We start from the raw sequence: 54,572 nt of genomic DNA, 5'->3' as shown, positions 1-54,572 counted from the left end.
GTCGTCAGTCGTCTCTTTCCAACCCACGTATGTGCAAGGGAGTTCCGTCATGTCTTCTTCCCGCGTCACCGTTCTCGGTCTCGGTCCCATGGGCCGGGCGCTCGCCGGTGCCTTCCTGGACGCCGGAGTCCGGACCACCGTGTGGAACCGCACCCCTGGCCGTGAGGGCGACCTCGCCGCGCGGGGCGCGGTCCTGGCGGCGAGCGCGGCGGAGGCGGTCGCCGCGAGCCCGCTCACGGTGATCTGCCTGGTCAACTACGACGCCACGGACGCCGTCCTCAGGGACCCGGCCGTCACGGACGGGCTCAAGGGGCGGACCGTGGTCAACCTGAGCGCCGACGTCCCGGAGCGCGCCCGCGACACCGGGCGTTGGGCGGCCGAGCACGGCATCGGCTACCTGGAAGGCGCGATCATGACCCCGACGCCGACGATCGGGACGCCCGCCGGGGTGTTCCTGCACAGCGGACCCGAGCCGCTGTACCGCGAGCACCGGGCGGTGCTCGACGCGCTGGGCGGCACCCACACGCACCTCGGCGAGGACATCGGCCGGGCCGCCGCGTACGACGTCGCGCTGCTCGACATCTTCTGGACGTCGATGACGGGGTACGTGCACGCGCTCGCGCTGGCCCGCGCGGAGGGGATCACGGCGCGGGAGCTGGCGCCGTTCGCCCAGGGCATCGGGGCGATCCTGCCGCCGCTGTTCCAGGAGTGGGCCGAGGACGTGGACGGCGGCTCGCACTCGGGCGAGGGCAACCCGCTGACCTCGGCCCTGTCGACGCTGACGCACGTCGTGCACGCCTCCGAGGCGCACGGCGTCGACGCGAGCGTCATGCGCGCGGCGGAGGCGCTGGCGCGCCGGGCGGTGGACCGGGGTCACGGGGCGGACGGCTTCACGCGGGTGACGCAGGTGATGGACCGCGGCTGACGGGCAGCGAAGCGGGGGCCGACACTGCCGGGTTCCGGCATGGCCGGACCCGATGGGGCGGGACGACGATGGCCCCACATTCGGGAGGTGGGGGCCGTCACGATGGCTCGGGCGGTGGGAGCGGGGCTGACCCTCGGCCCGGCCCCCGCACCCGAGGGCCTGGCCGGGCGACGACCCGTCGCCTAGCGCCGGTAGAAGATCCGGTCGCCGTACTCGTCCATCACGCGGCCGTTCCACTCGTGCCCGCCGTCGACGTTGCCGGAGCGCAGCAGCGGCGGCTCGATGCCGAGGCGTACGAGTTCCTCGGCGGCGGCGGCCATCGTGGCCTGCATGAGGGCGCTGGTGACGACGGTGGAGGCGGGCGCGAAGGGCGCCTCGATGCCCTCGTGGGTGAGCTCCGCGTCCCCGACGGCGATCCTGGAGTCGAGGACGATGTCGCAGTGGTCCTTGAGGTACGTCCCCGAGACGTGCCGCGACTTCGTCTCCGTGGCGTACGCGACCGAGGTGACGCCGATGACGGTGAGGCCGAGCGCGCGGGCGTTCATGGCCATCTCCACGGGCAGGGCGTTGCGCCCGGAGAGGGAGATGATGATCAGGACGTCGCCGGCCTTGGCCGGGGAGGAGTCGAGGACCGCCCCGGCGAGGCCGTCGACGCGCTCCAGGGCGGAGCCGAGGGTGGCCGGCATGACGTCGACGCCGACGACGCCGGGGACGGCGAGCAGGTTCATCAGGGCGAAGCCGCCGGCCCGGTAGACGACGTCCTGGGCGGCGAGTGAGGAGTGTCCGGCGCCGAAGGCGAAGAGCCGGTTGCCGTTCGCGACGGCGGTGGCGATCGCGGCTCCGGCGGCGGCGATCTCGGCGGAGTCCCCGTCGCGCACCTCCTTGAGCAGGCCGATCGCCGCGTCGAAGAACTGTCCGGCCAGCTTGCTCTCGCCCATCGCGGCGGCTCCTTCTCGTCGTGGCGCTCGTCGTGGCTCTCGTCGGCTCGCGTCCCGCGCACTCGCCGAGGTCGCCGATCACGGTGCGGTCTGGACCATTGCTCTGTCAATACCGCATCACCCCGTCTTGCCCCGTCTCACCCCGGCGCGGCCCGGTTGTCGGCCCGATGCGCAACAATTGCGGCAGGGCCAGCGCACGACTCATCGAGGGGCACGTATGTCCGGACTGATCGACACAACGGAGATGTACCTCCGCACCATCCTCGAGCTCGAGGAGGAGGGTGTGGTCCCCATGCGTGCCCGGATCGCCGAGCGGCTCGATCAGAGCGGCCCGACGGTGAGCCAGACGGTGGCCCGGATGGAGCGCGACGGGCTGGTGGCCGTGGCGAGTGACCGCCATCTGGAGCTCACGGACGAGGGGCGCCGTCTCGCCACCCGGGTGATGCGCAAGCACCGTCTGGCCGAGTGCCTGCTCGTCGACGTGATCGGCCTGGAGTGGGAGCAGGTCCACGCCGAGGCCTGCCGCTGGGAGCACGTGATGAGCGAGGCCGTGGAGCGGCGGGTCCTGGAGCTGCTGCGTCACCCGACGGAGTCGCCGTACGGGAACCCGATCCCGGGCCTGGACGAGCTGGGCGAGAAGGCGGAGGCCGAGGCCTTCCTCGACGACTCGATGGTGTCGCTCGCCGACCTGGACGCGAGCGAGGGCAAGACGGTGATCGTCCGCCGGATCGGCGAGCCGATCCAGACGGACGCCCAGCTGATGTACACGCTGCGGAGGGCGGGCGTGCAGCCCGGCTCGGTGGTGTCGGTGTCGGAGTCGCCGGGCGGTGTCCTGGTCGGCAGCAGCGGCGAGGCCGCGGAGCTGGGCGCGGACATCGCGGCGCACGTGTTCGTCGCGAAGCGCTGAGCCCGTTTCGTACGTGGCCGGGGGCGCCCCGCAGGTCTTCTCGGAGACCGGCGGGGCGCCCCCGTTCCGCATCCGGGCCAATGATCTGTCGTGCGCCCCGTTTTACGCCGGAATCGCCACGCCCGCGCCCTCGCCGTGCCACGCTGGTACGAGCGATACGTGGAGGAGTGCGGGGCTGCGCGGGTGCGGGGGTGGGGCATGAGGGCTACGGACGACAGAGGGCCCCGGCGCCTTCCGGCGCCGGGGCCTGTCCTCCCCTGTCCTGACCTGGAGCCCCGAGCTCTCAAGGTCAGTCCCCTCGGACCGTTTTTCCCCGAGCGGTCCGCCTCCCGCTCAAGATCTCCCCTCGGCAGCGCGCGTCAATCCTTGAGCCCTGTCACTCGAACGAGGGGTGTTGTGTGGCAGGAGCGCATTTTCGAATGCGAGTTCGATAGTCTGGCGAGGTTCGACGGAAAGAGGGGGTGCCGGATCCATGGCGCGACGACTCGACGTCACCGGGGCGGACGGCGTCCGGCTGGCGGCCTGGGAATACACGGCGGAGCCCGGCGGGCCCGGGACCGCCCCGCAGCCCGGCCAGGGCGGTGTCCCGCGCCCCGGCTCGGGCGGTGTCCCGCATCCCGGCCCTGACACCGCCACGCGCCTGGGCCTGGACGCCGTCCCACGCGTCGGTCCCGGCGCCGTTCCGCGTCCCGGCCCCGACGCCGTCCCGCGTCCCGGCGGGCGTCCCGTGCCCCGCCCCGCCCGAGCCCCGCAGGCCTCACCGGCCCACTCCGCACCAGGGCCGCGGGCCCCGCAAGCCGCACCAGGGCCTCAGGCCCCACACGCCCACGTCCCCGGCCACGCCCCCGCCTCCGCCCCCGGCGTGTTACTCCTCCACGGTCTGATGGGGCACGCGGGCCACTGGGCCCCCGCCGTCCGCCGGCTCACCGGAGGGCACCGGATCGTCGCCCTCGACCAGCGCGGTCACGGCGCGAGCGAGAAACCCACCGACGGGCCCTTCACGCGCGAGGCGTACGTGGCGGACGCCGCCGCCGTCGTCGAGCAGCTCGGCCTCGGCCCGGTCACCCTCGTCGGCCACTCCATGGGCGCCCTGACCGCCTGGCAGCTGGCCGCCGAGCGCCCCGACCTCGTCCGCGCGCTCGTCATCTGCGACATGCGCGCCTCGGCGCTCGGCGCGGCCTCGCAGCGGGCCTGGCAGGACTGGTTCCACGGCTGGCCGGCGCCCTTCGCGTCCCTGGAGGCCGTCCACCGCTGGTTCGGCGACGAGGACCCGTGGGTGGAGACCCCGAACCCGGCGCGGGGCGCGTTCTTCGCCGAGGTGATGGCCGAGCGCCCCGACGGCTGGCGTCCGGTCTTCGACCCGGAGCAGATGCTGACCTCCCGTGAGACCTGGGTCCACGACGCGCACTGGGACTCCCTCGCCCAGGTCCGCTGCCCCACCCTCGTCGTGCGCGGTCTGGACGGCGAGCTGGGCCGGGCGGAGGCCCAGGAGATGGTCCGGGTCCTGCCCCACGGGGCGTACGCGGAGATCCCCGACGCGGGCCACCTCCTCCACTACACCCACCCGGAGGCCTGGGGCGAGGCCGTGGAGCCCTTCCTGAACGGCGTCCTGACTCGGTGAGGCCCCCGCCGCTCCGTGAGGGCCCCGCCGTACGGGAAGCGAACATTCCGGAAACAGGCGGCCCCTCCGGTGACGTGCGAATCCGGGCAGGGTACGGTCCCCACACGGCGCGTCGAGCAGTGAGACTCCGCGCCGTTTGGAGGGAACTCGATGCGCATTTCCATGCTGCGGCGCGTGGCCACGGTGGCCACGACGCTGGGGCTCACCTCGCTCGGCCTCTTCGGCGCGGGCGTGGCGCCGGCGCAGGCCGCTGTGAGCGACTGCCCGTCCGGCTATTTCTGTGCCTGGAAGACCGACAACGGCACCGGCACGATGTACAAGACGAACGTGAACACGGCGACGCTCGGGACCTGGGACAACACGTTCCGCTCGGTCGTGAACCGTACGAACAAGTTCGTCTGCCTGCACGAGGACGCCAACTACGGCACCAACGGCGGCGTCTACTCCATGCCCGCGGACCCCGCGGGCACCGAGTGGGGCGGCCCCGGCACCAACTCGGTGAGCTCGCTGAAGTTCGTCCCCACCGAGCGCGAGTGCGTCCTGCCCGCCTACCCCGAGTGGAACGCCTACGCGGCTCCCAAGGCGGCGGGCTTCGGCGACCTGAACGCCGACAAGAAGTCGGACGTCGTCGTCCGCGACAAGGCCGGCCGCCTGTGGTTCCTGCCCGGCGACGGTACGGGCAAGCTCGTCGGCAGCGGCGGCTGGAACGCCATGAACGCCCTCACCCGGCACGGCGACTTCTCCGCCGACGGCCGCGAGGACGTCATCGCCCGCGAGTCCGCCACCGGCAAGCTGTGGCTCTACCCGGGCACGGGCACGGGCGCCGTCGGCACCCGCAAGCTCATCGGCTCGGGCGGCTGGAACGCCATGGACAAGCTCACCGCCTTCGGTGACCTGACCTCCGACGGCCGCTCGGACCTGCTCGCCGTCGAGAAGTCCACCGGCAAGCTGTGGCTGTACCCGAGCACCTCGACGGGCACCCTCGGCGCGCGCAAGCTGATCGGCTCGGGCGGCTGGAACGCCATGAACGCCCTCGTCGGCGCCGGTGACCTCAACGGCGACAACCGCGCCGACCTGGTCGCCCGCGAGGCCTCCACGGGCAAGCTCTGGTTCTACCCGGGCACCGCGGCCGGCGGCGTCGGCTCGCGCGTCCTGATCGGCAGCGGCGGCTGGAACGTCATGGCGACGTTCCTCTCGGTCGGCGACTACAACGCCGACGGCCGCAACGACCTCGCGACGATCACGAACTCCAACTACGTCTCCCCGGAGTGCCGTGGAGTGGGCTGCCTCCTGCTCTACACGGGCAAGGGCACGGGCGCGTACAACGCGGGCGTCCCGGAGGACGGCAACTGGTGGGGTCTGAACGGCGCGTTCTGATCCGTACCGGATGAGTGTGTGAGGGCCTCCACCCGACGGGGTGGAGGCCCTCACCGTTTAATTCGGTTGGCGGCCCCGAAGCCCCCTGATACCTTCGTGGAAGCCGTGCAGCAGACCGAGGAGGTGGTACCCGTGAACGTAACGACATGGGTGCTCCCCTCTGGGGTCACGGTCGGGCGATAGGTCGTCGTCTGGGAGCGCCGTTTTTCCCGCGCATTCCCGAAAGGCACGACCATGCGATTCACTTCCGAGCAGCGCTTCGACGACGGCGTCATCGAGCGCGAGTTCACCCTCAACGACATCCCGGGCGTCCTGTGGACGCCCGAGTCCGCGTCGGCACCTGTGCCGCTGATCCTGATCGGCCTCCCGCCGCTCGGACTGCAGAAGGTGTACGGGCGGGTGGCGGGCCGGGCCCGCTACTACGCGGCGCAGTACGGCTTCGCCTCGGCGACCATCGAGCTCCCCGGCTTCGGCGACCGTCCCCGCCTGCCCGAGGTCGACCAGGCCCGCGCCGACCTGCACCAGGCGATCGGGGCCGGCGAACCGGTCACCGACGACATCATCGACAGGCTCGTCCTCCCGCTCGCCGACCAGGCGGTCCCGGACTGGCAGGCCGCCATGGACGCGCTCCTGGAGCTGCCGGAGATCGACGGCCCGGTCGGCTACGAGGGCGGGGTCATCTCCATCGGCGTCCGCCTCGCGACGGTAGACCCGCGCGTCAAGGCCGCCGGCCTCTTCGCGGGCAGCTTCATCCCCGCCTCGATCTACGAGGACGCCCGCAAGGTCGGCATCCCACTGCAGGTCCTCCTGCAGTGGGACGACGAGGACAACGACCGCCAGGCGTCCCTGGACCTGTTCGACGCGTTCGGCTCGAAGGAGAAGACCCTGCACGCGAACATGGGCGGCCACAGGGGTGTCCCGCAGCATGAACTCGACGCGGGGGCACGGTTCTTCGCCCGTCACCTGAAGGGCTGAGTGAGTGAGGGCCTCCACCCGGACGGGGTGGAGGCCCTCGCCGTCTCACACCGCCGAGACGAAGGCGCCCCAGGCGGCGGGGGAGACCTCGAAGGAGGGGAGGGCGGTGTCCTTGGAGTCACGGACGTGGACGGTGTCGGGGCGGGTGGCGACCTCGACGCAGTCGCCGCCCTGTTCGCTGCTGTAGCTGCTCTTGAACCAGTCGAGGTCGGTACTCATAGCCTTCGTGCCACCTGTTCGATGAGTCGTGCGGAGTCCTCCGGCGTGAGGGCCTGCGCCCGCAGGGCGCTGTAGCGGGCGAAAACGATCCCCACGTCCGGTTGTTCGCTGAGAAAGTACCGCCCGACCTGGCCTTCGACGTAGACGAGTTGACTGCGGTGTTCTTCCGTCTCCAGGAGGGTGAAGGACCCGCTGAGCCCGGCATGCGACCACCGGTTGTCCGGCATCACCTGGATGGTGACGTTCCGCAGGTCGGCGCACTCGCGGACGTACTCCAGAGTCTTGCGGAGTACGTCAGGCCCCCCGAGCGGCTTGGTGAGTGCCGACTTCTCCAGTACGAAGGTGACCAGAGGCGCCGGCTTCCGGAAGTACAGCTCGTGCCTCTTGATCCGGGCGGCGACGCCAGCCTCGATCTCGTCGTCCTCCAGAGCGGGGACGGCGCTTTGGAAGACGGCTCGTGCGTACTCCGGGGTCTGGAGCAGTCCGGGGACGAGGTGCGTCTCGTACTTGTGGATGCCCGTCGCCTTCCTCTCCTCGTCCAGGTAGTCCTCGAACCAGGCGGCGATCCCGCTTGCCGACAGCTCCTCCGCGAGCTCCAGAAGTGCACCTTGTGCACGTAAAAACGGGTCCGCGATCACGACGAACCTCCCTCTCGGCCGCCGCTGGCCCCGCTCGATCATGGCCACCTGGGACTTGGAATACCCGGTCTCTTTGCCCAGGGCTTCCTGGGAGACGCCAGCCTGTTCCCGGTAGAAGCGCAGTAGTCGGCCGAACGCCTTGGCCACGCCCCGGTTCTCTTTGTTCACACCCGACCTCCCGAGTGCACAGTCCCGCACAACCGGACTGTGTCGCTGGTCACAGCAGACCACGCCCGCCAAGCTGGCCGCATGAATCTGCGCAAGTCGCTTGACAGCGTGCCCTCTTGGGTACCCGCGTCCGGTCACGCCCTCCGTCACGCCGGCATCCACTTCGACGCCGTACGGATCGGCGGCTTCCTCGGTGAGGACGTGGCGTACCGCCTCATGGCGTTCACGGACTTCCAGGCGGGGCCGATCGTCCGCGAGGCGACGGGGGAGCGGAACCACTACTTCCTGCTGCCGCCGCAGGCCGCCGCCACGCACGCGTGGCCCGCTCCGGCGCGGGCGCTGAGCAGGAACGGGCGGGGTGAGGCGTTCGTCGGGATTCCTGCGCTGCACGGACTGACGTGGCCGCTGGACTGGAGGTCGCGGCCGACAATCGAAGATCCGTTCGTGGAGCCGGAGTTGTTGCATCACACGGTGAAGTGTGCGCTACGGTGATCACATCATCACGCTCCGTAAAAACGGAGCGGTCCCCGGCTGGTGCGCCAACACCAGGGAGTCCGGGGACCTTCACCGCCAGTGGAATCTCGAGGTCCACCAGAAATGCTTCGGCATGTTACCGCTCCCGTTCGGTCGTACACCAAGGCTTCGAGCGGTGTCGTGCGCCATCCGCGTCTGAACAGTGACGCGAAGATCCTTCTGCTCTACGTCCAGGGCCTCCCCGGGAGCGAGGGCGACAAGCCGCTCGGAGAGCACGCCACCGACCTGGGCATGCGCCCCCGGGCGTACCACCGGGCGAAGGAGTGCCTGGTGGCGTGCGGGTTCCTGCACGAGTGGAAGTTCCAGATCCGGCGCGGGTACTGGGTCACCGAGCAGCTGCTCTCCAACGTCACCCTTACGCGCGACGAGGCGAACGCGGTCCGGGACGGGATTCCGGCCGAGTGTCCGGATGACGAGGAACCGACCACCCGAAATCGGGAACCCCGGCGGACCGCGACCCAACCACCGGTAGACGAAGACGGAGAGAAGAAGACCATTCCCCACCCACCCACCGAAGAGCCGGCGCCGAAACCGGAGCCGAAGCCGGAGCCGGATGGGGACATGACACCCGAAGCCGTCGAGGCCGAGCGCCTCTTGCTGTCACTCCGGCACCAGAACCGGGACCTGCTGCTCGGCGTCCGGGAGGCCCGTGGCCTGGCAGAGGCGGCGGCGGAGTGGCTCAGGCGCGGGGTGTCCGCCGCGGACCTCAGGCACGCCCTGACGGCCCATCTGCCGCGTACCGGCGTCCGTTCGGCGGTCGGGTTCCTGCGCCACCGCCTGACGGAGAAGCTCCCGGTCCCGCTGCTGTCTCCGCCGCCTCAGGAGCGCCCGTCCGAAGCCGCCCGGCCGGGCCTGGTCACCTGCGAGGGGTCCGGCGACGAGCACGTGTTCCGGCCGGTCGGCGACGAGACGCACTGCGGCGCCTGCCGCATGGAACTGGCCCGACAGGCCAACGGAATCCAGCTCCGTGAGCCCGCTGCGGGCCCCTCCTGGCGTACGAGGATCGACCAGGTGAGGGCAGAGGGCCTGATGGCTGCGCCTAGCGGCGGGGCTTGAGGTCCTTGCGGGCTTTGCGCGCGTCGCGCCGGAGGCCGTCCGCGGTGTCGGCCATGGAGAGGAGGTCGAGGGCGATTCCCGCACCGCGAGCGATCCACGTGACGGCCCTCACCAGAATCTCGTCCACGGCGGCTTTCCTCCCTCTCACGACAGATGTCTTCTTCTCAGACTCCGCCGCCGGCTGGAAGGTTGAGCCCCGTCTCCCCGTCAGATCCTGCCCGCGAGCACACGGGTGCGGTGACCGAGGAGCTCGGTCAGTTCGGCGATGAAGGCGGGGCGGAGCGATCGGCGATCGTCTGGAACGTGCTTCCCATGAGGGCCTCCGTCAGTCCTGTCCGTCGTCGAACGCGGCCGACGCCGTCAGCCCCTCGACGAACGTCCGGAAGTCCCCGGCCAGGGGCAGCTCCGCCCCGGCGTCGACGTCGAACCAGGTGACGGACGGCTCCCCGTCCGCGCCGCACGTCCGGTAGTCGAGCGCGATCCACGTATGACCGTCGCCGGAGAGCAGGACGAGGGGGGACGGCAGTCCCCATTCCTCGATCAGATAGGCCGAGTCGAGCACCGACAGCCGGTCGTCGTCCTCGCCGATGCCCATCAGGACGTCGAACGGGACGTGGTCGTCGCTCCACGAGGTCGGTACGTCCGTGGGATACGCGTCCCACGCGTCCGCCACGACACCGCCGTCCCGGACCCGCAGGAGTGCGAGGAGAGCCTCCGGCAGGCGCACGCCGAGCCGTTGCTCGGCATCCCGTACGGCGGCGTCGGTCAGCGTCCCGGCCGGGCCCTCGCTCCAGAACGTCGCCTTCACCTCGTCGAACCGAGCGTCGTTCACCGGGTCAGCCGCCAGACCTGGTCCTCGCCCGTCTCCGCCGGGGCCGTGGGCTCGTGGGGGCGGCGGAGGTGGGCGGTGAAGCCGAGGCGGGCGGGGACGGCGCCGCTGGCGTGGTTGGCGACGTCGTGGACGACCTCGACGGCGGTGACGCCCGGCAGGCGGAACGCCTCCTCGACGAGCGCGCGGGCGGCCCGCGTGGCGACGCCCCGGCCGGTCGTCGACGGGTGCAGCCAGTATCCGAGTTCGACGGTGCCGTCCGGGGTGTCCTCGTGCCGGTGAAGCCCGGTGCTGCCGACGATGGCCCCGTCGAGCACGATCGCGTAGCTGTACGCCTCGCCGCTCGCCCACTGCTCCGCCCGCCCGGACAGGAAGCGCTCGGCGCTTTCGCGGCTGTGCTCGGCGACCCACGGCATCCACGGGCGCAGGTGCTCCAGCGACTCCTCGATGACCTGGAAGAACTCCGGAAGGTCCGCCTCGGCCTCCCACGCGCGCAGTGTGAGCCCGCCGTCGAGTTCGATGCGGGTCCGGGGCGTGGGCTGTGAAAGGTCCATGCGGGGAGGATCGATCGTACGGGTCTTGCGGAGCAAGGGATTTCGGCGGGACGCCCGTGGATGATCGGGCCCATGGACATCGACGAGAGCCTCATCCGTGCCCTGCTCCAGGACCAGCATCCCGACCTCGCCGACCTGCCGGTCCAGCGGGTGCCGGGAGGCTGGGACAACCAGATGTGGCGGCTCGGCGACGAGTTGGCCGTACGGATGCCCCGGAGCGAACGGGCCCCGGAGCTGCTGCGCAAGGAGCACCGCTGGCTGCCGGCCCTCGCGCCGCTGCTCCCGCTGCCCGTGCCCGTCCCCGTACGCACCGGGGAGCCGTCCGCGCGCTTCCCCCGGACCTGGACGGTTGCCCGCTGGGTCCCGGGCGAGCCGAGCGACGCCACGCCCGTCACGCGCGGCGACCACGCGGCCGAGGCCCTGGCCGGCTTCCTGCGGGCCCTGCACCGCGAGGCGCCCGGGGACGCCCCCGCCAACCCGGACCGGGGCGTGCCCCTCGCGGACTTCGCGGCCGGGTTCGAGGAGGGGTTCCCGTTCCTCGCCGAGCACGCCGACCCCGGGGCCGTACGCCGGATGTGGGAGGACGCCCTCGCGGCTCCCGTCTGGCAGGGGCCTCCGGTGTGGCTGCACGGGGACCTGCACCCCGCGAACGTCGTCGTCGCGGACGGCACCCTCGCCGGAGTGGTGGACTTCGGCGAGGTCTGCGCGGGCGACCCGGCGACGGACCTCTCGGCGGCGTGGCTGCTGCTGCCGGAGGGTGGGGCCGAACGGTTCTTCCGTGTGTACGCGCGCGTGGACGACGCCACCGTCCGCCGCGCCCGGGGCTGGGCCCTGCTCCGCGCGGCCGGGCTCATCGCCATCGGCCGCGCGGGCGACCGGGGCCTCCCGGGCGGGAAGCCGACCTGGGGCCCGGCCGGCCGCGCGACCCTCGCGCGCGTACTGGCGTGAGCGAGGGCCGGCGCCCGGCCGGGCCCGCCGCCCTCGCGCGCGTCCCCGCGGGCGTCAGCCCTTGCTGACCGCCGCCAGGATCTCCGGCAGCCGCCTCGCCGTGCGCGGGGCCGCCAGTTTGAGGCCCGCCAGGACGAGCAGTGCGCCGTAGAGCGCGCCCGCCGGGAGGAGGAGCCACAGGAGGGACTGCTGGTCCGAGACGTGGAGGTAGACCGTCGCGGCGATGAGCGGGGAGCACAGCAGCCCGCCCAGGATCATGCCGGCCATGATCGACATCCAGGCCAGGCCGCCCTGCCCCGGCGCCACGTTCTTGTAGCCGCTGTCCTGGGGGATCGAGTACGGGAAGTTCGCCGAGGTCACCGCGCCCGTCGCCATCATCGCGCCGAGCAGGCCGATGGCGAGGCCGAACGCCTCGGGGAACGCCGACCAGTCGCCGAGGACACCGGCCGTCAGCGCGGTGACGACCGCCGTGTACGGCAGCGTGATCGACAGTATGGCCAGGGCCCGCGCCCGGAGTTCGGCGTACGCGTCGGCCGTCGTCGAGATGGTCTGCGCGACCATCCAGAACGCCGAGGTGTCCTGGCCGAACTGGTTGTACATCTGGATGCCGAGCATGCCGGAGGCGAAGCAGGCGAAGTAGATCGAGCCCGTGCCCTGGAAGGCGTTGAAGAGGGGGACGATCAGACCGATGGCGAGCGAGGTCACCCACGCCGCCTTCGTCTTCGGGTCGCGCCAGATGTACCGCAGGCTGCGTTCCATGACGGCGCCGGTGCGGCCGCCCGGCAGCATCCGGGCGAGCCGCCCCGTACCGCCCTTCTCGTCGGCTCCCACGTCGGCGGCCGCGCCGATGGTGGAGCCGTCCGGCTCGACCATCAGCCGCACCAGGCTCCGCTGCCACCAGTACAGGAGGCCCACGAGGGCCGCCGCCGTGAGCAGCAGCCGGGCCGCCGCCACCGCGTAGTCGCCGCGGCTCGCGGAGTCGACCGCGCCGATCGCGGCGGCCGGCGGCAGCCAGCCGACGACGGCGGACGCCGGTTCCAGCGCCTCCAGGCCGCCGGCGCGGCCGAGCCGCTGGGCGCCGAAGTTGACGAGCTGCATGCCGACGGCGATGACCAGACCGCTCAGCAGGGCCAGGTCCCGGCCCTTGCGGGAGGTGAGCAGCCGGACGTTCGCGGCGGCGACGGACCGGGACAGCGCCACGCACGTCACCGCCGCGAGCGGGACGGCGAGGACGGCGACGACGGTGCCGGCCGCGCCGTGCGCGACGGCTACGGAGGCGCCGAGGACGGCGACGGAGGTGAGGACGGGGCCGACGCCCACGAGGGAGGCGACGAGCAGCGCCCTGACCAGCGGCCGGGGCTGCAGGGGCAGCATCACGAGCCGCGAGGGGTCGAGGGTCTCGTCCCCGCTCGGGATGAACAGCGGCATCACCGTCCAGGACAGCGAGAGGACCCCGGTGAGGAGGACCGCGACGGTGACGGCGTCCGCGTGCCCCCGCAGGAGGACGAAGCCGAGGACGGCGACGACGGCGAGGAAGGTGCCGAAGACGATCGACGCGAGGTACGCGGCGGTCCGCCCGCCGGACTGCCGCAGCCCGTTCCGCAGCAGCGACAGCTTGAGCCGTACGAAGACGGACGTGAGGGACGGTACGCGGGCCGATACGGGTGCGGGGGAGGTGGCGGTCGTGGCGGTACTCATCGCTGAGCCCCGCCCGTACCCGAACCGCCCTTGCCCGAACCGCCCGTACCCGAACCGCCCAGCCAGTCCAGCGAGTCCCCGGCCGCCGCGCGGCCGTTCGCGCCGACGAGTTCCAGGAACGCCGCCTGGAGCGAGGGCGCGGAGCCCCGGACCTCGGCCAGCGGGCCCTGCGCGCGGATCTGGCCGGCGGCCATGACGGCGACCCAGTCGCAGAGCGACTCGACGAGCTCCATGACGTGGCTGGAGAAGACGACGGTCGCACCGGAGGAGGTGTACCGCTCCAGGACGCCGCGGATGGTCTGCGCGGAGACCGGGTCGACGCCCTCGAAGGGCTCGTCGAGGAACAGGACCTCGGGGTTGTGGAGGAGCGCGGCGGCGAGGCCGATCTTCTTCCGCATGCCGGTCGAGTAGTCGACGACCAGCTTGTTCTGCGAGCCCGCGAGGTCGAGGACGTCGAGGAGCTGCGCCGCCCGCTTGTCGACCTCGGCGCCGGGCAGGCCGCGCAGCCGGCCGCTGTAGGCGAGGAGCTCGCGGCCGGAGAGGCGCTCGAAGAGCCGCAGGCCCTCCGGCAGGATGCCGATGCGGGCCTTGACCTGGGCGACCGACTCCGGGTCGGCCCACACGTCGTGCCCGGCGACGAGGATCCGCCCCTGGTCGGGGCGGAGCAGGCCGGTGATCATGGAGAGTGTGGTGGTCTTGCCCGCGCCGTTGGGCCCCACGAGCCCGATGAACTTCCCCGCGGGGAGGACGAGGTCGACCCCGTTCACCGCGATCTGCTGGCCGAAACGCTTCCACAGCCCCTCGACGCGTACGGCGGGCACCGCACCTTCCCCCGGTGCGCTGCCCGCCGTGTCGGACGCTCCGTCGAACGCCCCGTCAAATGCCTGGTCAGGCATGGTCCGTCAACCCTTCGATGGTCCCCGTAATCCTTACGGGGTCACCCTACGGGCGCGACCGACCGGGCCTCCAGGTCATGGCGTACGGCTCCTGGCCTCCGCCGCTTCCCGGCCACACGCGTACGCGAGGGCGCTGATCAGCTCCTCCGCGTCCGGCAGCCAGCGGTTCGCCGGGGTGGGGCGCCGCGCCCACTGCACCGCGCCGCAGCCGCCGATCCGGGTGGGCGGGGCCGCCACGTAGTGGCCCTCGCCGCGCGTGGTGAGGTCGATGGAGGCCGGCGCCCAGCCGAGCTTGCGGACCAGGTCGGGGACCTTGTTCGCGGCGCCGGGGAGCACGAAGAAGTACATGCGGCGGTCCGGGGTGCAGGTCACGGGGCCGAGCGTCAGCTCCATGCGCTCCATGCGGGCGAGCGCCAGGAAGCCGGCCGACTCGGACACCTCGATCGCGTCGAAGGTGCGGCCGGTCGGCAGCAGGATCGACGCCTTCGGCGTCTTCGACCACATCCGCCGCGCCCCGACCGCGCTCCCGGTCGCCTGGGTCGACCAGTCGGGCCTGACGGCGTGGCCGCCGGGCGCGGCGCACTCGTCCGCGCCGCAGGAGCAGCGCTCCCTGCCTTCGACGGCTTCCAGCCAGGTCCCGGGAAACACGTCCCAGTGCCGCTCTTCCGCGTACCGCACGGCGCTGTCCAGCAGCTGCTCGCCCCGCTGCTTGGGGATCTGTGCGGCTTCCGTGACTCCCATGGTCTCTTCCACGGAGAGCTCAACTGCGCCCGTCACCTGGGGTTACGGGCGCGACGGCGAGCGTGTTGACGCATCGATCCTGCACGCGGGGCGCATGGGTGCACTGGCGGGGGCGCGCGGAGGGCCGGGGAGCGGGGGTGGGTACGCAGAGGTGGGGGCGACGGCGGCGGGGGCTTCCTTTCGCGCTGCCGACGTGTCCGGTTTCGCGTGTTCACATCGGCATTGACCGGATATCAACCGGGCAGTGATCCCTTCTCCGGTGATCACCGCACGGCCTCAGGGGGTACTCATGGCAGCCAGGCCACTCGTTCCGCGTCAGCTCAACGAACGGCTCCAGGCGCTCATCCAGGAGGCGGGCTGCTCCAACGCCGGCCTCGCCCGCAGGGTCAACATGGTCGGGGCTGAGCGCGGCCTCGACCTGCGCTACGACAAGACGTCGGTGGCGCGCTGGCTGCGCGGGCAGCAGCCGCGCGGCCGGGCGCCGGGGATCATCGCGGAGGCGCTGGGCCGCAAGCTGGGCCGCACGGTCACGATCGACGAGGTCGGCATGGCCAACGGCCGGAACCTCGCCGCCGGGGTGGGGCTCCAGTTCGCGCCGACCGTGCCCGGGGCGATCGAGCAGGTCTGCGAGCTGTGGCGCAGCGACGTGGGCCGCCGGGACTTCCTGAACGGTTCGACGGTCGCGGCCTCCGCGCTCGTCGAACCCAGCAGGGACTGGCTGATCACGGGGCCCGACGCGCACGTGGCCCGGATGGCGGGGGCCCGGGTCGGGGTCGCGGACGTGGCGGCGGTACGGGAGATGACGGCCGCGCTCGTCGACCTCGACCGGCGCTTCGGCAGCGGCCATGTGCGGCCGGTGGTCGTGCACTACCTCAACAGCGTGGTGTCGGGGATGCTGTCGGGCTCGTACCGGGAGGCGATCGGCCGGCAGCTGTTCGCGGCGGTCGCCCGACTCACCGAGCTCGCCGGGTACATGGCGGTGGACACCGGCGAACCGGGGCTCGCGCAGCGGTACTACATCCAGGCGCTGCGGCTCGCCCAGGCCGCGGGCGACCGGGGGTACGGCGGCTATGTGCTCGCCGCCTCGATGAGCCACCTCGCCGCGCAGCTCGGCAACCCCCGGGAGATCGCCCAGCTGGCGCGGGCGGCGCAGGAGGGCGCGCGGGGGAAGGTGCCGCCGCGCGCGGAGGCGATGTTCCTGGCGGCGGAGGCCCGCGGGCACGCGCTGATGGGCGACGTGCGCGCCTTCGAGACGGCCGCGGGCCGTGCCGTGCGGGCGCTCGGCCAGGCCGATCCGGAGGCGGGCGACGACCCGGCGTGGATCGCCCACTTCGACGCGGCCTACCTCGCGGACGAACTGGCGCACTGCTACCGGGACCTGGGGCAGGCGGAGGCGGCGGCGCGGGCGGCGCAGGAGTCGATCGCCGGGCATCCGGAGACGCGGGCGCGGCGGCGCGCGATCGGCCTGGCGCTGCTCGCCTCCGCGCAGGTGCAGCAGCGGGAGGTGGAGCAGGCCTGCCGCACGGGCACGCAGGCGCTCGAACTCCTCGGCACGCTGCGGTCGTCCCGGGGCGCGGAGTACCTGGACGACCTGCGGGAGCGTCTGGAGCCGTACGCGGGGGAGGCGGTGGTGCGGGAGTTCGGCGCGCGGATGGAGCTGTACGCCGCCTGACTGTGTCAACCGTGTAATGGGTCTCACACGTGTGTGCGGAGCGCTGTCGGCACCCGGTAGCGTGAGCCGACGATTCCGTAGGTTGGTCCATCAGTGGGAGTCCCGGTGACGCAGAACGGACAGGGTCCGGAGCATGGCGGCGGTCAGCCGTGGGGCGGCGCCTGGGGTCCCGCCGGTGCACAGCCGGGCGGGCAGCCGCTGCCGCCGGAGGTTCCGGCCGGTGGTGACATGCAGTCCACCCAGTACCTGCCGCCGATACCCCCGCAGCAGGCCGCGCCGCAGCCCGGCTACGGCTACCCGGGCCCGGGTACCCCGGCGGCCGCCGACATGCAGGCGACCCAGCACATCCCGCCGGTCCCGGGCGGGATGCCCCCGATCCAGGGCGGGATGCCGCCGGCCCACGGTGGGATGCCCATGGCCCAGGGCGGCATGCCCCCGGTCCAGCAGGCTCCGCAGCCCGGGTACGGCTACCCCGGTCCCGGTGCGCCCGCCGCGCCGCAGCCCGGGTACGGCTACCCGCCGCCGGCCGGTGCCTCGGACGCGACCCAGTTCATCGCCCCGGTGCCGCCGCAGCAGGGCGGAGGCTCCGAGACCCGGTTCCTCGGCACGGGCCCGCTCGCGCACCAGGGCCCCGGGCAGCCGGCCGGCGCCTCGGAGGCGACCCAGTACATCGCCCCCGTACCGGGGCAGATGCCCGGTGAGCGGCAGCCGCCCGCCGACTTCGACAACCTCTTCCGTCCCGAGACGCCGCCGGCGCCCCAGGGCTACCAGCAGCCGGGCCCGGCCGCGTACCAGCAGCAGCCCCAGCACCAGCCGCCGCCCCCGCAGCAGGGGTACGGCTATGGCGACGCGTACTACGACGACGAGCCCGAGCCGCGCCGCAAGTCGCCGCTCGCGCTGATCGCCGCCGTCGTCGTCGGCTGCGCGGTCGTCGGCCTCGGCGCCGGCGCGTTGCTCAGCGGCGGGGGCGAGGAGAAGGACCCCAAGACGCCCGGACAGAACGTGGCGGCGAGTTCCGCCGCGCCGTCAGCCGGGGCGTCCGAGCCCGCCGAGAAGCCGGCCGATCCGGCGGAGCCGCAGGCGAAGGAGCTCAGCGCGCTCCTCGCGACCAGCAGCAGCAGCCGTCAGACGGTGATCGACTCGGTGGCGGCCATCGATCAGTGCAAGAACCTCGACCAGGCGGCGAACGACCTGCGCGGCGCCGCCGAGCAGCGCCGGGGGCTGATCACCAAGCTCCAGTCGCTGTCGGTGGACAAGATCCCGGACAACGCGGCGCTGACGGCGGCGCTCACCAGGGCCTGGCAGGCCTCGGCCTCCGCCGATGACCACTACGCGGCCTGGGCCGACCAGATGAAGGGCAAGAAGGCCTGCAAGGGCGGCCACGCCCGCTCGACCGACCAGAAGGCCGCGGCGAACAAGAAGAGCGGCGAGGCCACCACCGCCAAGCGCGAGGCGGCCGGGCTGTGGAACCCGACCGCCGCGAAGTACGGACTGCCGAAGCGGACCTACACCCAGCTCTGAGCGGGGTCACGGGGCGCTGAGCACGGTCTCGCCGACGTCGACGAAGCCGGGCTTCTGCGCCACGAGCCGCCCCTGGCGGACCACCTGGAACGTCACCTCGTGGTTGACGATCCGGGTGAAGCCGGGGGCGCCGAGCAGGTCCTCGTACTTCCAGCGCAGGCTGGGGGTGAGGCCGCCGGTGTCGATCCGCTCGCCGCGGTCGAGGGCGTGGCTGATCTCCGAGGCCGTGATCTCGTCCTGGTGGAGGTTCTCGACGACCTCCTTGAGGACCGTGTAGGCGATCCAGGTGGTCTGGACGCCGGCGTCGGCCGGGTCGACCCGGTTGTCGGCGAAGGCGAACTCCTGGATGACCTTGCGCATCGGCGCCCAGCTCTTGTCGCCCGCCTCCGGGTACCAGCCGGTGACGTACGCGCCCTCGAAGGGGCTGTGGGGGCCGCCGGTGCGGTCGATGACGGGCTGGTCGACGCTGCCGAGGACCGAGGAGATGCGGACGGTGTCCCGCTGCTTCCTCTCCTCCTGGGGGAGGCGGCGGAAGGAGTCGAAGAAGGTCTGGGTGCGCTCGCCGAGGACGGCGGTCACGCAGCCCTTCTCGTCGCCGGCGCGGGTGCGGGCCCGGTCCGCCTGCTCGGTGTACTCGGCGGCGTCCTCCAGGGCCGGGATGTCGACGGCGCCCCGGTGGCTGGCCTTGTGCAGGCCGGAGTCGAGGAGCTCGGGGAGCTTGTCCCCGGCGGTGGTGTCGGGGCGGACGAGGGAGACCTTGTCGCAGGAGCCGGCGAGCTGCATGCCGTGCCCGGCGACGAGGGAGGCCACTCCGCCGTTGACGGGGTAGGAGAGCGGGCTGGTGAACTCGTCCTCCGCGATGCCGTAGCCGCCGATGTACGGGATGCCCGCGGCCTCCAGCGGGGCCATGAAGGCGCGGCCGTTCTGGCTGTACGAGCCGACGACCGCGACCGCGCCCTCGCGCACGGCCCGGCGGGCGCAGGCGGCGGCGCCGGCGGTGGTGTTCTGCTCGTTGCAGGTGAGGACGCGCAGTTCGTGCCCGTCGATGCCGCCCTGGGAGTTGACCCAGCGGGCGTAGGTCTGCGCCATGGCGGGCATGCCGGGCATGTTGGTCGCCCGGGTCTGGTCAGGAGCCCAGGTCATCACCGTGACGGGCTCCCTGGAGCCCCCCGTGGCCCCAGGGAGCACGCCACAGCCGGTGAGCAGCGACGCTCCGGTCGCCGCGGTCGTGACGTACGCGAGGAGTGAGGAAATCCGCCTACCGGTCATGGGCATGCACATTTCCGCCTCATGGGTAACGCGGGAGTGAGCGCGGTTCAACGATGGGTGACGTGAAGGTGAATTACGGGGGTGGGTGACCGGGGAGAGGAGGGGGTGAGTCCGCTTACCGGACAAGGGAACGTACGATCGAACGATGTCCAGTGCAGTCCCCGGTTCGGTCTCCGGTTCGGTTAACTCTTCCCGTCGCGGCCGTCGCTCCTCCACCATGGGCGGCATGCCGCTCAACGACATGCCGTGGTGGCGCTGGCGCGTGAACGTGCGCTCGGCGCTGCACATGCTCTCCGACCCCGGATTCCACGAGACGACCTGGCTGACCGGCCAGGAGGGGTACGGCGACGTCACCGACGCCGTCTACCGCCTCGTCGAGGACACCTGGCTCGACAACTGGTCCGCCGAGAAGTACGTCGGCTCGATCTTCCGCGACTCCGGCGAGGCCGCCCTCGTCGACCTCGCCGTCCTCCGGGTGCTGCGCATCATGCACCAGGTCGGACCCGACGCCCCCGTCTCCGCGTACGTGGCCCACCCCGGCTGGCCGGAGGCCGTCCGCGCCGCCCGCGAGGCACACGTACGGATGGCGCGGGCCGACGGCGAGGACCCCGACACGCCCCCGTGCTCCCTCGACGTGCTCCGTATCGTGACCCGGTCCTGAGATGTTCCGCCTGACGGACGGTCGCCGTCCGGCGGGGCGGGGTGTGGCAGGCTGACGGGATGACCGACCAGTACGTCCTCACCCTCTCGTGCCCCGACAAGCAGGGCATCGTGCACGCCGTGTCGAGCTACCTGTTCATCACCGGGTGCAACATCGAGGACAGTCAGCAGTTCGGAGACCGCGACACGGGTCTCTTCTTCATGCGGGTCCACTTCTCGGCCGAGACCCCGGTGACGGTCGACAAGCTCCGGGCCAGCTTCGCCGCCGTCGGCGACGCCTTCTCCATGGACTGGCAGATCAACCGTGCCGACCAGCCCATGCGGGTCGTGCTCATGGTCTCCAAGTTCGGCCACTGCCTCAACGACCTGCTCTTCCGGTCGCGGATCGGGGCGCTGCCGGTGGAGATCGTCGCGGTCGTCTCCAACCACACGGAGTTCGAGGAGCTGGTCGGCTCGTACGGGGTCCCGTTCCGGCACATCCCGGTCACGAAGGAGAACAAGCCCGAGGCGGAGGCGGAGCTCCTGGAGCTCGTCCGCTCGGAGAACGTCGAGCTGGTGGTCCTGGCCCGCTACATGCAGGTCCTGTCCGACGACCTCTGCAAGCAGCTCTCCGGCCGGATCATCAACATCCACCACTCCTTCCTCCCCAGCTTCAAGGGCGCCAAGCCCTACCACCAGGCGCACGCCCGAGGCGTCAAGCTCATCGGCGCGACCGCGCACTACGTGACGGCCGACCTCGACGAGGGCCCGATCATCGAGCAGGAGGTCGAGCGCGTCGGTCACGAGGTGACCCCGGACCAGCTGGTGGCGGTCGGCCGGGACGTCGAATGCCAGGCACTCGCCCGAGCCGTCAAGTGGCACGCGGAACGCCGCATCCTCCTGAACGGCCGCCGCACGGTGGTCTTCGCGTAGGGCCTGTCCGGCGGATCAGGGTCGGACAGGTCCTAGCCGTCGGCGCCCCGCCCGCCGGATCAGGGTCGGACAGGTCCTAGCCGTCGGCGCCCCGCCCGCCGGATCAGGGCCGGACAGGCCCTAGCCGTCGGCGCCCCGCCCGTCGGGGCCCGGCTACAGCCGGCTCAGCGACGCCGTCGCCGCGAGGACGTCGCGGATCGCCTCGCGGTCGCCGTCCTGGCCCGCCGCCGCCTCCTCCGGCGTGATGTGACCCGCCACCAGCTGGCAGAACTCGACGCCGTCGAGGGCCACCTGGGCCACCGCGCGCTCCGGGGAGCCGAGGGCCGCCGGGGAGTCCAGGGGGATGTACCAGTGGCCGCCGCCCGCGCCCTCGACCTCCAGGTGGAGCGAGCGGCCCGCCGCGCCCGCCGCGACCAGTTCCTTCGCCGGGCCGGCGAGGCCCGCGCGGCGGCGGTTCGCGAGGGCCGCCGGGAGCTGCCGGGCCGCGAGGTCGATCATGTCGTGGAGGTGCGGCGCGCTGGGCGGCGCGTACGGGTAGGCCACCGCCGTCGCGATGTCGTCCGCGTGCAGCCAGCACTCGAAGGCCCGCTCCAGGAGGGAGTCCCGGAGGGGCAGGGCGAAGTCCTTGTAGCTCACCGTCAGGTCCGCCACGCCCCGGCCCGCGAACGCGACCGTGCGGATCAGGGTGTGCGACTGGTCGCGCCACGGGTCGCGCAGGGAGCGGTTCGGCGGCCGGTCGAGCGCCGCCCAGAACGCTTCCGTCCGCTCCGTCGGCGACAGCTCCGGCACGCCCGCGCCCAGCGGGTCGTCCAGGCCGAGCGCCGTGGACACCAGGCCGTCCACCGCGAGCAGGTGGCCGATGACCGCCGCGACCGTGGCCTTGCGGCGCACCAGGCGGTCCTCCTCGTACCACTTGAGCCGTACCGGCGCGTGCCACTCGGACTCGCCGATGTCCCTCAGGAGCGCATCGAGCCGCGCGGTTTCCGCGTCGTACGGCGTGACCCAGTCGGGGACGGGGATACGGGCGGGACGGCGGCCCAGGCAGTTCTCCAGGACCCGGGAGCGGAGCAGCGGGTCGAGGTCCAGGTCGCGGTCCTCGTGGAGGAGCGTGACGGCGTCGCGGAGCCGGAGGGCCTCGTCGGCGCAGGGCGCGCAGCCGGTGAGGTGGATCTCGACGGCCCTGGTCTCGCCGGCGGAGCACGCCGAGAGCGCCCAGGCCCCGAGGAGGGACTTGAGCACGGTGTGGGTGAGGTCCGGTACCTGTACCTCCGGCTCCTCCATGTCCGGTTCGTCCACCTCCCCGTCCCGTACGTCCGACACCTCCGGCAGCGGCGCCGTCAGATCGGCGTGGTCGTCCGCCGACCGGCGCGGTCCCGGTATCCACGGGGCGCGTGCGACGTCGTCCGCGTCGCCGTTCGCCCCGGTCACCGCGGCCGTCCGTAGCCGGGCGGCGAGGACCCTTCGAGCGGCCGGGTGTTCGCGGAGGAGAGCAGCTGGAGTCCGAGCCGCAGGCGCCGGCGGGCCTCGTCCTCGGTGACGCCGAGGTCGGCGGCGGTCTGGCGGTAGTCGCGGCGCTGGAAGTACGCCAGTTCGAGCGCCTTGCGGAGCGGCGCCGGCATGGACGTCACGATGTAGTCGGCGCGGGCGGCGACCGTGGCCCGGTGGACCTTCTGCTCCAGCTCCTCGGCGGAGCCGACCCCCGTCTCCGCGTACGCCAGGGCCTCCGTCTGCCGCAGCCGGTGCACGGCCTGCCGCTGGGTCAGCTTGGCGACCCACGAGCGCATGTTGCCCTGCTTCGGGTCGTACGAGTCGGGGTTCTCCCAGATGTAGCCGAAGACCTCGCGGGTCACCTGGTCGGCGGCCGCGTCGTCGTCGAGGACCCGGTGGGCGAGGGAGTGCACCAGGGCCGCGAACCGGTCGTAGAACTCGCCGAGGGCAGCGGCCTCCCCGCGCGCCAGCCGCTGCTGCATCCTGCGGTCCCAGCGCGGTGGTGTGTCCATCGCCATGCGGCCTCCGCCCCTTCAGGTTCCTGTCCAAGGTAGTGCGCCGCTCCGACAACGCACGACTGTTTGCCGCAAGTGCGCCCTTGACGCGGACGGCGATGGTAAGGAAAGCGTCATCCCTGGAACCGGGGGTTTCGGAGCTCGCCGGTGGGGCAGGCGGCGACCGTGACGACGATCGAGGTCGACGAGGACGAGTACGGCTCTTGGACGGTTCTCCGCGTCCGGGGGGAACTGGACCTGGTCACCTCCCCCCGGATACGCCGCCGCGTCCACGACGCCGTCGCGGGCGGCCGCCACGACCTGGTGATCGACCTGTCCGCCGTGCGCTTCTGCGACTCCAGCGGCGTCGGCGTGCTGATCGCCTCCCGCCGCCTGCTGCGCTCCTGCGGCGGCCGCCTCCGCCTGATCCTTCCCGACGAGGACAGGGACGGTCACGTCGGACGGGTGCTCTCCGCCCTCGGCGTCCGCCGCCTCTTCGACGTGTACGAGGACGTGCCGGGCGCGGTCGCCGAGGTCGCCGGGGTGCCGGGAGCCGCGGGGGTGCCGGGAGCCGCGGGGCTGCCGGGTGTCGGCGGCGTGCCCGGAGTCACCGGGGTGCCGCGCCGAATCGCTCCCTGAGCTTGTACTTCAGCACCTTCCGCAGCGTCTCGTTGCGGGGGAGCGCGTCCACCACCTCCAGCTGCTCCGGCAACTTGTGGACGGAGAGCCCGGCCTCCCGCAGGAAGGCCGTGACCTGCGGAAGGCCGAGCGGGGCGGCGCCCGGGGGCTGTTCGACGACGGCGCAGACGCGTTCGCCGCGCTCGGCGTCCGGGAGGCCGATGACGGCGGCGTCGCCCACGTCGGGGTGCCGGTGGAGGAGGTCCTCGATCTCCTTGGCCGAGATGTTCTCTCCCTTCCGGATGATGATGTCCTTGATGCGGCCCGTGAGGACGAGGTGCCCGCTCGGCGTGAGGTGCCCGACGTCGCCGGTGATGAGGAAGCCGTCCTCGTCGAAGGCGGCGGCCGTCTGCGCCGGGTCGAGATAGCCCCGGCAGACGGCCTCGCCGCGGAGCCGGACCTCGCCGTCGCCGGTGATCCGTATCTCCATGCCGGCGGGCGGACGGCCCTCGGTCGTGGCGAGGTTCTCCTCGGTGTCGTCGGGGGCGCCCATCGTGATCATGGGGACCTCGGTCATGCCGTACCCGTGGGTGAGCCGGCAGCCCAGCTCCTTCCGTACCGCGTGATAGACCTCCGGCGGCTTCGGCGCCCCGCCGCCGGCGAGCAGGCGGAGGGTGGGGATGACGGGCTTCCCGGGCTGTTTGCGCTGCTCCGCGAGGAACATCGAGTAGAAGGCGGTGGAGCCGCCGGCGACGGTCACGCCGTGCCGGTTGTACGCGTCGAGGGCCTCCGGCAGCGCGAACTGCTCGAACATCACGGCCGGGAACCCGTACAGCAGGAGCATCACCGTGTAGTCGGGCCCGGCGATGTGCGCGTACGGGAAGGCCATCGAGCCGACGTCCTCGGCCGTCAGGTGCAGGGCGTGGGCGAGGCAGGCGCCGCCGGCGAGGAGCGAGCGGTCGGTGTGCAGGACGCCCTTGGGGTCGGAGGTGGTGCCCGAGGTCCAGTAGATCCAGCGGACGTCGGTGCCGGAGGCGGGCGGCGGGGGCAGGACGGCCGGGTCGCCGTCCGGAAGGTCCTCGTACGCCTCGAAGATCCCGCGCGCGCCGAGCCTCCTCGCCATCTCCGCATGGTCGAATCCACGCCAGATTCCGGGGACCGCGAAGAACTCGGCCTTCGACTCGCGCAGCGCGAAGCCGACTTCCCTATCGCGGTAGAAGGGGATCACCGGGGACTGCACGGCGCCGATGCGGGCGAGCGCGAAGGAGAGCACGGCGGTCTCGATACGGGTGGGCAGCTGCCACGCGACGACGGTGCCGGGCCGCACGCCCATCCCGTACAGACCGGCGGCGCAGCGCTCGGCGCGCTCGCGCAGGGCGCCGAAGGTGAGGACGCGGTCGTCCTGGAGGAGGACGGGCCGGTCGGGGGTGAGGTCGGCGCGGCGCTCGACGAGCTCCCAGAGCGTGCGGGACTCACCGAGAGTGTGTGCGGTCTCATTCATCCCGTACTCCTCATCCCGTACTCCCCTTGGCTGACGTCCCGTCAGATGTTGCGGTGAGCGTAGAGGTCCGGCGCTTGTCGGTCCAGGGGTGCGCGGCTAGCCTGATGGCGTCAGATCTGACGGGTCATCAGAAACGGGCCGGAAGCGGTCCGCCGAATCCGGGAGAGGCTCCATGACGGAACTGCCCCGCATCATCAGCGTCGACGACCACGTGATCGAGCCCGCCCACCTCTTCGAGACCTGGCTCCCGAAGAAGCACCGCGACCGCGGGCCCCGCCCCCTCACGGCCGGCATCGGCGAGCTCGCCTATGTCGGCGGCAAGTACCAGATCACGATGGACCCCGACGGCCCGCCCACCGACTGGTGGATCTACGAGGACCTCAAGTTCCCGTACAAGCGCAACATCGCCGCCGTCGGCTTCGACCGCGACGACATGACCCTGGAGGGGATCACCCGGGAGGAGATGCGGCGCGGCTGCTGGGATCCCGTCGCCCGGCTCAAGGACATGGACCTCAACCACGTCGAGGCCTCCCTCTGCTTCCCCACCTTCCCCCGCTTCTGCGGGCAGACCTTCGCCGAGGCCCACGACAAGGAGGTCGCCCTCGCCTGCGTCCGCGCCTACAACGACTGGATGGTCGAGGAGTGGTGCGGGGACAGCGGGGGGCGGCTGATCCCACTGTGCATCATCCCGCTGTGGGACATCGACCTCGCCGTCGCCGAGATCCGGCGCAACGCGGCCCGGGGCGTCAAGGCCGTCACCTTCTCGGAGATCCCCACCCACCTCGGCCTTCCCTCGATCCACTCCGGTCACTGGGACCCGTTCTTCGCCGTCTGCCAGGAGACCGGGACGGTGGTGAACATGCACATCGGCTCCAGCAGCCAGATGCCGGCCGCCTCCCCCGACGCCCCGCCCGCCGTCCAGGCCTCGCTGAGCTTCAACAACGCGATGGCCTCGATGATGGACTTCCTCTTCTCCGGGGTCCTCGTGAAGTTCCCCCGGCTGAAGCTGGCGTACAGCGAGGGGCAGATGGGCTGGATCCCGTACGCCCTCGAACGCGCCGACGACGTCTGGGAGGAGCACCGGGCGTGGGGCGGGGTGCGCGACCTGATCCCCGAACCCCCGTCCACGTACTACTACCGGCAGATCTTCTGCTGCTTCTTCCGCGACAAGCACGGCATCGCGTCCCTGGACGTCGTCGGGCGCGACAACGCCACCTTCGAGACCGACTACCCGCACGTCGACTCGACCTTCCCGCACACCAAGGAGGTCGCCCTCGACCACGTCCGGGGCCTCGACGACGAGACGGTCTACAAGCTGATGCGGGGCAACGCCATCCGGATGCTGGACCTCGACTTCGACCGGGGCATCGTCTGATGGACCTCTCCTGCACCGAGGAGGAAGAGGCCTACCGCGACCGCCTGCGGGAATGGCTCGCCGCCACCCTGCCGGGCCTTCCCGAGCGGCCCGACCCGCTCGACTGGCCGGCGCGCCGCGCCTACGACTGCGGCTGGCAGCGCCGCCTCTACGACGCCGGATACGCCGACACCCACTGGGACGCCTCCCCGACCCAGCGCCTCATCTTCCTGGAGGAGACCGAACGCGCCGGAGCGCCCTACGTCGGCGCCAACTTCGTCGGCCTCCTCCACGCCGGGCCCACCATCGCCGCCGAGGGCACCGACGCCCAGCGCGCACGCTGGCTGCCGCCGGTCCTGCGCGGCGACGAGGTCTGGTGCCAGGGCTTCAGCGAACCCGACGCCGGGTCGGACCTCGCCTCACTCCGTACGCGTGCGGTACGGGACGGGGACGCGTACGTCGTCACCGGGCAGAAGATCTGGACCTCGCACGCCGAGGTCGCCGACTGGTGTGAGCTGTTGGTGCGGACGGACCCGGACGCCCCCAAGCACCAGGGCATCACCTGGCTCGCCATGCCCATGGACGCCCCCGGCATCACCGTGCGGCCGCTGCGCACCCTCGCCGGGTCCACCGAGTTCGCCGAGGTCTTCCTCGACGAGGTGCGGGTGCCCGTGTCCCACCGGGTGGGAGAGGAGAACGACGGCTGGCGGGTCACCATGGTCACGCTCTCCTTCGAACGCGGCACCGCCTTCGTCGGCGAGGTCGTCGCCTGCCGCCGCCTCCTCGGCGAACTCGCCCGCACGGCCCGGAAGAACGGCACCTGGGACGACCCCGTGCTCCGTCGACGCCTCGGCAGGCTCTCCGCCGAGTTCCAGGCGCTGTGGCGTCTCACCCAGGCCAACGTCAGCGAGGCCCAGGCGACGGGGGGAGTGCCGGGGGCGGGCGGCTCCGTCTTCAAGCTGCACTACTCGCACGCCCGCCAGGAGCTGTACGACGCGGCCGCCGCCGTCCTGGGGCCCGACGCGCTCGACCTCGGCCGCGAGTGGAACCTCGACCGGCTGTCCTCGCTCTCGTACACGATCGCGGCCGGCACGTCCCAGATCCAGCGCAACATCGTCGCCGAGCGCATCCTCGGCCTGCCGAAGGGGCGGTGAGCTTCTTTCATGGACTTCCGGCTTACGGAGGATCAGCGGGCGCTGCGGCGGGGGGTACGGGAGCTGCTCGCGGGGCGCTTCGACCGGGGCGCGCTGCGGGCGGCGGTCTCCGCGGGGCGGCTCGACCGGGAGCTCTGGCGGGAGCTCGGCGACGCCGGGTTCTTCTCGCTCCGGCTGCCCGAGGCGGACGGGGGAGTGGGTCTGGGGCTCCCGGAGGCGGTGCTGCTCTTCGAGGAGGCGGGGAGGGTGCTGCTGCCGGGGCCGTTGGTCGCGACGCACCTGGCTGCGGGTTCCGTGCCGGGGGCGGCGGAGGGGGCCGTCGTGGTGACCTCCGTGGACGAGGGGCTCGTCCCTTGGCTGGACGAGGCCGACGTGGTGCTGGGTGAAGTCGCGGGTGCCGTGCCGGTGCGGTCCGTCGACCCGCTGACGCCCTTGCATCGCGTGCCCGGCACGCCCGTGACGGGGGCGGCGGAAGCCGCTCTCCTCACCGCCGCCGAGCAAGTGGGCAGCGCGCAGGCCCTCATCGACATGGCCGTCTCCTACGCTCGCGCGCGGACGCAGTTCGGGCAGGTCATCGGGGGGTTTCAGGCCGTCAAGCATCTCTGTGCCGGGATGCTCGTGCGGACCGAGCTCGCTCGGGCTGCCGTGTGGGCCGCTTCCGTCACCGGGGATGCCGTCGAGATCGCCGGGGCCAAGCTGCTCGCCGACGACGCCGCCGTACGGAACGCGCGGGACTGTCTTCAGGTGCACGGCGGGATGGGCTTCACCTGGGAGGCGGACGTGCACCTGCATCTGAAGCGGGCCTGGGTGCGGGCCGAGCTGCGGATGCCCGCCGCGCGGGCGGAGGAGGCGGTGGCGGCGGGGCTGTAGCGCTGGGCGTCCGCCGCGTCACGGAATGTCGATATCGGGTTGTGTCCTTCGGCGCGGCCGTCACGGCCCGGAGTCGGCCTCCGGCTCCGGTACGCTCCGTGGGATGCGAGTGCACGTTGGCCCGGATCGTCCCGGTGTCGCCCCTGCGGCGGCTCCGCGGCCGGGAATGCCCGCCGCTCGCGCCCGGCGTTCGACTACCCGCAGCGTGCGTCGCACAGTATGGACCACGCGTACTCCTTCGCGCTGGAATATGCCCGAAGCGCTTGTTGCGGTGACTGTACGTCAACCATGCTGTCCCACAAGGGAATCACGTTCCGTGAAGGTGTGTTGTCTGCCGGTTCGGATGGTGTGAGCGGTGCAGGTGCTTCAGGTTCAGTTGGTGGTGGGGCCGGACCCGGCCGAGGTGGGACGAGCCCGGAGGTGGGCACGGTCGCGGATCGCCGGGTCGGGCATAGGGGATGACGAGCCGCTCGCCGAGACGCTGGTGCTGCTCATCTCCGAGCTCGTGACCAACGCCGTGGTGCACACGGGCTGCCCGGCCGTCCTGCGGATGCTGTTCGCCGCGGAGGGCGGGGTGCGGGTCGAGGTGGCCGATACGAGCGACCGCCCGCCGAAGCCCCGGCACGCGCAGGGCGACGACACCAACGGGCGGGGCCTGGAGCTGGTGGACGGGCTCGCGGACCGGTGGGGCTGGCAGCCGGAGGGCGCCGGCAAGAGCATCTGGTGCGAGGTGGACCGGGTGTCGTCCGTGGCGGCGGCCGGGGCGTCCCTGTCGCCCGGACGGGTGCGCTGTTGACGATTCGTTCCGTTTTGCCCACCCTGGGGTGAGCGATTCGTGGCGAGCGAGGGGAGCCGAGGGCCGTGTGTCCTCGGCGTGTGCGGGTCGTGGTCGGGCGGCGGCGGGCCCGCGCCGTGCTCGGGGCGCGTGCGAGCGCGCCGCCGCCCGCAGGGGTGCCGGGGTGTCAGAGGATGGCCACCGGGGCCACCGGTGTGCCCGTGCCGCCGACGAAGGGTTCCGGCATCGCGGAGAGCAGGAAGGCGTAGCGCCCTTCCTCCGCACAGGCTGTGGACAGCGCCTCCAGATTCCAGTTCTGCCCCTGGAGCATGCCCATCTCGACCAGGTCGAGGGCGTGTACGGGCAGCCAGAGGTCCTCGATCTCGGGCGGGAAGATCTCGAAGGTGAGCGTGTCGTTGGCGACGGCCGCGACATCGCGCGCGTGGAACCACTCCGGCGTACGGACCGAGAGGCCCGGTGACGGGAAGGCGTACCCGTGCCTGTCCCCGGCCAGGTACAGCCGGATCTGCCCCGTCCGTACGAGGACCACGTCCCCGCCGCGTACCGTCACCCCGCCGAACTCGGCCGCCTCGTCCAGGTCTTCGGGGGTCACGGCGTGGTCGCCCGGCAGCCGGTCCACCCCCTTCGCGGCGGCGACGTCCAGGAGGACCCCGCGGGAGACGAGGTGGCGGGCCGTGTGGATGCCGCTGAACTCGGAGCGGCCGTGCGGGGTGATCGAGGCGGCGGGGCGGCCGTTGTAGATGCGGCCCGAGTGGGAGACGTGTGTCAGGGCGTCCCAGTGGGTGCCGGCCTGGAGGCCGAGGGTCACGGCGTCGTCGCTGGTGGCGACCGTGCCGGGGCCGAAGAGCTCCTGGTTGATCTGGACCATGACGTGGAGCGGGTTCACCCGGCCCGGGATCATGCCGGTCTGCACGCCGTCCTGCTTGAGGTCGACGGCGAGCGGGACGCGGCGGCCGGTGCGGACGGTGGCGACGGCCTCCCGTACGACCTCGTCGGTGACGAGGTTGAGCGTGCCGATCTCGTCGTCCTGGCCCCAGCGGCCCCAGTTGTTGACGCGCTTGGCGATCTCGTGGAAGGCGGCGGGGAGAGACATCGGGGCCTCCGGGGTCTTGTTTTCCGGTATCTGACGGACCGTAGAATCCTGACGACGAACGAATCTAACGGACCGTCAGAAAGTGCGGGAAGGGGCCGGGCATGGGGAACTTCTTGGCTGGCAAGGTCGTCGCCGTGACGGGAGCGGGGCGCGGCATCGGCCGCGCCGTCGCCCTCGCCTGCGCGGCGGAGGGCGCGAAGGTCGTCGTCAACGACTACGGGGTGTCGATCGAGGGCGGCGAGCCGACCTCCGAGGTCGCGGCCTCGGTCGTGAAGGAGATCGAGGCGGCGGGCGGCACCGCGGTCGCCGTCGCGGACGACATCTCCACCATGGCGGGCGGGGCGAGGGTCGTCGAGACCGCCCTCAGCGCGTACGGACGCATCGACGGGGTCGTGTGCGTCGCCGGCATCCTGCGCGAGCGGATGCTCTTCAACATGTCCGAGGAGGAGTGGGACCCGGTCGTCGCCACGCACCTCAAGGGCACCTTCACCGTCTTCCGGGCGGCCTCGGCGGTCATGCGCAAGCAGGGGTCCGGCAGCCTCATCGGCTTCACCAGCGGCAACCACCAGGGGTCCGTGGCCCAGGCCAACTACTCCGCGGCGAAGGGCGGGATCATCTCGCTCGTCCGCAGCGCCGCCCTCGGCCTCCACAAGTACGGGGTCACCGCGAACGCGGTCGCGCCCGTGGCCCGCACCCGCATGTCCGCGAACGTGCCCATGGAGCTCAAGGAGATCGGCGAACCGGAGGACGTGGCCGCGCTCGTCGTCTACCTGCTCTCCGACCGCGCCGAGGCGGAACGGATCACCGGCCAGGTGTACACCATCGCGGGACCCAAGATCGCGGTCTGGGCCCAGCCCCGGGAACTGCGCGCGGGCTACGCGGAGGGCGGCGCCTGGACCCCCGAACGGATCGCGGACTTCCTGCCGGGGACGGTGGGGACCGATCCGATGCCGATGCTTCAGCAGCTGGAGGAGATGGCCCGGGCGGCGGCCGCCGGCGCCCGCCCCAACTCCCGTGAGGAGAACGGATCATGAGAGGCGTCGTCTTCGACGGGAAGCAGGTCCAGGTCGTCGACGACCTGGAGGTGCGGGACCCCGGCCCCGGCGAGGTGCTCGTCGCGATCGCCGCCGCAGGGCTCTGCCACAGCGATCTGTCCGTCATCGACGGGACCATCCCGTTCCCGTCGCCCGTCGTCCTCGGACACGAGGGCGCCGGTGTCGTCGAGGCCGTCGGCCCCGGCGTCGTCCACGTCGCCCCCGGCGACCACGTCGCCCTGTCCACCCTCGCGAACTGCGGGGCCTGCGCCGACTGCGACCGGGGCCGGCCGACGATGTGCCGGAAGGCGATCGGGATGCCGGGGAAGCCGTTCTCGCGGGCGTCGACCGGGCAACCGCTCTTCCAGTTCGCGTCGAACTCGTCCTTCGCGGAGCGGACCGTCGTCAAGGCCGTCCAGGCCGTGAAGATCCCGCGGGACATCCCGCTGACCTCCGCCGCCCTCATGGGCTGCGGCGTCCTCACCGGCGTCGGAGCCGTACTGAACCGGGCGAAGGTCGACCGCGGCGACACCGTCGTCGTCATCGGCACCGGCGGCATCGGCCTCAACGTCCTCCAGGGCGCCCGGATCGCGGGCGCCCTGACGATCGTCGCCGTCGACACGAACCCGGAGAAGGAGGCGGTGGCCCGGCGGTTCGGGGCGACGCACTTCCTCGCCTCCACGGACGGCGTACGGGACGTCCTGCCCACCGGCGCCGACCACGTCTTCGAATGCGTCGGCCACACCGGGCTCGTACGCACCGCGATCGACCTCCTCGACCGGCACGGGCAGGCGGTCCTGCTCGGCATGACCGCACCGAAGGCGGAGGCGAGCTTCCTGCCGGCCGCGATGTTCCTGGACAAGTCGATCCTGGGCTGCCGGTACGGCTCCTCACGCCCCCAGAAGGACATCGCCCTGTACGCGGAGCTGTACCGCTCGGGAGCCCTGCTCCTCGACGAACTGGTGACGCGGACCTACCCCGTGGAGGCCTTCGCCCGGGCCGCCGAGGACGCGGAAGGGGGGAAGGTGGCGCGGGGGGTGCTCACGTTCTGACCGGCACCTTCCGACCGCCCGAGTGGGGTGCGGCGGCTGACGCGGACGTTCAGGCCGAGCTCGCCGCCCCCGTCCGGAACGTCCGCCGGTAGGACGTGGGGGTCACCCCGATCGCCGTCATCAGGTGCACCCGCAGCGACTGGGCCGTGCCGAAGCCGGCATCCTGGGCGACGCGGTCGACGGGCAGGCCCGTGGACTCCAGGAGGTACCGGGCGCGTTCGACGCGCTGCTGGGTGAGCCACTGGCCGGGGCTGATGCCGACCTCGTCGCGGAAGCGGCGGGTGAACGTCCGGACGCTCATCGCCTCCTTCTCCGCCAGGTCCCGCAGCTGGATCGGCTCGTGGAGGTGGGCCAGCGCCCAGGCCCGCGCGGTGGTCGTGGTGTGGGTGCCGGTCTCCGGCAGGGGCCGCTCGATGTACTGGGCCTGGCCGCCGTCCCGGTGCGGCGGTACGACGGTCCTGCGGGCGACGTCGTTGGCGACGGCCGTGCCGTGGTCGCGGCGCACGATGTGCAGGCACAGGTCGATCCCGGCGGCGACACCGGCGGAGGTGAGGACGTCGCCGTCGTCGATGAAGAGGACGTCCGCGTCGACCCGCACGCTCGGGAAGAGGCGCTGGAAGTGCTCGGCGGACGCCCAGTGGGTGGTGGCCGGGCGCCCGTCGAGGAAGCCGGCGGCGGCGAGCACGTACCCGCCGGTGCAGATGGAGACGAGGCGCGTGCCGGGACGGATGTGCGCGAGCGCGGCGGCCAGCTCCTCGGGGAGCCTGCCCTCGTCGTGGACCGGCCCGAGCTCGTACGAGGCGGGCACGACGACCGTGTCGGCGGTCGCGAGGGCCTCCGGGCCGTGCTCGACGTGGATCGAGAAGTCGGCGTCCGTCGGCACGGGCCCGGCCACGGGGGCGCAGGTCACGATCTCGTACAGCGCCCGGCCCGTGGCGTCCTTCGCGCGGCCGAAGATGCGGTGCGGGATGCCCAGCTCGAAGGGGAGGAGCCCGGGCAGGGCGAGGACGGCGACGCGGTGCGGCGACGGCACGGGCAGCGCCCCCTTCATAAATCAGTGGTGGTCCAGACCACCCGCTGGTAGGTCTACGTGTCCGTGACGGACAACACGTACAAGTCTGAGGCCACGGAGCGGATTCCCGTCCCGGTCACCCCTCCTCCACTGTGGAACCGTAACTTCCGGCTCTTCTTCGTCGCCCGGGGCGTCGCCGTCTTCGGCGAGGGCATGGTCCCGATCGCCTTCGCCGCCGGACTCCTCGGCGCCGGCCACCCCGGCTCCACCGTCGGCTACGCGCTGGGCGGCTGGACGGCCTCCTTCGCGCTCTTCGTGCTCTTCGGCGGCGTCCTCGCCGATCGCTTCACCGCCCGCCGCATGATGATCCTCGCCGACCTCCTGCGCCTGCCGGGCGCGGCCGTCCTCGCCGTCGCCTTCGCCCTCGGCGGCCCGCCGCTCTGGGCGGTCTACGCCCTCTCCGCGCTCAGCGGCGTCGGCGCCGCCCTCTTCCAGCCGGGCGTCGCCTCCACGATCCCCCGCATCGCCCCCGACGTGCAGCGCGCCAACGCCGTCCTGCGGGTCGTCGAGGCCCTCATGACCATGGCGGGACCGGCGGCGGCGGGCCTGCTCGTCGCCGTCTGGAACGCGGGCGCGGCCTTCGCCGTCAACGCCGTCACGTTCGCGGTGAGCGCCCTCTGCTTCCTCTTGATGCGCCTCGCCCCGATCCCCTCCGACACGGCGAGGCGCGCCTCGCTGGGCGCCGAACTGGCGGTCGGCTGGCGGGAGTTCCGTGCACGGAGCTGGCTGTGGGGCGTCATCTCGATCTGGACGGTGTACGGGCTGACCGTCGCCGGACCGATGGTCCCGCTCACGGCGAGCCTCGTCACCGAGGAGCACGGCTCGGCCGCGTACGGCGTGCTGATGGCCGTCAACGGCTCCGGCAGCGCGGTCGGCGGCCTCCTCGCGATCCGGCTGCGCCCGGCGCGCCCGCTGGCGGCGGGCGCGGTGGCGCTCCTCGGCTTCCCGGTGAACCTGACCCTGCTCGGCACGGGCGCGCCGGTCGGGGTCCTCGCCGCCGGGCAGTTCGTCCAGGGGGTGGCGTTCGCCTTCTGGCTGGTCATGTGGTCCACCTCGGTCCAGACGCACGTGCCGCAGGAGGCCCTGAACCGGATGCACGCGTACGACGTGGCCGGCTCGCTCCTGATGATGGGCGTCGGCCGCACCCTGTCGGGCCCGGTGGCGGCGGCGGTCGGCACGGAGGAGGTGCTGCTCACGGGGGCGGGGATCGCGGTGCTGGTGGTGACGGCGCTGCTCGTGGTGCGCCCGATCAGAACGCTGCCTCGTTTGTAGGAGTACGTGGCCCGATCCGTTGGAAACCTGTCGTTCGGGCCAATGGTGGGGGAGGGGCCGTCCCCGGAATGCTCACTGGCATGCCCCAGACAACCGAGCCCCAGGCAACCGAGACTCACGTCCGCACGCCCGAGAAGTCACCCCGCCCCCGCCGCATCCACCGCGCCTGGTTCGTCGCGGCGGTCACCTTCGTCACGATCATCGGCGCCGCGGCCTTCGCCTCCCTGCCGGGCCTGCTGATCGAGCCGCTGCACGAGGAGTTCCACTGGTCGCGGGGGACGATCGGCTTCGCCGTCTCGGTGAACCTCGCGCTGTACGGCCTGACGGCGCCGTTCGCGGCGGCCCTGATGGACCGCTTCGGCATCCGCAAGGTGGTGGCGGTGGCGCTGAGCGTGATCGCGCTGGGCTCCCTCCTCACCGTCTGGATGACGGCGGCCTGGCAGCTGATCCTCTACTGGGGCCTCCTGGTCGGCCTGGGCAGCGGCTCCATGGCCCTCGCCTTCGCGGCGACGGTCACGAACCGCTGGTTCGTGGCGCGGCGGGGCCTGGTGACGGGCATCCTCACGGCGGCGGGCGCCTCGGGCCAGCTGATCTTCCTGCCGTTGCTGAGCTGGCTGGTGGAGCGGCACGGCTGGCGCCCGGCGGCGGTGACGGTGTCCCTGGCGGCCCTGGCCGTCGTCCCCTTCGTGTGGCTGCTGCTGCGCGACCACCCGGCGGACGTCCGGCTGGCCCCGTACGGCGGGGAGTACGCCGAGAAGCCCGCCCCCGTGACGGGCGCGGCCCGCCGTGCCGTCACCGTCCTCGTCCGGGCTGCCCGCACGGGCCCGTTCTGGCTGCTCGCCGGCTCGTTCGCGATCTGCGGGGCGTCGACGAACGGCCTGGTCAAGACGCACTTCGTACCGGCGGCCCACGACCACGGCATGCCGGTCACGGCGGCGGCCGGTCTCCTGGCGGTGGTCGGCGTCTTCGACGTCGTGGGCACGATCGCGTCGGGCTGGTTCACGGACCGCTTCGAGGCGCGGCGCCTCCTGGCGGTCTACTACGCCCTGAGGGGCGTCTCGCTGCTCTTCCTCCCGATGCTCCTGGCCCCGTCCGTGCACCCCCCGATGCTGTTCTTCATCGTCTTCTACGGTCTGGACTGGGTGGCGACGGTCCCGCCGACGATCGCCCTCTGCCGGGAGCACTACGGCGAGGACTCGGCGATCGTCTTCGGCTGGGTCCTCGCCTCCCACCAGGTCGGCGCGGCGGTCATCGCCTTCGCGGGCGGCGTGGCCCGCGACGTCTTCGGCACGTACGACGTCGTCTGGTACGCCTCGGGCGCACTGTGCGCGGCGGCGGCGCTGATGGCCCTGGTGATCAGCCGCCCCCGGCGGGAGGCGGTGTCGCCGGCGGGAGCATGATGACCCCCGGGGGGTGATCGCCGGTGAGCGGTCCTGACAGGGGGCGTACGACCGCCCGGATGCTGAGGGTCTCGACGCTGGCACTGTGCCTGGAGTCCGGGGTGGCGCTGGCGGCGGTGATGACGGTCGGCCTGAGCATGCCTCCGGAGCCCGGGGAGGACACCGGCGGCGGAGGGTTGTTCCTGGTTCTCTGGCCGTTCCTGGCGGTGGCCTCGGTGCTCGTCGCGTTCGCGGTCTCCGCGGTGCTCGTGCTGCCCGTGGTCCTGCTCGGCGAGGACCTGGGGCGCAGGCTCGGCGGCCGCCCCGTCTGGTGGCAGCTGTCCCTGGCGGCCCTCGCCGGGGCCCTCCTCGCGCCGGTCGCCGGCGCCTGGGGGTGGCTCGTGGGCGGCGCCGTACTGGCGGTGGCGGCGCTCCTCACCCGCCCGGCGAGGCGGGGCTACTTCGTCGGGCTGCTCCTGTGGGGCACGGTCGCCGTGGTGACCGCCTTCCTGGCGGGCGGGGTGATCCTGCACCTGGGGCTCATCTAGCTGATCCTGTACCCGGGCCTCATCGAAACGTAGCGGGCTATGTGCTGAAGCGGCCGAAGCGGCCCCGGTGGAACAGCAGCGGTTCGCCCCCGTCCTCCGCGCCCAGGGCCTCCACCCTCCCCACCACGATCAGGTGGTCGCCCCCCGTGTGGACCGTCGTGATCGTGCAGTCGATCCAGGCGGGCGCACCGGCGAGGCGCGGGGAGCCGGTGGCCGGGGCCGCCTCCCACTCCACCCCCGCGAACTTGTCGGCTCCGCTCACCGCGAACGACCTGCACAGCTCGCCCTGCCCCGCGCCGAGGACGTTCACGCAGAAGGTCCCGGCCGCCGCGATCCGGGGCCAGGTGGTCGACGTCCGGGCGACCATGAAGGCCACGAGGGGCGGGTCGAGGGAGAGCGAGGCGAAGGACTGGCAGGCGAAGCCGGCCGGTCCGTCCGCGTCGAGGGCCGTCACGATGGTGACGCCGCTCGCGAAGTGGCCGAGGACCCGGCGGAACTCGGCCGGGTCGACGGGCGGGCGCTCGTCCTCCCGTACCGCGCGCAGGTCGGGCCGGGGCAGTGGTTCGACGGCCGTCGGCGAACCGGCCGCTCTCAGGTGTCGGACGACGGTGGCCGCCATCCCCGCGTGTCCCATCACACCGTCCATTGAAACTGACGATGCGTCAGATGGGAAGACTTCGGGCACGGCGGCCACCGATACGACAGCCCCCGCTATCGCCCCTCGTACCGCGCCTCCCTCCGCTCCACGAAGCTCGCCACGCCCTCCTGCGCGTCCCGCGTCGTCATGTTGATCTCCTGCGCCGTCGCCTCCGCCGCGAAGGCCACCGTGCGGTCCACATCCAGGGACGCGTTGACCAGCTGTTTCGTCAGGGTGAGGGCGCGGGTGGGGCCCTGGGCGAGGCGTTCGGCCCAGTCGCGGGCCGTCTTCTCCAGCGACTCGGACGGCACCACCCGGTTCACCAGGCCCATGCCCAGCGCCTCCACCGCCGGCACCGCGTCGCCGAAGAACATCAACTCCTTCGCCCGCTGCGGCCCGACCAGCCGCGGCAGCAGGTACGCACCGCCCCCGTCCGGCACCAGTCCCCGCCGGACGAACACCTCGACGAAGCGCGCCGAGTCCGCCGCCAGCACCAGGTCGCAGGCGAACGCGAGGTGCGCCCCGATCCCCGCCGCCGTGCCGTTCACCGCCGCGATCACCGGCTTCTCGCAGTCCATGACCGCGGCGATGAACCGCTGGGCGCCCTGCCGGATCATCCGCGCCACGTCCCCCGCGACACGATCGGCGGACGACGGCGCGCCCCGCAGGTCCGCGCCCGCGCAGAAGCCGCGCCCGGTGGCCGTCACGACCACGCAGCGGACCTCCGGGTCGGCGGAGGCCTCGGCGAGGAGGGCGATGATCCGCTCCCGCTGGTCCCAGGTGACCGCGTTCATCGCCTCGGGGCGGTTGAGGGTGATCCAGGAGACGCCGTTCTCGACCGTGTGGAGGACGGTGTGCAGCAGATCCGACACAGGGGCTCCTATCGGCAGACCGCCAGCGCGTCCAGGGCCACCGCCCCCTGCCCGCGCGGCAGCACCATCAGCGGGTTGATGTCCAGTTCGGCGAGGTCGCCGTCGAGTTCGAGGGCCATCCGCTGGACGCGGAGCACGACCTCGACGAGCGCGTCGATGTCGGCCGGCGGGGCTCCCCGTACACCGTCGAGCAGGGCCCGGCCCCGCAGTTCGTCGAGCATCGACCGGGCCTCGCCCTCCCCGAACGGCGGGACGCGTACGGCCGTGTCGTTCAGGACCTCCACCAGGACCCCGCCGAGCCCCACCGTGACCGTCGGGCCGAAGAGCTCGTCGCGGGTCACGCCCACCACCATCTCGACGCCGCGCCCGACCATCTGGCAGACGAGGATGCCGTCGAGGTCCACCGACTCGTACCGCGCGATGTCCGTCAGCTCGCGGTACGCGTCCCGCACCTGGCTCGCCGAGGTCAGCCCGACCTTCACCAGGCCCAGTTCCGTCTTGTGGGCGAGCTGCGCGCCCGAGGCCTTCATCACGACCGGGTAGCCGACGAGCCCGGCGGCCCGGACGGCGGCCGCCGCGCTCGTGACGAGCTGCTCGCGCGGCACCCGTATCCCGTACGCCCGCAGCAGCTGCTTCGCCGCGTGCTCGCTGAGCCGCCGGCCGGGCCGCATGAGGGCCTGGGCCTTGCGGAGGGACGGGGAGGGGGTGCGGGGGGCCTCGTCGAAGGGGGAGCGGTAGGCGGCGGTGAAGCGGTGGTGGTCGAGGTAGGCCTTCACGGCCCCGATGCAGTTGGAGAACGTACGGAACGTGGCGACGCGCGAGGAGCCGAGGAGGGTCTCGCGGTAGGCCGCCTCCGTGCCGACGGGAGAGCCCCAGACCACGCACACCAGCTTGTCGGTGGCCTCGGCGGCGTCGACGAGGTCCTGGGCGAGCTTGTCGCTCATCGGCGGGAAGGGGCCGGTGATGGGGCAGATGAGGACGCCGACGGACGGGTCGGCGAGGATCGCGTCGATGATCTTCCGGCCGCGCCAGTCGCCGACCGGGTGGCCGCCGTTGTCGACGGGGTTGGCGACGTTCAGGTACTCCGGGATCCACTGGTGCAATTCGTCCTGCTTGGCCTGCTGGAGCGTGGGGAGTCCGAGCCCCGCCGCCGTCGCCAGGTCGGCGAAGTGGGCGCCCGTACCGCCGGAGATCGAGTAGACGACGACCCCGTCCGCGAGCGGCCGGCGCGCGCGGGCGAGGAGGGCGGAGGTGTCCTGGAGCTGGTCGAGCCCGTCGACCCGGATCACCCCGTACTGCCGCATCGCCGCGTCGACGACCCGGTCGGCGCCGGTCAGCTTCCCGGTGTGGGAGGCGGCGGTACGGGCCCCGGTCTCGGTCCGCCCCACCTTCACGGCGACCACGGGCACGCCCTGGCGCGCGGCCCGGTCGGCGGCGAGGAGGAAGGAACGGCCGTCCTTCAGCCCCTCCACGTAGCAGGCGATGGCCCCGACCTCGGGGCGTCCGGCGAAGTACGAGAGGAAGTCGGCGGTCTCCAGGTCGGCCTCGTTGCCGGTGGGCGCCCAGTGGGAGAGGCGGACGCCGAGCTCCTGGAGGGTGAAGACGGGCCGCCCCTGGTGCCCGGACTGGGTGATGAGGGCGACGGCGGGGCCTTCGAGGTCGTCGCGGAAGCGCTCGAAGGCGTTGAGGTTGGTGTTGGGGCCGAGGAGACGGAGCCCGGAGCGGCGTACGGCGGCGGCGAGGCGTTCCTGCGCGGCGGCGCCGGCCTCGCCGGTCTCGGCGAAGCCGGAGGCGAAGGCGACCGCGAACCTCGCCTTCGTCTCGGCGAGCTCCTCGATCACGGGCAGCGGGTCGGCGACGAGGAGGACGGCGAGGTCGACGGGTTCGGCGAGCGCGGAGACGGACGGCACGCAGTCGATCCCGAACACGCTCGTACGGGTCGGGTGCACGGGCACGAGCCGGGCGCCGACCCGCTCGGTCCAGGCGAGCAGCTGCCGGGTGATGCCGGTGTTGGGCCGGCCCTCGGCGTCGGAGGCGCCGATCACGGCGACGGACTCGGGCCGGAAGAACCGGTCGAGGTCGGGCACGGGCGCGTGCAGCGGCCGCCCGCTGACGTCCACGTCGCCGGGGGCGACGGTGACGCCGTGCACGACGACCGGCGGCGCCTCGCCGCAGGCGACCACGCGGGCGCGGAGATCGGTGGTGAAGGTGCCGTGTGTCGATCCAAGCATGTGTGTGTCGCCCGCCCTTCACCCATCCGTATACACCTGACGCTTAGTCAGATTACAGAACTGACGGGCTGTCAGGAATGGGTGTGCGGAGGTCCGTGGCAGAAGGGGTTCCGAGGCGGTCGGCGGTTCGCGACGGAAGGGGTCCTCCGGCGGCCGGCGATGTGCTGCAGAACGGATTCTTCGACGACGTACAACCCTTCCCGGGGGGCGGGTGTCCCACATCCCGGAAGACACGACTGAAACATCCGACGACAACCGCACGGGGGACCACGTGATCCGCCCCACCCGCACCCGCGGCCGCCGCCGCGCCCTCGGCGCAGCCCTGGCCGTCCTCGCCTCCTCCGCCGCGCTCACCGCGGCCACGGCGGCGCCCGCCCAGGCCGCCGAGAGCACGCCCAAGCCGCGGGTGGTCTTCACCGAGTACAAGGACGTCGACGGCGTCCGCCAGAGCAGCATCGTCACCGTCAACACCGACGGCAGCGACCGCCGCGTCCTGACGCCCACCGGCCTGCGCCTTCCCCAGGCGGAGATCACCGGCGTCACGTACTCGCCCGACGGTCTGCGCATGGCCTTCATCAGCAACGACGGCTACGCCGACATCTGGGTCGCGGACGCCGACGGCACGAACGCCCGCCCTGTCCGCATGGACGTCAACGAGGCCGACGGCTGGCTCGACAGCCTCGACTGGACGCCCGACGGCAAGCAGCTCTACCTGAGCTTCCGCGCCAAGCCGGGCCACGACCGCCTGCGCATCATGCGGATCGACCTCGACGGCACCGACCTCGGCTACGTCTTCCCCACCCCCGAGCAGACCTGGGACACCCAGGTCGACGTGGCCTGGGACGGACGCATCACCTTCCTGCGCGGCAGCACGGTCTACACGTGGGACCCGCGCACGGGCGACGCCCCGAAGCCCGCCACCCAGGGACTGCACCCGACGTTCTCGCCGGACGGCTCGCGGATCGCCTTCGCGGCCTTCGTCGACGGCTCGTACGACGTGCGCGCCCGCGTCCTCGACGGCGGGTCCGAGTACTCCCTCACCCGGGGCCAGGGCGTCCTGTTCCCCGAGTGGTCCCCCGACGGCTCCCAGGTCGCGTACCTCTCCGGCGGTACGCATCAGGCGGCCACCGTCAGCGGCGCCACCGCGCCCGGCACCACTCCCAGGGTGCTCTCGGCCCCCGACACCACCGCCTCTGAGGTCTCCTGGGTCCCGCCGCGCGGCTGGAGCCCCCACGGCACCTTCCGCCACGACTACACCGGCGACGGCCGCTCCGACGTCTTCGCCCTGGACGGCAAGGGCGACCTCTGGATCTACCGGGGCACCGGAATGGGCGTCCTCGAACCCCGCGCCAGGACCGGCTGGGGCTGGAAGGGCTACCGCATGACCGCCGTCGGCGACCTCGACGCCGACGGCCAGCCCGACGCGGTCGGCCAGGACGCCGACGGCGGCCTCTGGCTGCTCAGAGGGACCGGGTACGGCGACGTCTCGAACAAGGTGCGGATCGGCACCGGCTGGAAGGACCTCAGGCTCGCCGGCGTCGGCGACCTGACCGACGACGGCTTCCCGGACGTCCTCGCCATCGACCCCTCCGGCAACCTCTGGCGGTACGAGGGCGACGGCCGCGGCGGCCTCCGGGCCCGGCAGAAGGCCGGGTACGGCTACGGGAGCTACCGCCTCACGGGCGTCGGCCCGCTCACGGCCAGCGGCTACCAGAACTACCTCGGCCAGGCCTCGAACGGCGACCTCTACCGCTACGAGCGCGGCGGCCGCTACAAGATCGGCTACGGCTGGAAGAACCTGACCCTTACCGGCGTGGGCGACCTGGGCAGCGACGGGATCCCCGACGTCCTCGCCCGCGACACCGCCGGAGTCCTGTGGCGCTACGACGGCGACGGCAAGGGCGGCCTCAAGAGCCGGGTCAAGATCGGCTGGAGCTGGAACGGCCTCAACGCCTTCTGACCCGCCCCACGATCTGATCCCGTTCCCGTCGGGATCAGCCGGTGCCCCGTCCCCTCCCCGTGGGGCCGGGGCACCGTCATGTCGGTTTCCGGACGTCAGCTCCCGACCGCCGCGCCGCGTTTCCGCGCGATCCGGCGGGCGATCCGTTCGGCGTCCATCGCGAGCTCGCGGAACATCCCGCTGATCGGGTTCGTGAACCCCGTGAAGTACAGCCCGGGCGCCTCGCGCGGGCTCCGCGCCCCGTGCGTCACCGGCAGCCCGCGCCCGTCGAGTACGTCCAGGTGCCCGACGAGCGGTTCCAGGGCGCGCCGGTAGCCGGTCGCCGCGATCACCGCGTCCGGGGCGATCCGGCTGCCGTCCGCGAGGACCACCTCGCCGTCCTCGAAGGCCTCCACGGCGGCGACGACCTCGACCTTCCCGGCGCGTACGGCGTCGACGAGGCCGACGTCCTGCACCGGGATCGCGCCCTCCCGCTGCCGGGTGGCGAGGCCCTTGTCCGGCCGGGGCAGTCCGTGCGCCGAGAGGTCCGGCGCGGCGAACCGGGCGAGCAGGCCGCTCATCCCGTCGACCAGGGCCACCGGCAGCCGCCGCACCAGGATGCCGGAGCGCTGGGCGGGCCAGCCGAGGGTCGTACGGCGCACGATGTGCGGGACGGTCCGCACCGCGAGCCGCACCCGGGCGGCGCCGCCCTCGGCGAGGTCGGCGGCTATCTCGGCGCCGGTGTTGCCGACGCCGACGACGAGGACGTCCTTCCCGGCGTACGGCCCGGGGTTGCGGTACGCGCACGCGTGGACCAGCCGTTCGCCGTACTCGTGCAGGCCGGGCCACTCGGGCAGGTGCGGGGTGTGGTTGTAGCCGGTGGCCATCACGACCGCGCGCCCGGTGAGCAGGCGCCCGCCGGTGGCGTGCAGGACCCAGTCCGCGCCGGAGCGCTCGATCCGGTGGACCTCGACCCCGGTGACGACCTCCAGCTCGTGCTTCTCGGCGTACGTCTCCAGGTAGCGGACGACGTCGGCGCGGGCGACCCAGCGGCCGAAGGAGCGGGGCATCTTCAGGCCGGGGAGCGCGGAGAGCCGCCGGGTGGTGTGCAGCCGCAGCCGGTCGTAGTGCGTGCGCCAGGAGGCGCCGACGGCGTCGGACTTCTCCAGGACGACGGCCCGGACGCCCCGCGCGCGCAGGGCGGCGGCGACGGCGAGCCCGCCGGGGCCGCCGCCGATGACGTACACGGGGTGGAGAGGAGGTGCAGGGGGGGTGGTGACCATGAAAACCGAGCGTAATGACGTGTACACGCAGTGGGTCTCGGTCAAGAGGGATTTCGGTTGCGAAACGGTCACGTGCGCCGGGGCCTTGCGGCGGGGCCCCGGTCTGCGCTGAACTGACGTACCGTCAGATCCCTTCGTCGAGAGGACGCGCATGCAGACCCTGCGGACCGTCTGGCTCACCGGCGCCGAATGGCTCGCCGTCCTCCGCATGGGCCTCGGCCTGTGGTGGCTGGAGAGCTGGCGCCACAAGGACAAGAAGGGCTGGTTCGAGCGCGGCACCGGCATCGCCTGGGCGGCGGACGTGGCCGGCAAGCACAGGTGGGCGGCCGTGAAGAGCGGCTTCGACACCGTCGTCGCCCCGCGCCCCAAGCTCATGGCGTACGTCGTCGTCTACGCCGAACTCGCCCTCGGCCTCGGCCTGATCACCGGCTTCCTCACCCCGGTCGCCCTGGTCGGCGGCCTCCTCCTCAACCTCCTCTACCTCGTCCTGATGATCCACGACTGGGCCGAGCAGGGGCAGAACGCGATGATGGCGCTCGTCTCGCTCGTCGCGCTCTTCGCCGTCTCCTGGCAGACCTGGTCCCTCGACCATGCGATCGGACTCTTCTGATGACCGCGACGCCCTCGGCCGACCGCCCGGACATCGACGCCTTCACCCGCCCCTACTGGGACGCCGCCGCCGAAGGGCACCTGCTCCTCCGCCACTGCGCCGCCTGCGACCGTGCCCACCACTACCCGCGCGAGTTCTGCCCGTACTGCTGGAGCGAGGACGTCCGCTGGGAGCGGGCGAGCGGCCGCGCGACCCTCTACACCTGGTCGGTCGTCCACCGGAACGACCTCCCGCCCTTCGGTGACCGCGTCCCGTACGTCGCCGCCGTCGTCGACCTCGCCGAGGGCCCGCGCATGATGACGGAGATCGTGGGCGTGGCCGAGGAGGACCTCAGGATCGGGATGGACGTACGGGTCGGGTTCCGGAGGGACGGGGACGTGACCGTCCCCGTCTTCGGGCCCTAGGAGACGGGCGAGACGTTTCGCCAGAGCTGGTTGGAGCTGCCCGCGTTGCAGTCCTGCGTCATGATGAACGGCGGTCCTGCGACCATGCACTGGCCGGTGTTCATGTTCTTGAAGGTGGAGCCGGAGGACGTCTTGGATCCGATCTTCCACGATTGGACACTGGATCCATTGCACGTGGCCGCCGTGTAGCCCACGGTCCCGCCCGGCTGGAGGCAGTGGCCGGTCTTCTTGTTGACCAGCCGGAAGGTGCCGTTGGCGCCGGGCTTGTACGTCCAGGCGTACGAGATCGTTCCGCCGCTGCCGGGCGCGGAGCCGCAGTCGGCGGTGTTCGCGAAGACCCCGTACCCCGGGTTGGATTCGGCCAGGCACTGACCGTTCGAGACGCTCTCGATGGAGTACGTCCCCGACGGCGAGGAACTGCCGGAGGTCGGCCGGGGCGCGGGCTGGGTGGTGGCGGGCGGGGGCTGTGGTGCGGGCTGCTGGGTCGCCGAACCGCCGGAGGACGAGGAGGTGCTCGACCCGGATCCCGACCCGGATCCCGAGCCGCCGGAGGACGTGGTGGTGCTCGACCCGCCCCCCGTCACGGACCCGCCGCCGCTGGAGCCACCGACGGCAGCCCCGTCGCCGGAACCGCCCCCACCGCCGGACGTGGAAGCGGGCGGCGGGGCCGCCGACCCGGCCGGCGCCTTGCCGGAGGGCTTCCCCGACGGCTTGGCGGACGGCTTGGCGGAAGGATTCCCCGTCCCGTTCGACGGCGGTACGGAAGCGGGCTGCGAGGCCACCGAGGACGGCGACGCCTCCGGAGCCGCGCCCAGCTTGCCGATCTCGTACGGGCCGAGGGCGACGGTCAGCGTGGTGCCGGTCGCGACGACGACGGGCACGGCGAACATGACGAACCGGTTCCGCCGCCACCGAGGCGTGTCGGAGGCGGCCTTGCCGGTGACGGCCAGGGGATCGGGCGAGGCGGTCGCGGGCTCCGGCCGGGCCTGCGGGGTCAGCGAGGCCGTGGCCACGTCCTGCGTCGGATCGGTCCGCTCCAGCTCCGCGAGCTGCTCGGCGGTCGGAGCACCGGCGGCGAAGGCCGCCCGCTCGGCGATCCGCTCGGCGACGGCCGCCGGCCAGACGGCGCCCGCCGCGCCCTCCTCGGCGAGGGCGACCAGCTCTTCGGCGGTGGGCCGGTCCGCCGGATCCTTCGCGAGACACTTCCGTACGAGCTCCGCGAGGGCGGGGTCGTCCTCCGTGAGCCGCCCGAAGTCGGGCTCGCCGTGGACGACGCGGTAGAGGAGGTCGGGCCCGGAACCGTCGCCGAACGGGGGCCGCCCGTTCGCGGCGTACAGCAGAAGGCTGCCGAGCGCGAACACATCGGCGGCACCGGTCAGCTGCCGGTCGGCGACGGCCTGCTCGGGAGCCATGTAGGCGGGGGTGCCGATGACCATGCCGGTCTTGGTCAGCCGGCTCTGGTCGGCCGCACGGGCCACGCCGAAGTCGATGAGCGAGAGGCCGCCGCCGGTCAGCATCACGTTGGACGGCTTGAGGTCGCGGTGCACCATGTCCGCGCCGTGCACCACGCGCAGCCCGGCCGCCGCCTCCCGCAGGAGCCGCCACAGGGCGCCGCCGGACAGCGGGCCGCCGTTGAGCCGGATGGCCTCGTTGAGGGTGATGCCGGGGATGAACTCGGTCGCGAACCACGGCGGCTTCGCCGTGCGGTCGCTCGCGAGGAGCTTGGTGTTGGCCCCGCCGGGAAGCCGGGCCAGGTTGTCGAGCTCGTGGCCGAAGTGGCTGAGGAAGTCGACGTCCTCGGCGAGCACGGGCAGGACCCGCTTCACCGCCGCGAACTTCCCGGGCACGGCGCCGAGATAGACCCGGCCCATCCCGCCGGACCCGAGCACGCCGAGCAGCCTGAACGCCCCGATCTGCCGTGGGTCGCCCGTTTCGAGCGGCATCGCCCCACTGCCGCGCAAACTGTCCTGGCCGGACTGGTCTTCCGATTCCCCCTGCATGGGCCACACAGTAGCCGAGGGGGTTTGCAACCTGAATGGAGCTCAAGTTCTTGTTGTGTAACTGTGGTTGGGGGAGTCGGGGTGGCTACTGATCCCGCTTCATCGGGAGGGCGACCGCCTTCTTCCACGCGGTCAGCTGGGCGTCGTCGACGGGCTTCATCTAGCCCTGGAACATCAGCACATGGCCGTCCTTCACTGACCCGGAGCCCCCTCCGGCCTGGATCGCGAAGACGTAGGTCTCGCGCTCGGGGTCATCCGGCTTCGTGGGCTTCTGGTGTGGCCGCCCTCTTTCCGAGTGTGGCGTCCTCCACCGCCGCGTCAAGGGCGCCTGCGGCGTCGCTGCGCGATGGGCTGCGCCCACCCTTGACCCGGCGGCGGAGGCCGCCTTTTCACACTCGGAGGGCGGCCGGGGGGACGGGTCCACGCGGGGCGCCGAGACCTCTTCCCGCCGTAGGCGGGTGGCAGCCCGGCGGGTGGGGCGAGGCCGGGCATCGGCTGGGCGGGTGCCGGCTGCGCGGCAGGGTGGGTGGGGGCTCGGTTTGTGGTGACGGGTGGGTGGGGCCAGTCCGGTCTCGTCGGGGTGCGCGGCAGTTGAATGGGGCAGCTGGGCGGCGCTTGGCGGGTGTCGGTCGTCTTCCGGCTGGGATTCAGGCCCCGCTGGTCGCTCCCGGTGGTGGGTTTCCCGCAGTAACTCGAAGTGGATGGGTGATGTGCCCCTTTTGGGGCCTCGGTTGGGGGCTGTTACCGGGAGTAGCGCGCAGTTATTCGCACCCCGCCACCCACCGGCAGTGACCAGCGGGGCATGAAGCCCCACCAACGGACCACGGACAGCCGCTAAGCCCTGCCGGGCCGCCCCATTCAACGACAGCGCACCCCGATGAGACCGGACTGGTCCCACCCACATTCACTACGAACCCAGCCCCCACCCACCCAGCCGCGCAGCCGATACCCGGCCCGCCGATGCCCGGCCTCGCCCCCACCCTCCGGGGGTGCTCCCCGCCTACGGCGGGAAGCACCCCCGGACTGGCGGCGTGGACCCCCACCCCCGGACCGCCCTCCGAGAGGTCTTTCGCTCCTGGAGGTGGTGGGTCAAGGGTGGAGCGCAGCGGAATCGGCGAAGCCGACGCCGGAGGCGCCCTTGACGCGCCGCCGGAAGGAGCGACTCTCGGAAAGAGGGCGGTCCCACCAGAAGCCCACCAACCGCGCCCGCCCCGAGAGCCAAAGCGACGGCTCCCCTCACAGGGTCCAGGGCGCGGACAGCAGGTCCGCGATGCTTCGACGCTCCCGGCCCTCCGGCGGGGCCCCGGCCGCCTTCCCCAGCGCGATCATCGACACGAGGGACCAACCCGGGTTCGGGTCCAGTTCCTTCGTCAGGCCCTCCATGTCGAAGGCCCGGAACTGGTGCGACGCCAGCCCCATCGCCTCCGCCTGCACCGTCATGTGGGCTATCGCCTGGCCGAGGTCGTAGTCCGCGAACTCCGAGTACTGCAGCTCCGTGTCCTCCACGTACCGCCGCGTCAGCGTCACGACCAGCAGCCCCGCGTCCGCCGCCCACCGCGCCGAGCTCGGCGCGAGGTGCCGTAGGAGCCGCTCATGGTCCGGCTCGCCCGGCCGGCTCGCGAAGAACCCCCACGGCTGGGAGTTCCCGGCGGACGGCGCCCACCGCGCGGCCTCCAGGAGCAGCCCAAGCGACCGGTCGTCGACGACGGCCGAGGGGTCGAACCGGTACGGGCTGAAACGTCCCGCCAGCAGAGGATGGATACCGCCGGACGGTTCCTGATCACGTCGCATGTCCGCCCCAACCGGCCACCGCGCAGGCCTATTCCAGTACAACCCTTCGGACCCGTCGAAGGTCAAGGGCATGAACAGCAGAAGCAGACCCAAAGAATTCCTGGGGGGATTCGTGGCACGTATGCGTGTGGCCCTGACGATCGCGACGGCTCTGGCCGTCGCCGTAGCACCTGCGGCACTGGGAGGGACGGCGGTTGCCGCGTCGACCCCGGTCGCAGGGGCGACGGCCTCGACCGCCTCGACCGCCTCGACCGCCTCGACGGGCACGGTCTTCCAGGAGGGCGGCCCGTTGGTGGTGCCTTCGGGCGAGGAGGGGCCGGTGACCACGCGGGTCACGGTCCGGCTCTCGCACTACACGGGCGGCAGGATGAAGGCGCGGCTGCTCCTGCCGACGCGACCGTACGAGCCCGGCAACGAAAACCCTTCGTACTTCGCCGTCACCTCCACCTGCGCCGTCAACGGCAGCGCCTTCCAGCCCTGCTCCTGGGACAGCCCCCACAACGTGGCCGTGCTCCCGGACGTCGACACCCGGGCCGGGTACGACACGGTCCTGACGTACGACATCCGCGTCGACGCCCACAGCCTTGCCGAGTACCTCGGGAAGGTCACGGCCACCCTCGAAGTGACCGACGAGGCCGGGGCCGTCACCGACCGCGGCCCCGTCGCCTTCCAGTTCGTCGCGGGCACCCCTGAGGCGAACCTGCGGACGACGGTCCTCGCCCGCGACAAGTCCGGCGTGCTCTGGCAGTACGAGTCCTCAGGGCACTTCGACAAGCCCCTCAAGGCCCGCACGCGCATCGGCGGCGGCTGGAACGCCTACACCGCGATCGTGCCCGTCACCTTCCGTACGGCGGCGGGTCAGGGCGACCTCATGGCCCGGGACAAGGACGGCGTCCTCTGGTACTACGAGGGCTCGGGCAACACGGCCGCCCCGTTCAAGCCGCGCGCGCGGGTGGGCGGCGGCTGGAACCAGTACACCGCGTTCACCGGCTACGGCACCGGCCTGCTGGCGCGGGACAAGGCCGGCAAGCTCTGGCGCTACTCGTTCACCGGCGCCGACGACCCGAGGTACGTCCTCGAAGGCCGCACGGACATGGGCGGCGGCTGGAACATCTACACCGCCATAGCGGGGCAGGCGCAGGGCTACAACCCGGTGGCCCGCGACAAGGACGGCGTCCTCTGGGCGTACGACACGCGCTTCCCGGGCTTCTACCCGCGCGTCCGCGTGGGCGGCGGCTGGAACGCCTACAACTCCCTCGCATGGACCGGAAGACTGACCAGCTCGGGCGGCAACTTCATCGCCCGTGACACGTCCGGCAAGCTCTGGGCGTACGACAGCGTCTACCGCGACTCCAACCTCATCCCCGGCTCGACCCGCAAGCAGATCGGCTACGGCTGGGACATCTACGACACGATCCTCTGACCTAGCCCAGCGCCGCCACGATGTGCGGCGCCGCCTCCGCGAGGGTCGGGAAGTGGCGGTGGGCGTCCGGGTGCGGCGCCGGGGTGTTGACGGTCCAGACCGTCATCCCGGCGTCGAGCCCCGACCGGACCCCCGACGGCGCGTCCTCGATCACCAGGCACTCCGCCGGGTCCGCGCCCAGCTTCCCGGCGGCCGTGAGGTACGGGACGGGCGACGGCTTCCCCTCGGCGACCGAGGCCGCGTCGACGATGAGCCCCGGGAAACGGAGCCCGGTCCGCTCGAACCGTCCCCGCACCCGGTGCTCGTAGTTCGACGTCACGAGCGCCCACCGGTCGGCGGGGAGGCCGGCGAGCAGGTCCGCCGCCCCCTCGAAGGCCGCGTACGAGCCCTTGCTGACGTCCTCGTCCTCCAGCGCGTGCAGGAGGGCGAGGCACTCGTCGGGGTCCTCGCCCGGCACGACGGCCGCGAAGGTCTCCACGGGCCGCGTCCGCAGCGCGACCGCGTACACCTCGGCGCCGTCGAGCCCGTACCGCGCGGCCCACGCGTGCCAGACGCGCCGCTGGTTCTCGACGGCGTCCATGAGGGTGCCGTCGACGTCGAAGAGAACGAACTTGATGGAGGTCACGCCCCGGATGCTACGTCCAGGAAGGCGGCCCAGGAGGCGGGGGAGACGGCGAGCTGGGGGCCGTGGGGGTTCTTGGAGTCGCGGATGTGGATGAGGGCGGGGTGGGCGGCTACTTCGACGCAGTTGCCGCCTTCGGAGCTGCTGTAGCTGGACTTGCGCCAGTCGTAGGCGACTTCGATGCAGTTGCCGCCTTCGGAGTCGCTGTAGCTGCTCTTGAACCAGGCGAGTTCCGTGGTGTTCATCGTTCTCCCAGCAGTTTTTCGATCCAGGCCAGGGACTCCTGAGGCGGGAGTGCCCGCGCCCGGATGATCCCATAGCGCTCGGCGTACAGTCGCGCCTGTTCTGGCGCGGTGATCAGCCGGGCGTGCCCGTAGATCTCGGTGTACGCGACTTCCCGCCGCCCCGGCGGAGTGAGCAGCGTGAACGCGCCGCCCAGGTAGGGGTGTTCCGTTCCGTCCTGCGGCATGATCTGGAGCTCGATCGTGCGCCGCCGGGCCACGTCAAGCACGCGTCGCAGCTGCTCGCGGTGGACCTCCGGTCCGCCGAACGGGCGCAGCAGGACGGCTGCTTCCAGGACGAAGCTGATCGTCGGCGACGGCCACTTGTCGAGGATCACCTGGCGGGAGATCCGGTCAGCCACACGCTTCTCGATCGTCGCCTCGTCCAGCATGGGGCGGCGGTTCTCGAAGAGATACCGCGCGTACGCCTCGGTCTGCAGAATGCCCGGCACGGCCTGCACCTCGTAGTAGTGGAGCGCCACCGCCTTCGCCTCCGCGTCCGCGAAGTCCTGGAACCAGTCCGGATGTCGGGTCCGCGCCCTCGACAGCGCCTCCCGCGCGTCGTCCGCCGCAGCCGCGAGGACCCCGCCCGCCCCGAGGATCGGGTCGAGCTGGACCAGGAAGTCCGGCTGGGGGACTCGTACCCCTCGCTCGATCGCGGAGATCAGGTCCTCGCTGCAATGCGCGATCTCCGCCAGCTCCGCCTGGCTCAGGCCCGCGTTCCTCCGCAGCGCCTTGATCTGTTTGCCCAGCGCCCGGAAAAGGTGCGCCGTACCGTCCACCTCGGAGGGCCGTTCCGGCCGCTCCTCCTCGTTCCCCGACATCCGTACCGCCCTCGTGGCGCACTCGTACAGTTACTCAGCGTCGTGGCGTCGCTGCTGGTCAGCGTACGGCCGGAGGGTCAGGCTCGGGGGCATGAAATCCGAAACCGCCACTCCAACCGGTGAGTTCACGCTCCGGCTCTCGGCAACGCGCCGGGGCGCACGCCTGGCGCGGTTACTGGCCGTGCAGGAGCTCCACGACTGGGGCCTGACGGGTCCCGGCGCCGATGCCGTCGAGCTGGTCGTCGCCGAGCTCGCCAACAACGCCGTCCAGCACGGCCGGGTGCCGGGGCGGGACTTCGAGGTGCGGATGGAGCGGGGGGACGACCACGTACGGGTCGAGCTGTCCGACGCGCGAGGCGAGCGGCGGCCCGTACCGGCCCGGGAACCGGACGAGGGCGGCTACGGGCTGCTGCTCGTCGCCGCCCTCGCCACGGCGTGGGGCGTGAAGGACCGGCCGGTCGGCAAGACGGTCTGGGCGACCGTGCCGCTGACGGGCCGGTGACCGGTCAGAACAGGGTCGTGTACCAGCCGGGGGCGGGCAGGATCGTGGTGGCTCCGGCGCGCGGGGCGAAGGGGGCCTTCCAGTCGCCGGTGCCCTTGTAGAGGGCGAGGGTGCTGTCGAGGTGGCCCTTGAGCCCGTTGGCCAGGAGGTCGGGGCGGCCGTCGCGGTCGACGTCGCCGACGGCGACGATCTCGTTGTACGCGTTCCAGCCGCCGCCGATCCGGGTGCGGGCGGCGAAGGTGCCGTCGCCCTTGCCGAGGTAGAGCCAGAGGACGCCGTCCTTGTCTCGGGCGACGAGGTCGCCGGTGGGGTTGCCGCCGATGTTCCCGGTGGCGACGAGCTTGTTGTAGATGCCCCAACCGTGACCGGTCTTCCTGCGGGGTGCGAAGGGCGCGGTGGAGTTTCCGGTGCCCTTGTAGAACCAGAGGTCGCCGGCCTTGTCGGCGGCGACCAGGTCGGGACGGCCGTCGCCGTCGAGGTCGCCGCTGCCGGTGATGTCGGTGTACGTGTTCCAGCCGCCGCCGACGCGGACGGGCGGCGCGAAGGGGGAGGCGGCGTTGCCGGTGCCCGGGTGGATCCAGAGCGTGCCGGTCTTGTCCCGGGTGACGAGGTCGGAGAACCGGGGGCCGCTGACGTTTCCGGGGGCGAGGACCCGGTCGTAGGCGGCCCAGCCGGCTCCGGCGTTCGTCGCGGTCGGCACGCCCGTGTAGGCGAATTCGAGCGCCTTGCGGCCGTCGAACATGTACAGGTTGTCGTTTCCGCGGACGAGGAGGTCGGGTGAGCCGCTGTCCGAGAAGTTGTGCGGGGCCTGCCCGCTGTCGACCTTGAGCGTGCCGGTCCGCTCGACGGACGGGCCGATGCCGTTGCGGGGCGCCGCCGTCATCCGCCAGGTGTAGTCGCCGTTGTAGGCGGTGGAGAAGTCGTCGAACAGGCCGTTCCACGTCACGGTGACACGCCCGGTGGGGTCCACGTTCTCCGTGTACGTCTTCCGCTTCCCGGAGGCGGTGTGGATCAGCTCGATGTGGGCCGACACAGGGAGCGAGCCGGAGAAGCGCCACATCAGTTTCACGTCGCCGCGTGCCGTCCGGAAGTCGGCGGTGGCGGGTACCGACTGCTCCACGACCTGGAGGACGATGGGCAGCCCCATGCTCGCCACGAGGGTGGCGGTCGGCGTGCCGTCGGGGCCGGGTGCGATCCGGTAGATGCCCTCGCCGTGTTCGACCGTGCCGCCCTGGACGAGGAGCTCGGTGTCGGACTGGCTGCGGATGGTGTTCAGGCTGTCGAGGACCTTGACGGTCTGTCCGGTCGTCAGCGAGCGGAGTGACAGCCCGTAGAGGGGGTTGGGGGCTGAGGTCGTGTGGGTCTCCCCGTACGCCAGCCAGTCGCCCATCAGCTCGGCTTGGACCCCGTCCCCGTTGCCGATGGGGATGCGCGTGGTGTCGGGCTCGTTCCTCCGGGCCACCTCCAGGGCCACCGCCCCGCTGACGGCCGTGCCTTCGACCCAGGCGAGGTGCGTGGCGGAGAGGGTGACGTCGCTGTCGTAGTAGGCCCGTGTCGCGCCGCGTTCCTCCACCACCGTGGCGGTGGCCACGTCCACGACGGCCGTGTGCCACTCGGCCGCGTTGTCCACGACCTCGTAGTACAGGAGGGACAGGGTGTCGGGCGAGTCCACCTGGCTGGTGAGGGAGCGGGCGACCGCGTCCGCGGGCAGCCCGGATATCGTCCGGTCGACGATCGTGCCGTCCGGCTTGCCGACGAGGTGGATGTCCCGGCCCTCGCCGCCGTCGGCCCTGGGGACGCTGACGACGAGGGTGCTGCCGACGAGGTCCATGAGGGTGGCGCCGGTGCCGAGGTAGCCGATGTCGATGGTCACGGGGGAGGAGGCCCCGGACATGTCGTACACGGTGTGGGTGGTTCCGGCGGAGGCCACGACGGTGTCCGCGCGGACCGTGCCCTTGGAGCCTGCGGGCAGCGCGGTCGTGACGCCGTCCGCGTACCGGGTCCAGGAGGAGCTGCCGTCGCTGCGGCGGGTGAGGAATCCCGACGGGCCGTTGCCGACGAGCCGGGAGTCCTGCGGCAGGGTGAGCACGGGGGCGGCCTGCTGATCCGCTGCGGCGGCCGTCGTGGCGTTCGACGGGGCCGCGACGGCGGGGACGGTCAGTCCGGCCGTGGTGACGGCGAGAACGGCCGTCACGGCTGCGCAGAGCCGGACGCGGGCGGTGCGTGTGGACGTCAAGGGTGGTCCTCCCCCGAGAGGTGGGGGGGGGGGGGGGGGGGGGCCCCCACCCCGGAAGCCCCCGGGGGGAGGAGAGGGGGGGGCGAACGAGCAGAAGAACCGGCAACGCGCTTTACACCGACAGACCCCCCGGA

Annotated in this window: 52 protein-coding genes; 27 read left to right on the top strand and 25 right to left on the bottom strand. The window is 72.4% G+C overall.

Annotated features, from left to right (window positions below):
- Positions 1 to 49: 49 nt before the first annotated feature.
- A complete protein-coding gene (locus tag ACZ7HT_RS11655; RefSeq protein WP_471163257.1) occupies positions 50 to 925 on the top strand; it encodes an NAD(P)-dependent oxidoreductase in 876 nt (291 codons plus the stop codon).
- 182 nt (positions 926 to 1,107) lie between these two features.
- Here ACZ7HT_RS11655 and ACZ7HT_RS11650 read toward each other — a convergent pair whose 3' ends face one another.
- A complete protein-coding gene (locus ACZ7HT_RS11650; protein WP_471163254.1) occupies positions 1,108 to 1,863 on the bottom strand; it encodes an SIS domain-containing protein in 756 nt (251 codons plus the stop codon).
- A gap of 217 nt (positions 1,864 to 2,080) precedes the next feature.
- Here ACZ7HT_RS11650 and ACZ7HT_RS11645 point away from each other — a divergent pair, with 217 nt between their 5' ends.
- The 4 genes from ACZ7HT_RS11645 to ACZ7HT_RS11630 all read left to right on the top strand — a co-directional run bounded on the left by ACZ7HT_RS11645 (position 2,081) and on the right by ACZ7HT_RS11630 (position 6,743).
- A complete protein-coding gene (locus ACZ7HT_RS11645; RefSeq protein ID WP_471163252.1) occupies positions 2,081 to 2,770 on the top strand; it encodes a metal-dependent transcriptional regulator in 690 nt (229 codons plus the stop codon).
- A gap of 472 nt (positions 2,771 to 3,242) precedes the next feature.
- Complete coding sequence (locus ACZ7HT_RS11640) at positions 3,243 to 4,391, top strand: alpha/beta fold hydrolase (RefSeq protein ID WP_471163249.1); 1,149 nt, start codon at positions 3,243 to 3,245, stop codon at positions 4,389 to 4,391.
- 150 nt (positions 4,392 to 4,541) lie between these two features.
- Positions 4,542 to 5,768, top strand: coding sequence for an FG-GAP-like repeat-containing protein (locus tag ACZ7HT_RS11635; protein ID WP_471163247.1), 1,227 nt, complete (start codon positions 4,542 to 4,544; stop codon positions 5,766 to 5,768).
- A 234-nt stretch (positions 5,769 to 6,002) separates the two neighbouring features.
- Positions 6,003 to 6,743: a dienelactone hydrolase family protein gene (locus ACZ7HT_RS11630; protein WP_471163244.1), complete on the top strand. Its 741-nt coding sequence runs from the start codon at positions 6,003 to 6,005 to the stop codon at positions 6,741 to 6,743.
- Positions 6,744 to 6,788: 45 nt separating this feature from the next.
- On the opposite strand, the gene ACZ7HT_RS11625 is transcribed toward ACZ7HT_RS11630, so the two are convergent.
- On the bottom strand, positions 6,789 to 6,962 hold the full coding sequence (locus ACZ7HT_RS11625) for a DUF397 domain-containing protein (protein ID WP_471163241.1): 174 nt from the start codon (positions 6,960 to 6,962) through the stop codon (positions 6,789 to 6,791).
- Positions 6,959 to 7,747, bottom strand: a complete 789-nt coding sequence (locus ACZ7HT_RS11620) for a helix-turn-helix domain-containing protein (RefSeq protein WP_471163239.1) — start codon at positions 7,745 to 7,747, stop codon at positions 6,959 to 6,961. The genes ACZ7HT_RS11625 and ACZ7HT_RS11620 overlap by 4 nt, the downstream gene beginning before the upstream one ends.
- Positions 7,748 to 7,849: 102 nt before the next feature.
- Between ACZ7HT_RS11620 and ACZ7HT_RS11615 the strand changes: the two genes are divergently transcribed.
- Positions 7,850 to 8,260 carry a hypothetical protein gene (locus ACZ7HT_RS11615; RefSeq protein ID WP_471163236.1) on the top strand — a complete coding sequence of 137 codons (411 nt, stop codon included), beginning with the start codon at positions 7,850 to 7,852 and terminating at the stop codon, positions 8,258 to 8,260.
- Between the two features lie 162 nt (positions 8,261 to 8,422).
- On the top strand, positions 8,423 to 9,358 hold the full coding sequence (locus tag ACZ7HT_RS11610; protein WP_471163233.1) for a hypothetical protein: 936 nt from the start codon (positions 8,423 to 8,425) through the stop codon (positions 9,356 to 9,358).
- On the opposite strand, the gene ACZ7HT_RS11605 is transcribed toward ACZ7HT_RS11610, so the two are convergent.
- From ACZ7HT_RS11605 to ACZ7HT_RS11595, 3 genes are all read right to left on the bottom strand, one after another.
- Positions 9,342 to 9,485 (bottom strand): hypothetical protein, encoded by a 144-nt coding sequence (locus ACZ7HT_RS11605; protein WP_471163230.1) that lies wholly within the window; start codon positions 9,483 to 9,485, stop codon positions 9,342 to 9,344. The two genes, ACZ7HT_RS11610 and ACZ7HT_RS11605, sit on opposite strands and share 17 nt — an antisense overlap.
- Before the next feature lie 198 nt (positions 9,486 to 9,683).
- The gene (locus tag ACZ7HT_RS11600) at positions 9,684 to 10,190 is read right to left on the bottom strand and encodes an SMI1/KNR4 family protein (RefSeq protein ID WP_471163227.1); all 507 of its coding nucleotides are present in this window, start codon (positions 10,188 to 10,190) and stop codon (positions 9,684 to 9,686) included.
- Positions 10,187 to 10,741: a GNAT family N-acetyltransferase gene (locus ACZ7HT_RS11595; protein WP_471163225.1), complete on the bottom strand. Its 555-nt coding sequence runs from the start codon at positions 10,739 to 10,741 to the stop codon at positions 10,187 to 10,189. The genes ACZ7HT_RS11600 and ACZ7HT_RS11595 overlap by 4 nt, the downstream gene beginning before the upstream one ends.
- A gap of 72 nt (positions 10,742 to 10,813) precedes the next feature.
- Here ACZ7HT_RS11595 and ACZ7HT_RS11590 point away from each other — a divergent pair, with 72 nt between their 5' ends.
- Positions 10,814 to 11,689, top strand: coding sequence for an aminoglycoside phosphotransferase family protein (locus ACZ7HT_RS11590; protein WP_471163223.1), 876 nt, complete (start codon positions 10,814 to 10,816; stop codon positions 11,687 to 11,689).
- A gap of 54 nt (positions 11,690 to 11,743) precedes the next feature.
- Here the strand turns inward: ACZ7HT_RS11590 and ACZ7HT_RS11585 are convergent, their stop codons facing one another.
- The 3 genes from ACZ7HT_RS11585 to ACZ7HT_RS11575 all read right to left on the bottom strand — a co-directional run bounded on the left by ACZ7HT_RS11585 (position 11,744) and on the right by ACZ7HT_RS11575 (position 15,024).
- Positions 11,744 to 13,387: a transporter gene (locus ACZ7HT_RS11585; RefSeq protein WP_471163220.1), complete on the bottom strand. Its 1,644-nt coding sequence runs from the start codon at positions 13,385 to 13,387 to the stop codon at positions 11,744 to 11,746.
- Positions 13,384 to 14,283, bottom strand: coding sequence for an ABC transporter ATP-binding protein (locus ACZ7HT_RS11580; RefSeq protein ID WP_471163217.1), 900 nt, complete (start codon positions 14,281 to 14,283; stop codon positions 13,384 to 13,386). The genes ACZ7HT_RS11585 and ACZ7HT_RS11580 overlap by 4 nt, the downstream gene beginning before the upstream one ends.
- A gap of 75 nt (positions 14,284 to 14,358) precedes the next feature.
- On the bottom strand, positions 14,359 to 15,024 hold the full coding sequence (locus ACZ7HT_RS11575; RefSeq protein ID WP_471163215.1) for a bifunctional DNA primase/polymerase: 666 nt from the start codon (positions 15,022 to 15,024) through the stop codon (positions 14,359 to 14,361).
- Positions 15,025 to 15,313: 289 nt separating this feature from the next.
- Here ACZ7HT_RS11575 and ACZ7HT_RS11570 point away from each other — a divergent pair, with 289 nt between their 5' ends.
- Positions 15,314 to 16,696 (top strand): transcriptional regulator, encoded by a 1,383-nt coding sequence (locus ACZ7HT_RS11570; RefSeq protein ID WP_471163212.1) that lies wholly within the window; start codon positions 15,314 to 15,316, stop codon positions 16,694 to 16,696.
- Positions 16,697 to 16,801: 105 nt separating this feature from the next.
- Positions 16,802 to 18,217, top strand: coding sequence for a hypothetical protein (locus ACZ7HT_RS11565; protein ID WP_471163209.1), 1,416 nt, complete (start codon positions 16,802 to 16,804; stop codon positions 18,215 to 18,217).
- A 6-nt stretch (positions 18,218 to 18,223) separates the two neighbouring features.
- Here the strand turns inward: ACZ7HT_RS11565 and ACZ7HT_RS11560 are convergent, their stop codons facing one another.
- Positions 18,224 to 19,498 (bottom strand): ABC transporter substrate-binding protein, encoded by a 1,275-nt coding sequence (locus ACZ7HT_RS11560; protein WP_471163206.1) that lies wholly within the window; start codon positions 19,496 to 19,498, stop codon positions 18,224 to 18,226.
- A 205-nt stretch (positions 19,499 to 19,703) separates the two neighbouring features.
- On the opposite strand from ACZ7HT_RS11560, the gene ACZ7HT_RS11555 reads away from it, so the two are divergent.
- Both ACZ7HT_RS11555 and purU read left to right on the top strand, forming a co-directional pair.
- Positions 19,704 to 20,147, top strand: a complete 444-nt coding sequence (locus tag ACZ7HT_RS11555) for an SCO4402 family protein (RefSeq protein ID WP_471163203.1) — start codon at positions 19,704 to 19,706, stop codon at positions 20,145 to 20,147.
- A gap of 59 nt (positions 20,148 to 20,206) precedes the next feature.
- Positions 20,207 to 21,058 carry a formyltetrahydrofolate deformylase gene (gene purU, locus ACZ7HT_RS11550; protein WP_471163200.1) on the top strand — a complete coding sequence of 284 codons (852 nt, stop codon included), beginning with the start codon at positions 20,207 to 20,209 and terminating at the stop codon, positions 21,056 to 21,058.
- A gap of 153 nt (positions 21,059 to 21,211) precedes the next feature.
- Here the strand turns inward: purU and ACZ7HT_RS11545 are convergent, their stop codons facing one another.
- Positions 21,212 to 22,486: a maleylpyruvate isomerase N-terminal domain-containing protein gene (locus ACZ7HT_RS11545; RefSeq protein ID WP_471163197.1), complete on the bottom strand. Its 1,275-nt coding sequence runs from the start codon at positions 22,484 to 22,486 to the stop codon at positions 21,212 to 21,214.
- A complete protein-coding gene (locus ACZ7HT_RS11540; RefSeq protein ID WP_471163194.1) occupies positions 22,483 to 23,064 on the bottom strand; it encodes a sigma-70 family RNA polymerase sigma factor in 582 nt (193 codons plus the stop codon). The genes ACZ7HT_RS11545 and ACZ7HT_RS11540 overlap by 4 nt, the downstream gene beginning before the upstream one ends.
- Before the next feature lie 162 nt (positions 23,065 to 23,226).
- Here ACZ7HT_RS11540 and ACZ7HT_RS11535 point away from each other — a divergent pair, with 162 nt between their 5' ends.
- On the top strand, positions 23,227 to 23,679 hold the full coding sequence (locus tag ACZ7HT_RS11535) for an STAS domain-containing protein (RefSeq protein WP_471163191.1): 453 nt from the start codon (positions 23,227 to 23,229) through the stop codon (positions 23,677 to 23,679).
- On the opposite strand, the gene ACZ7HT_RS11530 is transcribed toward ACZ7HT_RS11535, so the two are convergent.
- Positions 23,648 to 25,159, bottom strand: coding sequence for a class I adenylate-forming enzyme family protein (locus ACZ7HT_RS11530; RefSeq protein ID WP_471163188.1), 1,512 nt, complete (start codon positions 25,157 to 25,159; stop codon positions 23,648 to 23,650). The two genes, ACZ7HT_RS11535 and ACZ7HT_RS11530, sit on opposite strands and share 32 nt — an antisense overlap.
- Before the next feature lie 172 nt (positions 25,160 to 25,331).
- Here ACZ7HT_RS11530 and ACZ7HT_RS11525 point away from each other — a divergent pair, with 172 nt between their 5' ends.
- The 4 genes from ACZ7HT_RS11525 to ACZ7HT_RS11510 all read left to right on the top strand — a co-directional run bounded on the left by ACZ7HT_RS11525 (position 25,332) and on the right by ACZ7HT_RS11510 (position 29,333).
- Positions 25,332 to 26,534 carry an amidohydrolase family protein gene (locus ACZ7HT_RS11525; RefSeq protein WP_471163185.1) on the top strand — a complete coding sequence of 401 codons (1,203 nt, stop codon included), beginning with the start codon at positions 25,332 to 25,334 and terminating at the stop codon, positions 26,532 to 26,534.
- Positions 26,534 to 27,667, top strand: a complete 1,134-nt coding sequence (locus ACZ7HT_RS11520; RefSeq protein WP_471163183.1) for an acyl-CoA dehydrogenase — start codon at positions 26,534 to 26,536, stop codon at positions 27,665 to 27,667. Before ACZ7HT_RS11525 ends, ACZ7HT_RS11520 begins: the two co-directional genes overlap by 1 nt.
- A 9-nt stretch (positions 27,668 to 27,676) precedes the next feature.
- Positions 27,677 to 28,537: an acyl-CoA dehydrogenase family protein gene (locus ACZ7HT_RS11515; RefSeq protein WP_471163180.1), complete on the top strand. Its 861-nt coding sequence runs from the start codon at positions 27,677 to 27,679 to the stop codon at positions 28,535 to 28,537.
- Positions 28,538 to 28,892: 355 nt separating this feature from the next.
- Positions 28,893 to 29,333, top strand: a complete 441-nt coding sequence (locus ACZ7HT_RS11510) for an ATP-binding protein (RefSeq protein ID WP_471163178.1) — start codon at positions 28,893 to 28,895, stop codon at positions 29,331 to 29,333.
- A gap of 166 nt (positions 29,334 to 29,499) precedes the next feature.
- Here ACZ7HT_RS11510 and ACZ7HT_RS11505 read toward each other — a convergent pair whose 3' ends face one another.
- Entirely contained in the window at positions 29,500 to 30,426 is a 927-nt protein-coding gene (locus ACZ7HT_RS11505) for a cyclase family protein (RefSeq protein ID WP_471163175.1), read from the bottom strand.
- A 101-nt stretch (positions 30,427 to 30,527) separates the two neighbouring features.
- Here ACZ7HT_RS11505 and ACZ7HT_RS11500 point away from each other — a divergent pair, with 101 nt between their 5' ends.
- Together ACZ7HT_RS11500 and ACZ7HT_RS11495 are read left to right on the top strand one after the other, a co-directional pair.
- Positions 30,528 to 31,460 (top strand): SDR family oxidoreductase, encoded by a 933-nt coding sequence (locus ACZ7HT_RS11500; RefSeq protein WP_471163172.1) that lies wholly within the window; start codon positions 30,528 to 30,530, stop codon positions 31,458 to 31,460.
- Positions 31,457 to 32,512: a Zn-dependent alcohol dehydrogenase gene (locus ACZ7HT_RS11495; RefSeq protein WP_471163169.1), complete on the top strand. Its 1,056-nt coding sequence runs from the start codon at positions 31,457 to 31,459 to the stop codon at positions 32,510 to 32,512. The genes ACZ7HT_RS11500 and ACZ7HT_RS11495 overlap by 4 nt, the downstream gene beginning before the upstream one ends.
- Before the next feature lie 49 nt (positions 32,513 to 32,561).
- Here ACZ7HT_RS11495 and ACZ7HT_RS11490 read toward each other — a convergent pair whose 3' ends face one another.
- On the bottom strand, positions 32,562 to 33,563 hold the full coding sequence (locus ACZ7HT_RS11490; RefSeq protein WP_471163166.1) for a GlxA family transcriptional regulator: 1,002 nt from the start codon (positions 33,561 to 33,563) through the stop codon (positions 32,562 to 32,564).
- Positions 33,564 to 33,608: 45 nt separating this feature from the next.
- Here ACZ7HT_RS11490 and ACZ7HT_RS11485 point away from each other — a divergent pair, with 45 nt between their 5' ends.
- The 3 genes from ACZ7HT_RS11485 (at position 33,609) to ACZ7HT_RS11475 (ending at position 36,783) form a co-directional block, all read left to right on the top strand.
- Positions 33,609 to 34,856 (top strand): MFS transporter, encoded by a 1,248-nt coding sequence (locus ACZ7HT_RS11485; protein ID WP_471163164.1) that lies wholly within the window; start codon positions 33,609 to 33,611, stop codon positions 34,854 to 34,856.
- Positions 34,857 to 34,936: 80 nt separating this feature from the next.
- Positions 34,937 to 36,256 carry an MFS transporter gene (locus ACZ7HT_RS11480; RefSeq protein WP_471163162.1) on the top strand — a complete coding sequence of 440 codons (1,320 nt, stop codon included), beginning with the start codon at positions 34,937 to 34,939 and terminating at the stop codon, positions 36,254 to 36,256.
- 23 nt (positions 36,257 to 36,279) lie between these two features.
- Positions 36,280 to 36,783 (top strand): hypothetical protein, encoded by a 504-nt coding sequence (locus ACZ7HT_RS11475; protein ID WP_471163159.1) that lies wholly within the window; start codon positions 36,280 to 36,282, stop codon positions 36,781 to 36,783.
- A 37-nt stretch (positions 36,784 to 36,820) separates the two neighbouring features.
- Here the strand turns inward: ACZ7HT_RS11475 and ACZ7HT_RS11470 are convergent, their stop codons facing one another.
- The 3 genes from ACZ7HT_RS11470 to ACZ7HT_RS11460 form a co-directional block, all read right to left on the bottom strand.
- Positions 36,821 to 37,402: a flavin reductase family protein gene (locus ACZ7HT_RS11470; RefSeq protein ID WP_471164041.1), complete on the bottom strand. Its 582-nt coding sequence runs from the start codon at positions 37,400 to 37,402 to the stop codon at positions 36,821 to 36,823.
- A gap of 92 nt (positions 37,403 to 37,494) precedes the next feature.
- Positions 37,495 to 38,292 (bottom strand): enoyl-CoA hydratase/isomerase family protein, encoded by a 798-nt coding sequence (locus ACZ7HT_RS11465; protein WP_471163156.1) that lies wholly within the window; start codon positions 38,290 to 38,292, stop codon positions 37,495 to 37,497.
- An 8-nt stretch (positions 38,293 to 38,300) separates the two neighbouring features.
- A complete protein-coding gene (locus tag ACZ7HT_RS11460) occupies positions 38,301 to 40,523 on the bottom strand; it encodes an acetate--CoA ligase family protein (protein ID WP_471163154.1) in 2,223 nt (740 codons plus the stop codon).
- Between the two features lie 271 nt (positions 40,524 to 40,794).
- On the opposite strand from ACZ7HT_RS11460, the gene ACZ7HT_RS11455 reads away from it, so the two are divergent.
- Complete coding sequence (locus ACZ7HT_RS11455; protein ID WP_471163151.1) at positions 40,795 to 42,483, top strand: FG-GAP-like repeat-containing protein; 1,689 nt, start codon at positions 40,795 to 40,797, stop codon at positions 42,481 to 42,483.
- A gap of 95 nt (positions 42,484 to 42,578) precedes the next feature.
- On the opposite strand, the gene ACZ7HT_RS11450 is transcribed toward ACZ7HT_RS11455, so the two are convergent.
- Entirely contained in the window at positions 42,579 to 43,745 is a 1,167-nt protein-coding gene (locus ACZ7HT_RS11450; protein ID WP_471163148.1) for a flavin-containing monooxygenase, read from the bottom strand.
- 160 nt (positions 43,746 to 43,905) lie between these two features.
- Here ACZ7HT_RS11450 and ACZ7HT_RS11445 point away from each other — a divergent pair, with 160 nt between their 5' ends.
- Together ACZ7HT_RS11445 and ACZ7HT_RS11440 are read left to right on the top strand one after the other, a co-directional pair.
- Positions 43,906 to 44,355, top strand: a complete 450-nt coding sequence (locus ACZ7HT_RS11445; RefSeq protein ID WP_471164038.1) for a DoxX family membrane protein — start codon at positions 43,906 to 43,908, stop codon at positions 44,353 to 44,355.
- Complete coding sequence (locus ACZ7HT_RS11440) at positions 44,355 to 44,759, top strand: Zn-ribbon domain-containing OB-fold protein (RefSeq protein WP_471163145.1); 405 nt, start codon at positions 44,355 to 44,357, stop codon at positions 44,757 to 44,759. The genes ACZ7HT_RS11445 and ACZ7HT_RS11440 overlap by 1 nt, the downstream gene beginning before the upstream one ends.
- Here the strand turns inward: ACZ7HT_RS11440 and ACZ7HT_RS11435 are convergent.
- Both ACZ7HT_RS11435 and ACZ7HT_RS11430 read right to left on the bottom strand, forming a co-directional pair.
- Positions 44,756 to 46,702: a serine/threonine-protein kinase gene (locus tag ACZ7HT_RS11435; protein WP_471163143.1), complete on the bottom strand. Its 1,947-nt coding sequence runs from the start codon at positions 46,700 to 46,702 to the stop codon at positions 44,756 to 44,758. The genes ACZ7HT_RS11440 and ACZ7HT_RS11435 overlap by 4 nt on opposite strands.
- A gap of 1,293 nt (positions 46,703 to 47,995) precedes the next feature.
- A complete protein-coding gene (locus ACZ7HT_RS11430) occupies positions 47,996 to 48,550 on the bottom strand; it encodes a nitroreductase family protein (protein ID WP_471163140.1) in 555 nt (184 codons plus the stop codon).
- A 112-nt stretch (positions 48,551 to 48,662) separates the two neighbouring features.
- Between ACZ7HT_RS11430 and ACZ7HT_RS11425 the strand changes: the two genes are divergently transcribed.
- Positions 48,663 to 49,973, top strand: coding sequence for a hypothetical protein (locus tag ACZ7HT_RS11425; RefSeq protein ID WP_471163138.1), 1,311 nt, complete (start codon positions 48,663 to 48,665; stop codon positions 49,971 to 49,973).
- Between the two features lies 1 nt (position 49,974).
- Here ACZ7HT_RS11425 and ACZ7HT_RS11420 read toward each other — a convergent pair whose 3' ends face one another.
- The 3 genes from ACZ7HT_RS11420 to ACZ7HT_RS11410 are packed head-to-tail and all read right to left on the bottom strand — an operon-like array spanning position 49,975 to position 51,700.
- The gene (locus tag ACZ7HT_RS11420; RefSeq protein WP_471163136.1) at positions 49,975 to 50,598 is read right to left on the bottom strand and encodes an HAD family hydrolase; all 624 of its coding nucleotides are present in this window, start codon (positions 50,596 to 50,598) and stop codon (positions 49,975 to 49,977) included.
- Positions 50,595 to 50,840: a DUF397 domain-containing protein gene (locus ACZ7HT_RS11415; RefSeq protein ID WP_471163134.1), complete on the bottom strand. Its 246-nt coding sequence runs from the start codon at positions 50,838 to 50,840 to the stop codon at positions 50,595 to 50,597. The genes ACZ7HT_RS11420 and ACZ7HT_RS11415 overlap by 4 nt, the downstream gene beginning before the upstream one ends.
- Complete coding sequence (locus ACZ7HT_RS11410) at positions 50,837 to 51,700, bottom strand: helix-turn-helix domain-containing protein (protein ID WP_471163131.1); 864 nt, start codon at positions 51,698 to 51,700, stop codon at positions 50,837 to 50,839. Before ACZ7HT_RS11410 ends, ACZ7HT_RS11415 begins: the two co-directional genes overlap by 4 nt.
- 91 nt (positions 51,701 to 51,791) lie before the next feature.
- Here ACZ7HT_RS11410 and ACZ7HT_RS11405 point away from each other — a divergent pair, with 91 nt between their 5' ends.
- A complete protein-coding gene (locus ACZ7HT_RS11405; RefSeq protein ID WP_471163128.1) occupies positions 51,792 to 52,202 on the top strand; it encodes an ATP-binding protein in 411 nt (136 codons plus the stop codon).
- 4 nt (positions 52,203 to 52,206) lie between these two features.
- On the opposite strand, the gene ACZ7HT_RS11400 is transcribed toward ACZ7HT_RS11405, so the two are convergent.
- A complete protein-coding gene (locus ACZ7HT_RS11400; protein ID WP_471163126.1) occupies positions 52,207 to 54,438 on the bottom strand; it encodes an FG-GAP repeat domain-containing protein in 2,232 nt (743 codons plus the stop codon).
- Positions 54,439 to 54,572: the final 134 nt, after the last annotated feature.

The sequence above is a fragment of the Streptomyces sp. NPDC037410 genome, assembly GCF_055602235.1.
Note: the sequence above shows the minus strand (reverse complement) of the source record. Positions and strands in the feature narration are given on the sequence as shown.

Bases quoted from the DNA above. Each gene is read 5' to 3' on its own strand.
- ACZ7HT_RS11655 (WP_471163257.1), top strand. From the start codon at position 50: ATGTCTTCTTCCCGCGTCACCGTTCTCGGTCTCGGTCCCATGGGCCGG.
- ACZ7HT_RS11650 (WP_471163254.1), bottom strand. From the start codon at position 1,863: ATGGGCGAGAGCAAGCTGGCCGGACAGTTCTTCGACGCGGCGATCGGC.
- ACZ7HT_RS11645 (WP_471163252.1), top strand. From the start codon at position 2,081: ATGTCCGGACTGATCGACACAACGGAGATGTACCTCCGCACCATCCTC.
- ACZ7HT_RS11640 (WP_471163249.1), top strand. From the start codon at position 3,243: ATGGCGCGACGACTCGACGTCACCGGGGCGGACGGCGTCCGGCTGGCG.
- ACZ7HT_RS11635 (WP_471163247.1), top strand. From the start codon at position 4,542: ATGCGCATTTCCATGCTGCGGCGCGTGGCCACGGTGGCCACGACGCTG.
- ACZ7HT_RS11630 (WP_471163244.1), top strand. From the start codon at position 6,003: ATGCGATTCACTTCCGAGCAGCGCTTCGACGACGGCGTCATCGAGCGC.
- ACZ7HT_RS11625 (WP_471163241.1), bottom strand. From the start codon at position 6,962: ATGAGTACCGACCTCGACTGGTTCAAGAGCAGCTACAGCAGCGAACAG.
- ACZ7HT_RS11615 (WP_471163236.1), top strand. From the start codon at position 7,850: ATGAATCTGCGCAAGTCGCTTGACAGCGTGCCCTCTTGGGTACCCGCG.
- ACZ7HT_RS11595 (WP_471163225.1), bottom strand. From the start codon at position 10,741: ATGGACCTTTCACAGCCCACGCCCCGGACCCGCATCGAACTCGACGGC.
- ACZ7HT_RS11590 (WP_471163223.1), top strand. From the start codon at position 10,814: ATGGACATCGACGAGAGCCTCATCCGTGCCCTGCTCCAGGACCAGCAT.
- ACZ7HT_RS11585 (WP_471163220.1), bottom strand. From the start codon at position 13,387: ATGAGTACCGCCACGACCGCCACCTCCCCCGCACCCGTATCGGCCCGC.
- ACZ7HT_RS11580 (WP_471163217.1), bottom strand. From the start codon at position 14,283: ATGCCTGACCAGGCATTTGACGGGGCGTTCGACGGAGCGTCCGACACG.
- ACZ7HT_RS11575 (WP_471163215.1), bottom strand. From the start codon at position 15,024: ATGGGAGTCACGGAAGCCGCACAGATCCCCAAGCAGCGGGGCGAGCAG.
- ACZ7HT_RS11570 (WP_471163212.1), top strand. From the start codon at position 15,314: ATGGCAGCCAGGCCACTCGTTCCGCGTCAGCTCAACGAACGGCTCCAG.
- ACZ7HT_RS11560 (WP_471163206.1), bottom strand. From the start codon at position 19,498: ATGTGCATGCCCATGACCGGTAGGCGGATTTCCTCACTCCTCGCGTAC.
- ACZ7HT_RS11555 (WP_471163203.1), top strand. From the start codon at position 19,704: ATGGGCGGCATGCCGCTCAACGACATGCCGTGGTGGCGCTGGCGCGTG.
- purU (WP_471163200.1), top strand. From the start codon at position 20,207: ATGACCGACCAGTACGTCCTCACCCTCTCGTGCCCCGACAAGCAGGGC.
- ACZ7HT_RS11540 (WP_471163194.1), bottom strand. From the start codon at position 23,064: ATGGCGATGGACACACCACCGCGCTGGGACCGCAGGATGCAGCAGCGG.
- ACZ7HT_RS11530 (WP_471163188.1), bottom strand. From the start codon at position 25,159: ATGAATGAGACCGCACACACTCTCGGTGAGTCCCGCACGCTCTGGGAG.
- ACZ7HT_RS11525 (WP_471163185.1), top strand. From the start codon at position 25,332: ATGACGGAACTGCCCCGCATCATCAGCGTCGACGACCACGTGATCGAG.
- ACZ7HT_RS11520 (WP_471163183.1), top strand. From the start codon at position 26,534: ATGGACCTCTCCTGCACCGAGGAGGAAGAGGCCTACCGCGACCGCCTG.
- ACZ7HT_RS11515 (WP_471163180.1), top strand. From the start codon at position 27,677: ATGGACTTCCGGCTTACGGAGGATCAGCGGGCGCTGCGGCGGGGGGTA.
- ACZ7HT_RS11505 (WP_471163175.1), bottom strand. From the start codon at position 30,426: ATGTCTCTCCCCGCCGCCTTCCACGAGATCGCCAAGCGCGTCAACAAC.
- ACZ7HT_RS11500 (WP_471163172.1), top strand. From the start codon at position 30,528: ATGGGGAACTTCTTGGCTGGCAAGGTCGTCGCCGTGACGGGAGCGGGG.
- ACZ7HT_RS11495 (WP_471163169.1), top strand. From the start codon at position 31,457: ATGAGAGGCGTCGTCTTCGACGGGAAGCAGGTCCAGGTCGTCGACGAC.
- ACZ7HT_RS11490 (WP_471163166.1), bottom strand. From the start codon at position 33,563: ATGAAGGGGGCGCTGCCCGTGCCGTCGCCGCACCGCGTCGCCGTCCTC.
- ACZ7HT_RS11480 (WP_471163162.1), top strand. From the start codon at position 34,937: ATGCCCCAGACAACCGAGCCCCAGGCAACCGAGACTCACGTCCGCACG.
- ACZ7HT_RS11470 (WP_471164041.1), bottom strand. From the start codon at position 37,402: ATGGCGGCCACCGTCGTCCGACACCTGAGAGCGGCCGGTTCGCCGACG.
- ACZ7HT_RS11460 (WP_471163154.1), bottom strand. From the start codon at position 40,523: ATGCTTGGATCGACACACGGCACCTTCACCACCGATCTCCGCGCCCGC.
- ACZ7HT_RS11450 (WP_471163148.1), bottom strand. From the start codon at position 43,745: ATGGTCACCACCCCCCCTGCACCTCCTCTCCACCCCGTGTACGTCATC.
- ACZ7HT_RS11440 (WP_471163145.1), top strand. From the start codon at position 44,355: ATGACCGCGACGCCCTCGGCCGACCGCCCGGACATCGACGCCTTCACC.
- ACZ7HT_RS11435 (WP_471163143.1), bottom strand. From the start codon at position 46,702: ATGCCGCTCGAAACGGGCGACCCACGGCAGATCGGGGCGTTCAGGCTG.
- ACZ7HT_RS11430 (WP_471163140.1), bottom strand. From the start codon at position 48,550: ATGCGACGTGATCAGGAACCGTCCGGCGGTATCCATCCTCTGCTGGCG.
- ACZ7HT_RS11415 (WP_471163134.1), bottom strand. From the start codon at position 50,840: ATGAACACCACGGAACTCGCCTGGTTCAAGAGCAGCTACAGCGACTCC.
- ACZ7HT_RS11410 (WP_471163131.1), bottom strand. From the start codon at position 51,700: ATGTCGGGGAACGAGGAGGAGCGGCCGGAACGGCCCTCCGAGGTGGAC.
- ACZ7HT_RS11405 (WP_471163128.1), top strand. From the start codon at position 51,792: ATGAAATCCGAAACCGCCACTCCAACCGGTGAGTTCACGCTCCGGCTC.